General features: G+C 71.5%; 53 protein-coding genes and 1 riboswitch (2 of these 54 running past the window's edge). Of the genes, 16 read left to right on the forward strand and 37 right to left on the reverse strand.

What is annotated here, in order from left to right:
* Positions 1-851, reverse strand: the 5' portion of a protein-coding gene (locus ACFWWR_RS22265) for a PLP-dependent aminotransferase family protein (RefSeq protein WP_383865874.1). It extends 655 nt beyond the left edge of the window; only the first 851 of its 1,506 coding nucleotides appear in the window; the start codon lies at positions 849-851; the stop codon falls past the left edge of the window.
* A 63-nt stretch (positions 852-914) separates the two neighbouring features.
* Here ACFWWR_RS22265 and ACFWWR_RS22270 point away from each other — a divergent pair, with 63 nt between their 5' ends.
* The 4 genes from ACFWWR_RS22270 (at position 915) to ACFWWR_RS22285 (ending at position 4,439) form a co-directional block, all read left to right on the forward strand.
* On the forward strand, positions 915-1,613 hold the full coding sequence (locus ACFWWR_RS22270) for a YitT family protein (protein WP_383865872.1): 699 nt from the start codon (positions 915-917) through the stop codon (positions 1,611-1,613).
* The gene (locus ACFWWR_RS22275; protein ID WP_383865870.1) at positions 1,610-2,377 is read left to right on the forward strand and encodes a glycerophosphodiester phosphodiesterase; all 768 of its coding nucleotides are present in this window, start codon (positions 1,610-1,612) and stop codon (positions 2,375-2,377) included. Before ACFWWR_RS22270 ends, ACFWWR_RS22275 begins: the two co-directional genes overlap by 4 nt.
* A 63-nt stretch (positions 2,378-2,440) precedes the next feature.
* Entirely contained in the window at positions 2,441-3,796 is a 1,356-nt protein-coding gene (locus ACFWWR_RS22280; RefSeq protein ID WP_384304920.1) for an MFS transporter, read from the forward strand.
* A gap of 268 nt (positions 3,797-4,064) precedes the next feature.
* Positions 4,065-4,439 carry an RNA polymerase-binding protein RbpA gene (locus tag ACFWWR_RS22285; RefSeq protein ID WP_003977404.1) on the forward strand — a complete coding sequence of 125 codons (375 nt, stop codon included), beginning with the start codon at positions 4,065-4,067 and terminating at the stop codon, positions 4,437-4,439.
* Between the two features lie 108 nt (positions 4,440-4,547).
* Here the strand turns inward: ACFWWR_RS22285 and fxsA are convergent, their stop codons facing one another.
* The 4 genes from fxsA to ACFWWR_RS22305 all read right to left on the reverse strand — a co-directional run bounded on the left by fxsA (position 4,548) and on the right by ACFWWR_RS22305 (position 8,650).
* Complete coding sequence (fxsA, locus tag ACFWWR_RS22290; RefSeq protein WP_383865866.1) at positions 4,548-5,108, reverse strand: FxsA family membrane protein; 561 nt, start codon at positions 5,106-5,108, stop codon at positions 4,548-4,550.
* A 72-nt stretch (positions 5,109-5,180) separates the two neighbouring features.
* The gene (locus tag ACFWWR_RS22295) at positions 5,181-5,981 is read right to left on the reverse strand and encodes a polyprenol monophosphomannose synthase (protein ID WP_383865864.1); all 801 of its coding nucleotides are present in this window, start codon (positions 5,979-5,981) and stop codon (positions 5,181-5,183) included.
* 579 nt (positions 5,982-6,560) lie between these two features.
* Positions 6,561-8,162, reverse strand: coding sequence for an amidohydrolase (locus ACFWWR_RS22300; protein ID WP_384304923.1), 1,602 nt, complete (start codon positions 8,160-8,162; stop codon positions 6,561-6,563).
* Positions 8,163-8,209: 47 nt separating this feature from the next.
* Positions 8,210-8,650: an Lrp/AsnC family transcriptional regulator gene (locus tag ACFWWR_RS22305; protein WP_383865860.1), complete on the reverse strand. Its 441-nt coding sequence runs from the start codon at positions 8,648-8,650 to the stop codon at positions 8,210-8,212.
* 267 nt (positions 8,651-8,917) lie between these two features.
* Between ACFWWR_RS22305 and ACFWWR_RS22310 the strand changes: the two genes are divergently transcribed.
* Both ACFWWR_RS22310 and ACFWWR_RS22315 read left to right on the forward strand, forming a co-directional pair.
* Positions 8,918-9,349 (forward strand): hypothetical protein, encoded by a 432-nt coding sequence (locus ACFWWR_RS22310; RefSeq protein ID WP_383865858.1) that lies wholly within the window; start codon positions 8,918-8,920, stop codon positions 9,347-9,349.
* Positions 9,350-9,546: 197 nt separating this feature from the next.
* Positions 9,547-9,807: a hypothetical protein gene (locus tag ACFWWR_RS22315; RefSeq protein ID WP_383865856.1), complete on the forward strand. Its 261-nt coding sequence runs from the start codon at positions 9,547-9,549 to the stop codon at positions 9,805-9,807.
* Here ACFWWR_RS22315 and ACFWWR_RS22320 read toward each other — a convergent pair.
* Complete coding sequence (locus ACFWWR_RS22320) at positions 9,770-10,942, reverse strand: acyl-CoA dehydrogenase family protein (RefSeq protein ID WP_384304925.1); 1,173 nt, start codon at positions 10,940-10,942, stop codon at positions 9,770-9,772. The two genes, ACFWWR_RS22315 and ACFWWR_RS22320, sit on opposite strands and share 38 nt — an antisense overlap.
* 338 nt (positions 10,943-11,280) lie before the next feature.
* Here ACFWWR_RS22320 and ACFWWR_RS22325 point away from each other — a divergent pair, with 338 nt between their 5' ends.
* The gene (locus tag ACFWWR_RS22325) at positions 11,281-12,537 is read left to right on the forward strand and encodes a glycoside hydrolase family 18 protein (protein ID WP_383865852.1); all 1,257 of its coding nucleotides are present in this window, start codon (positions 11,281-11,283) and stop codon (positions 12,535-12,537) included.
* A gap of 67 nt (positions 12,538-12,604) precedes the next feature.
* Here ACFWWR_RS22325 and ACFWWR_RS22330 read toward each other — a convergent pair whose 3' ends face one another.
* The 3 genes from ACFWWR_RS22330 to ACFWWR_RS22340 all read right to left on the reverse strand — a co-directional run bounded on the left by ACFWWR_RS22330 (position 12,605) and on the right by ACFWWR_RS22340 (position 14,975).
* Positions 12,605-13,267, reverse strand: a complete 663-nt coding sequence (locus tag ACFWWR_RS22330) for a TetR/AcrR family transcriptional regulator (protein WP_383865850.1) — start codon at positions 13,265-13,267, stop codon at positions 12,605-12,607.
* A 63-nt stretch (positions 13,268-13,330) separates the two neighbouring features.
* Positions 13,331-13,471: an SCO1431 family membrane protein gene (locus ACFWWR_RS22335; RefSeq protein WP_383865848.1), complete on the reverse strand. Its 141-nt coding sequence runs from the start codon at positions 13,469-13,471 to the stop codon at positions 13,331-13,333.
* 142 nt (positions 13,472-13,613) lie between these two features.
* Positions 13,614-14,975, reverse strand: coding sequence for a peptidase C39 family protein (locus tag ACFWWR_RS22340; protein WP_383865846.1), 1,362 nt, complete (start codon positions 14,973-14,975; stop codon positions 13,614-13,616).
* Positions 14,976-15,164: 189 nt separating this feature from the next.
* On the opposite strand from ACFWWR_RS22340, the gene ACFWWR_RS22345 reads away from it, so the two are divergent.
* Both ACFWWR_RS22345 and ACFWWR_RS22350 read left to right on the forward strand, forming a co-directional pair.
* The gene (locus tag ACFWWR_RS22345) at positions 15,165-15,806 is read left to right on the forward strand and encodes a uridine kinase (protein WP_384304975.1); all 642 of its coding nucleotides are present in this window, start codon (positions 15,165-15,167) and stop codon (positions 15,804-15,806) included.
* Positions 15,807-16,238: 432 nt separating this feature from the next.
* Entirely contained in the window at positions 16,239-18,104 is a 1,866-nt protein-coding gene (locus ACFWWR_RS22350) for an AAA family ATPase (protein WP_383865844.1), read from the forward strand.
* 157 nt (positions 18,105-18,261) lie between these two features.
* Here ACFWWR_RS22350 and ACFWWR_RS22355 read toward each other — a convergent pair whose 3' ends face one another.
* From ACFWWR_RS22355 to ACFWWR_RS22395, 9 genes are all read right to left on the reverse strand, one after another.
* Positions 18,262-19,347 (reverse strand): hemolysin family protein, encoded by a 1,086-nt coding sequence (locus ACFWWR_RS22355; protein WP_383865842.1) that lies wholly within the window; start codon positions 19,345-19,347, stop codon positions 18,262-18,264.
* Complete coding sequence (locus ACFWWR_RS22360; protein WP_383865840.1) at positions 19,344-20,672, reverse strand: hemolysin family protein; 1,329 nt, start codon at positions 20,670-20,672, stop codon at positions 19,344-19,346. The genes ACFWWR_RS22355 and ACFWWR_RS22360 overlap by 4 nt, the downstream gene beginning before the upstream one ends.
* Positions 20,673-20,906: 234 nt before the next feature.
* On the reverse strand, positions 20,907-21,362 hold the full coding sequence (locus ACFWWR_RS22365; RefSeq protein ID WP_384304928.1) for a PH domain-containing protein: 456 nt from the start codon (positions 21,360-21,362) through the stop codon (positions 20,907-20,909).
* 14 nt (positions 21,363-21,376) lie between these two features.
* Positions 21,377-22,234, reverse strand: a complete 858-nt coding sequence (gene hisG / locus ACFWWR_RS22370; protein WP_383865836.1) for an ATP phosphoribosyltransferase — start codon at positions 22,232-22,234, stop codon at positions 21,377-21,379.
* Between the two features lie 53 nt (positions 22,235-22,287).
* On the reverse strand, positions 22,288-22,560 hold the full coding sequence (locus ACFWWR_RS22375) for a phosphoribosyl-ATP diphosphatase (RefSeq protein ID WP_383865834.1): 273 nt from the start codon (positions 22,558-22,560) through the stop codon (positions 22,288-22,290).
* Positions 22,561-22,594: 34 nt separating this feature from the next.
* Positions 22,595-23,080, reverse strand: a complete 486-nt coding sequence (ribH, locus tag ACFWWR_RS22380; protein ID WP_383865832.1) for a 6,7-dimethyl-8-ribityllumazine synthase — start codon at positions 23,078-23,080, stop codon at positions 22,595-22,597.
* Between the two features lie 28 nt (positions 23,081-23,108).
* Positions 23,109-24,398 carry a bifunctional 3,4-dihydroxy-2-butanone-4-phosphate synthase/GTP cyclohydrolase II gene (locus ACFWWR_RS22385; RefSeq protein ID WP_384304930.1) on the reverse strand — a complete coding sequence of 430 codons (1,290 nt, stop codon included), beginning with the start codon at positions 24,396-24,398 and terminating at the stop codon, positions 23,109-23,111.
* Positions 24,395-25,045 carry a nicotinamide riboside transporter PnuC gene (locus tag ACFWWR_RS22390; RefSeq protein ID WP_383865828.1) on the reverse strand — a complete coding sequence of 217 codons (651 nt, stop codon included), beginning with the start codon at positions 25,043-25,045 and terminating at the stop codon, positions 24,395-24,397. The genes ACFWWR_RS22385 and ACFWWR_RS22390 overlap by 4 nt, the downstream gene beginning before the upstream one ends.
* The gene (locus tag ACFWWR_RS22395; RefSeq protein ID WP_383865826.1) at positions 25,042-25,644 is read right to left on the reverse strand and encodes a riboflavin synthase; all 603 of its coding nucleotides are present in this window, start codon (positions 25,642-25,644) and stop codon (positions 25,042-25,044) included. Before ACFWWR_RS22395 ends, ACFWWR_RS22390 begins: the two co-directional genes overlap by 4 nt.
* A 144-nt stretch (positions 25,645-25,788) precedes the next feature.
* A riboswitch (FMN riboswitch) is annotated at positions 25,789-25,919 on the reverse strand.
* Positions 25,920-26,723: 804 nt separating this feature from the next.
* On the opposite strand from ACFWWR_RS22395, the gene ACFWWR_RS22400 reads away from it, so the two are divergent.
* Positions 26,724-27,461, forward strand: a complete 738-nt coding sequence (locus ACFWWR_RS22400; RefSeq protein ID WP_384304933.1) for an SDR family oxidoreductase — start codon at positions 26,724-26,726, stop codon at positions 27,459-27,461.
* On the opposite strand, the gene ACFWWR_RS22405 is transcribed toward ACFWWR_RS22400, so the two are convergent.
* Positions 27,458-28,906 carry an ROK family transcriptional regulator gene (locus ACFWWR_RS22405; protein WP_383865822.1) on the reverse strand — a complete coding sequence of 483 codons (1,449 nt, stop codon included), beginning with the start codon at positions 28,904-28,906 and terminating at the stop codon, positions 27,458-27,460. The genes ACFWWR_RS22400 and ACFWWR_RS22405 overlap by 4 nt on opposite strands.
* A 124-nt stretch (positions 28,907-29,030) precedes the next feature.
* Between ACFWWR_RS22405 and ACFWWR_RS22410 the strand changes: the two genes are divergently transcribed.
* Positions 29,031-30,242 carry an MFS transporter gene (locus ACFWWR_RS22410; protein WP_383865820.1) on the forward strand — a complete coding sequence of 404 codons (1,212 nt, stop codon included), beginning with the start codon at positions 29,031-29,033 and terminating at the stop codon, positions 30,240-30,242.
* 236 nt (positions 30,243-30,478) lie between these two features.
* Here the strand turns inward: ACFWWR_RS22410 and ACFWWR_RS22415 are convergent, their stop codons facing one another.
* Positions 30,479-31,603 carry a glycoside hydrolase family 6 protein gene (locus tag ACFWWR_RS22415; protein WP_383865957.1) on the reverse strand — a complete coding sequence of 375 codons (1,125 nt, stop codon included), beginning with the start codon at positions 31,601-31,603 and terminating at the stop codon, positions 30,479-30,481.
* 182 nt (positions 31,604-31,785) lie between these two features.
* Here ACFWWR_RS22415 and ACFWWR_RS22420 point away from each other — a divergent pair, with 182 nt between their 5' ends.
* Positions 31,786-32,517, forward strand: coding sequence for a DUF5995 family protein (locus tag ACFWWR_RS22420; RefSeq protein WP_384304935.1), 732 nt, complete (start codon positions 31,786-31,788; stop codon positions 32,515-32,517).
* 222 nt (positions 32,518-32,739) lie between these two features.
* Here ACFWWR_RS22420 and ACFWWR_RS22425 read toward each other — a convergent pair whose 3' ends face one another.
* The 8 genes from ACFWWR_RS22425 to ACFWWR_RS22460 all read right to left on the reverse strand — a co-directional run bounded on the left by ACFWWR_RS22425 (position 32,740) and on the right by ACFWWR_RS22460 (position 42,304).
* Complete coding sequence (locus ACFWWR_RS22425; protein ID WP_384304937.1) at positions 32,740-34,437, reverse strand: flavin monoamine oxidase family protein; 1,698 nt, start codon at positions 34,435-34,437, stop codon at positions 32,740-32,742.
* Between the two features lie 41 nt (positions 34,438-34,478).
* The gene (locus ACFWWR_RS22430) at positions 34,479-35,267 is read right to left on the reverse strand and encodes a carbon-nitrogen hydrolase family protein (protein WP_384304940.1); all 789 of its coding nucleotides are present in this window, start codon (positions 35,265-35,267) and stop codon (positions 34,479-34,481) included.
* A 322-nt stretch (positions 35,268-35,589) separates the two neighbouring features.
* On the reverse strand, positions 35,590-36,786 hold the full coding sequence (locus tag ACFWWR_RS22435; RefSeq protein ID WP_384304942.1) for an MFS transporter: 1,197 nt from the start codon (positions 36,784-36,786) through the stop codon (positions 35,590-35,592).
* A gap of 105 nt (positions 36,787-36,891) precedes the next feature.
* On the reverse strand, positions 36,892-38,346 hold the full coding sequence (locus ACFWWR_RS22440; protein ID WP_384304945.1) for an HAD-IA family hydrolase: 1,455 nt from the start codon (positions 38,344-38,346) through the stop codon (positions 36,892-36,894).
* 28 nt (positions 38,347-38,374) lie between these two features.
* Positions 38,375-39,451, reverse strand: coding sequence for an ABC transporter ATP-binding protein (locus tag ACFWWR_RS22445; protein ID WP_384304948.1), 1,077 nt, complete (start codon positions 39,449-39,451; stop codon positions 38,375-38,377).
* Between the two features lie 2 nt (positions 39,452-39,453).
* On the reverse strand, positions 39,454-40,266 hold the full coding sequence (locus ACFWWR_RS22450) for an ABC transporter permease (protein ID WP_384304951.1): 813 nt from the start codon (positions 40,264-40,266) through the stop codon (positions 39,454-39,456).
* On the reverse strand, positions 40,254-41,150 hold the full coding sequence (locus ACFWWR_RS22455; protein WP_383865804.1) for an ABC transporter permease: 897 nt from the start codon (positions 41,148-41,150) through the stop codon (positions 40,254-40,256). The genes ACFWWR_RS22450 and ACFWWR_RS22455 overlap by 13 nt, the downstream gene beginning before the upstream one ends.
* On the reverse strand, positions 41,147-42,304 hold the full coding sequence (locus ACFWWR_RS22460; protein WP_384304954.1) for an ABC transporter substrate-binding protein: 1,158 nt from the start codon (positions 42,302-42,304) through the stop codon (positions 41,147-41,149). The genes ACFWWR_RS22455 and ACFWWR_RS22460 overlap by 4 nt, the downstream gene beginning before the upstream one ends.
* 233 nt (positions 42,305-42,537) lie before the next feature.
* Here ACFWWR_RS22460 and ACFWWR_RS22465 point away from each other — a divergent pair, with 233 nt between their 5' ends.
* Both ACFWWR_RS22465 and ACFWWR_RS22470 read left to right on the forward strand, forming a co-directional pair.
* Positions 42,538-43,278 carry a GntR family transcriptional regulator gene (locus ACFWWR_RS22465; protein WP_383865800.1) on the forward strand — a complete coding sequence of 247 codons (741 nt, stop codon included), beginning with the start codon at positions 42,538-42,540 and terminating at the stop codon, positions 43,276-43,278.
* Positions 43,279-43,288: 10 nt separating this feature from the next.
* Positions 43,289-43,729, forward strand: coding sequence for a hypothetical protein (locus ACFWWR_RS22470; protein ID WP_383865798.1), 441 nt, complete (start codon positions 43,289-43,291; stop codon positions 43,727-43,729).
* A gap of 1 nt (position 43,730) precedes the next feature.
* Here the strand turns inward: ACFWWR_RS22470 and ACFWWR_RS22475 are convergent, their stop codons facing one another.
* From ACFWWR_RS22475 to rpe, 7 genes are all read right to left on the reverse strand, one after another.
* Positions 43,731-44,183 carry an Lrp/AsnC family transcriptional regulator gene (locus ACFWWR_RS22475; protein ID WP_383865796.1) on the reverse strand — a complete coding sequence of 151 codons (453 nt, stop codon included), beginning with the start codon at positions 44,181-44,183 and terminating at the stop codon, positions 43,731-43,733.
* A gap of 10 nt (positions 44,184-44,193) precedes the next feature.
* Positions 44,194-45,663: an amino acid permease gene (locus ACFWWR_RS22480; RefSeq protein WP_383865794.1), complete on the reverse strand. Its 1,470-nt coding sequence runs from the start codon at positions 45,661-45,663 to the stop codon at positions 44,194-44,196.
* Positions 45,664-45,899: 236 nt separating this feature from the next.
* Positions 45,900-46,397: a GNAT family N-acetyltransferase gene (locus ACFWWR_RS22485; protein ID WP_384304957.1), complete on the reverse strand. Its 498-nt coding sequence runs from the start codon at positions 46,395-46,397 to the stop codon at positions 45,900-45,902.
* A gap of 85 nt (positions 46,398-46,482) precedes the next feature.
* Positions 46,483-47,925 (reverse strand): GuaB1 family IMP dehydrogenase-related protein, encoded by a 1,443-nt coding sequence (locus ACFWWR_RS22490; RefSeq protein ID WP_384304959.1) that lies wholly within the window; start codon positions 47,923-47,925, stop codon positions 46,483-46,485.
* A gap of 131 nt (positions 47,926-48,056) precedes the next feature.
* Positions 48,057-48,386, reverse strand: coding sequence for a barstar family protein (locus ACFWWR_RS22495; RefSeq protein WP_384304961.1), 330 nt, complete (start codon positions 48,384-48,386; stop codon positions 48,057-48,059).
* 103 nt (positions 48,387-48,489) lie between these two features.
* Complete coding sequence (locus ACFWWR_RS22500; protein ID WP_383865786.1) at positions 48,490-49,533, reverse strand: sugar-binding transcriptional regulator; 1,044 nt, start codon at positions 49,531-49,533, stop codon at positions 48,490-48,492.
* A gap of 78 nt (positions 49,534-49,611) precedes the next feature.
* A complete protein-coding gene (gene rpe / locus ACFWWR_RS22505; protein WP_383865784.1) occupies positions 49,612-50,298 on the reverse strand; it encodes a ribulose-phosphate 3-epimerase in 687 nt (228 codons plus the stop codon).
* Between the two features lie 134 nt (positions 50,299-50,432).
* Here rpe and ACFWWR_RS22510 point away from each other — a divergent pair, with 134 nt between their 5' ends.
* Positions 50,433-52,601, forward strand: a complete 2,169-nt coding sequence (locus ACFWWR_RS22510) for an MMPL family transporter (RefSeq protein ID WP_383865781.1) — start codon at positions 50,433-50,435, stop codon at positions 52,599-52,601.
* On the opposite strand, the gene ACFWWR_RS22515 is transcribed toward ACFWWR_RS22510, so the two are convergent.
* Both ACFWWR_RS22515 and fmt read right to left on the reverse strand, forming a co-directional pair.
* The gene (locus ACFWWR_RS22515; protein WP_383865779.1) at positions 52,582-54,009 is read right to left on the reverse strand and encodes an RsmB/NOP family class I SAM-dependent RNA methyltransferase; all 1,428 of its coding nucleotides are present in this window, start codon (positions 54,007-54,009) and stop codon (positions 52,582-52,584) included. The two genes, ACFWWR_RS22510 and ACFWWR_RS22515, sit on opposite strands and share 20 nt — an antisense overlap.
* Before the next feature lie 62 nt (positions 54,010-54,071).
* Positions 54,072-55,004: a methionyl-tRNA formyltransferase gene (fmt, locus tag ACFWWR_RS22520; protein ID WP_383865777.1), complete on the reverse strand. Its 933-nt coding sequence runs from the start codon at positions 55,002-55,004 to the stop codon at positions 54,072-54,074.
* A gap of 258 nt (positions 55,005-55,262) precedes the next feature.
* Between fmt and ACFWWR_RS22525 the strand changes: the two genes are divergently transcribed.
* Positions 55,263-55,777 carry the 5' portion of a hypothetical protein gene (locus ACFWWR_RS22525; RefSeq protein WP_383865775.1) on the forward strand. Its footprint extends 28 nt past the window's final position, so only the first 515 of its 543 coding nucleotides appear in the window; it begins with the start codon at positions 55,263-55,265; the stop codon falls past the right edge of the window.

Raw genomic sequence — 55,777 nt, forward strand, 5'->3', positions numbered from 1 at the left:
GCCGACTCCACCAACTGCCGCCGCTGGTCCTCGTCGGCGAGCGCGCCGGTCGGGTTGTGGAAGTCGGCGACGACGTACGCGAGCCGGGGCGCGGCGTCCCGCAGGACCTGCCGCCAGCGGTCCATGTCCCAGCCGGTCAGCCCTTCGGCCATCGCGACGGGCACCAGCCGGGCGCCCGCCGCCCGCATGAGCTGGAGGATGTTGGCGTAGGAGGGCGATTCCACGGCGATACGCTCACCGCGCCCCGCGAACAGATGGCAGATGGCGTCGATCGCTCCCATCGCGCCGGTCGTCACCATGATCTGCTCGGGCATCGTCGGTATCCCGCGTGCGGTGTACCGTTCGGCGATCATCGCGCGCAGTGCGGGCAGCCCGGCCGGATAGTCGCCGTGCGTGTGGGCGTACGGCGGCAGCTCCTCCAGGGCACCCTGCACGGCCCGGGTCAGCCACGGCTCGGGGGCGGGGAGCGCCGCGCAGCCGAGGTCGATCATCGAACCGAGGGCCTCGGGGGGCAGGGGTTCGAGGCCGCGCGCGGGCAACGGGTTCCCGGCCGGCACCGCCGTCCAGCTTCCGGCACCGCGCCGGGACTCCAGGAATCCCTCGGCGCGCAGCGCCTCGTACGCCGCCGCGACCGTCGTACGGCTGACGGACAGGGACAGCGCCAGTTCCCGCTCGGCGGGCAGCCTGGCGGCGACCGGTACCCGGCCCTCCAGCACCAGCAGCCGGATGCCGTCGGCCAGTGCGCGGTAGGCGGGCGGGCGGCGTGTGCCCGGGCCGGCCGGGCGGTCCTGCTGGGAGTTGAGCAGGCGGGCGAGCTGCGCGGCACCCATCGCCGAGGTCCACTGCGCCATGAAATCAGTCCACCTTCACCGAATTGGACATGGATGATGTTTCCACCCAAGCCACAGGGTGTCATGAGTCAGGCCACTGTCACCACACCAGAGGGGGACCTTTTGTCCACGAAGAGCCCGAGCCGTGCCGGGCGACGGTTGATCCAGCTCTACGTCGGTCTCGGGCTGTACGGGGCGAGTTCGGCACTGCTCGTCGAGTCCGGCCTGGGCCTGGAACCCTGGGGCGTGCTGCATCAGGGGCTGGCCGAGCTCACCGGCCTGACGATCGGCGTCGTGTCGATCTTCGTGGGTGCCGCGGTGCTGCTCCTGTGGATCCCGCTGCGCCAGCGCCCCGGGCTCGGCACGGTTTCCAACGTCTTCGTGGTCGGCATCGCCATGGACGGCACGCTCGCCGCCGTCCCCACGGCGCACACCCTCGGCGTACGCGTTCCGCTCCTGGTGGCCGGGATCCTGCTCAACGGCGTGGCCACCGGCCTCTACATCTCGGCCCGCTTCGGACCCGGCCCGCGCGACGGGCTGATGACCGGCCTGCACCGGCGCACGGGCCGCTCGATCCGTCTGATGCGGACGGCCGTCGAGGTGGCGGTCGTCGTGACCGGCTTCGCCCTGGGGGGCACCATCGGCATCGGCACCCTGCTGTACGCGGTGTCGATCGGCCCGCTGGCCCAGATCTTCCTGCGCGTCTTCGCCGTCCCGTCGGCATCCGACGGCAGCACGGTCGTTGCCACCGGGCAACCCCAGCAGGCGATACTTCGACCGTGACCTCGCGGATACGCCATCCCTACCTCGACCATCCGGGCCCGATCGCCTTCGCCCACCGCGGCGGGGCGGCGGACGGTCTGGAGAACACGGAGCTGCAGTTCCGGCGCGCGGTCGAGGCGGGTTACCGCTATCTGGAGACCGACGTCCACGCCACCACGGACGGCAGGCTCGTCGCCTTCCACGACGCGACCCTGGACCGGGTGACCGACGGAGCGGGCCTGATCGCGGCGCTGCCCTGGAAGGACGTGCGGCACGCGCGCGTGGCGGGCAAGGAACCGGTGCCCCTCTTCGAGGACCTTCTGGAAACCTTCCCCGAGGCGCGCTGGAACGTCGACGTCAAGGCGGAGCCGGCGCTGCTGCCCCTCCTGGAGCTCATCGAACGCACGAACTCCTGGGACCGGATCTGCCTCGGCTCGTTCGCCGAGGCCCGTGTGGTCCGCGCCCAGCGACTGGCCGGACCGCGCCTGGCGACGTCGTACGGCACCCGAGGTGTCCTCAACCTGCGGCTGCGTTCCTGGGGGCTCCCGGCGGCCGTGCGTCGCTCCGCGGTCGCCGCGCAGGTGCCGGAGATGCAGTCGGGCATCCAGGTGGTCGACCACCGCTTCCTGCGCACCGCCCACGCGCTCGGGCTGCAGGTGCACGTGTGGACGGTGAACGAGCCGGAACAGATGCACCGGCTCCTGGACCTGGGAGTCGATGGCATCATGACCGATCACATCGACACACTGCGCAAGGTCATGGAGGACCGCGGCGTCTGGGTCTGACACCCCAAGAGCCCCCGGCCGCACGCCCGCGCGTGGCACCTTCACGGGGAAGCGAGGGCACGGGTGGGCACCGACACCGTGCGGGCGGGATCGGCGGACGAGGCCGCCGAGCGGCGGCGCGAACAGCGCGGCTGGTACTTCTACGACTGGGCCTGCTCCGTCTACTCGACGAGCGTGCTCACCGTCTTCCTCGGCCCCTATCTGACGTCGGTCGCCAAGTCGGCGGCGGACGCGGACGGCTTCGTGCATCCGCTGGGGATCCCGGTGCGCGCCGGATCGTTCTTCGCGTACTCGGTGTCCCTGTCGGTGATCGTGGCCGTGCTGGTGATGCCCCTGGTGGGCGCCGCCGCCGACCGCACCGGCCGCAAGAAGCCCCTCCTGGCGGCCGCCGCGTACACCGGGGCCGCGGCGACGACGGGCATGTTCTTCCTCGGCGGCGACCGCTACCTCCTCGGCGGCGCCCTGCTGGTCGTCGCGAACGCCGCGCAGTCCGTGGCGATGATGCTCTACAACTCCTACCTGCCGCAGATCGCCCCGCCCGAGGAACGCGACGCCGTCTCCTCCCGCGGCTGGGCCTTCGGGTACGCGGCAGGCGCGCTGGTCCTGGTCGTGAACCTCGTCCTCTACACCGGCCACGAGTCCTTCGGCCTCACGGAGAGCGCTGCCGTCCGGGTCTGCCTGGCCTCCGCGGGCCCGTGGTGGGGGGCTTTCGCCCTCATTCCGCTACGACGGCTGCGCGATCGCCGCTCCGTAGCGAAGGCCACGGGGGAGGCGACCGCTCCCGGCTTCCGCCAGCTCGCCGCGACCGTCCGCGACATGCGCCGCCACCCGCTCACCCTCGCCTTCCTGCTGGCGTACCTCATCTACAACGACGGCATCCAGACCGTGATCTCCCAGGCGTCGGTGTACGGCTCCGAGGAGCTCGGCCTCGGGCAGTCGACGCTCATCGGCGCCGTGCTGCTGGTCCAGGTGCTGGCCGTGGCAGGCGCGCTGACGATGGGGCGGCTCGCCCGGATCTACGGCGCGAAGCGCACGATTCTGGGCTCGCTGGTCGCGTGGACGGTGACCTTGGGCGCCGGGTACTTCCTGCCGGCCGGGGCGCCCGGATGGTTCTTCGTGCTGGCCTCCGGGATCGGCCTCGTCCTCGGCGGCAGCCAGGCGCTGTCCCGGTCGCTGTTCTCCCATCTCGTGCCGCCCGGCAAAGAGGCCGAGTACTTCTCGGCATACGAGATGAGCGACCGGGGCATGAGCTGGCTGGGCCCGCTGCTGTTCGGGATCACCTACCAGGTGACCGGAAGCTACCGGGACGCGATCATCTCGCTGGTGGCCTTCTTCGTCATCGGGTTCGTGCTGCTGGCACGGGTTCCGGTGCGGCGGGCGATCGGCGAGGCGGGCAATCCGATTCCCGAAAGGATTTAGCGTTCAACACGAAAGCGCTGTAGTGTACGCGTTTGGCCTGCCAGGCGTACCGTTACTGCGCGTCAATGATGCCGAAACGCTGGGTGACATCTGTTAGCAGATGTGACAAACCGGGCACTGGTGGGTACAACAAGGGGCGGCTACGACGGCGACGCATTGCCCGGGACGGGACCCGGAACGGGAATCTTTACCGCCGACCGGACGTTGAACCGGATGACGACGACAGCGACACCTGTCCTGTGGGCGACAAGCCCGGGAGGCACGATTCATGAGTGAGCGAGCTCTTCGCGGCACGCGCCTCGTGGTGACCAGCTACGAGACGGACCGCGGCATCGACCTGGCCCCGCGCCAGGCCGTGGAGTACGCATGCGAGAAGGGGCACCGGTTTGAGATGCCCTTCTCGGTCGAGGCGGAGATCCCGCCGGAGTGGGAGTGCAAGGTCTGCGGGGCCCAGGCACTCCTCGTAGACGGCGACGGCCCTGAGGAAAAGAAGGCCAAGCCCGCGCGTACACACTGGGACATGCTGATGGAGCGGCGCACCCGCGAGGAACTCGAAGAGGTCCTCGAGGAGCGCCTGGCAGTTCTCCGCTCCGGCGCGATGAACATTGCGGTCCATCCGCGAGACAGCCGGAAGTCGGCGTAGTCCCTTCGGGGTCTGGGCGGACGAACAAGGCACGAAAGTAACCGCGGGCGCCGTACGTGATGTCACGTACGGCGCCCGCGGTTTCGCGTTCCGGTGCGCGAGGACAGCTCAGTGCGTCAGCGGCGGGCGCGGGTCCCGCGGCGCGTCCCCCGGCTCGTCCCTGATGACCTCGCCCTGGACCACCCTGCCGTCGGGGCGGTGCATCCGGGCCTGCTGGAAGGCGTCCCCCAGGCTGCCCTGGGTGGCCTCGCGGAGCTTGCGGTCCACGGTGCGCTCCGCATAGCGGCCGAGGGCCTTCTGCACCGGCGGTATCAGCAGGAGCAGGCCCAGCACGTCGGAGATCAGGCCGGGGATCATCAGGAGCAGGCCACCGAGCATCATGAGGCCGTTGCCGCCGCCGTTCGAACCCGACGGGGCTCCGCCCCGCTGCAGCGCCTCGTTCAGGTTCTGGAAGGCGCGCCGGCCCGCCTGCTTGATCACCACCGAGCCGATCACGAAGGCGGCGAGCAGCAGCAGGAACACCGTGATCCCGCCGGCCGTGCCGGCGACCACGGTCAGCAGCCAGATCTCCAGCACCAGCCAGGCGGCGACGCCCAACGGCAGGAAGGTGCGCAGCCGGGAGCGCCGGGGCCGGGCGGGGTGGGTGGGAGTCGGAGCGCCAGTCGTCATGCTTCCAGTGTGCCTGGGCCCGGCTCAGCACGGGATAAGGGGACGATCAACCGGAGCTGTGAAATCCGACGCCTACGGTTTTGAGGGCTTGCCCCGGCCCGCGATCCTGCCGACCCGCTCCCCCACGCCCCACGTCGTGACCCGCCACAGGGCCTCCACGAGGATGTCACGGCTCATCTTGGAGTCACCGTGCTCGCGTTCGACGAAGGTGATGGGCACCTCGACGACGTGGTATCCGGCCCTGACCGCGCGGCGGGCGAGGTCGACCTGGAAGCAGTAGCCCTGGGAGGCGACCTCTTCGAGGCCCAGGCCTTCGAGGGTCTCGCGACGGAAGGCGCGGTAGCCGCCGGTGATGTCGCGCAGCGGAAGGTCCAGGGCGAGGCGGGAGTAGAGACTGCCGCCGCGGGAGATGAACTCGCGTGACCTGGGCCAGTTCACGACCCGGCCGCCGGGCACCCAGCGGGAGCCGAGGACCAGGTCGGCGCCCTTGAGGGCGGTCAGCAGGCGGGGCAGTTCCTCGGGCTGGTGGGAGCCGTCGGCGTCCATCTCGACCAGGACGCCGTAGCCGTTGTCCATGCCCCAGCGGAAGCCTGCCAGGTAGGCGGCGCCCAGGCCTTCCTTGCCCTTGCGGTGCAGGACCTGCACGTGGTCGTCCCCGATGGCCAGTTCGTCGGCGAGCTTGCCCGTGCCGTCGGGGCTGTTGTCGTCGGCCACGAGAACGTGCGCCTCCGGGACCGCATTGCGCACCCGGCCCACGATGGCCTTGATGTTCTCCGCCTCGTTGTAGGTCGGAATGATCACCAACGCCGTGCCGAGCGGGCCGAACTGCCTCCCCCGGTCCTGTGCCGCGAGGGTCCCGTCGCCGTCGTTCACTACTGCCCCTTCAAGTCCGTACGCAGAGGTCCACCATAGTGGCCGCCGCCTGCGATGACGTGACGGGACGTAAGTATGGTGGTGTCGTTTCCACAAAAGCGGGGTAAGAGTGCGTTCTTCGGGACTGTGCGTATGGCAACGACGGCTGTGCGTACGGCATCGACGGCCGTGCGTGCTGCGGATGGGGGCCCGGCGCTCTTCGGGCCGACCTGGGACCCGCTGGCTGCGGATCGACCGAATGCCGTTGTCTACTGAGCGCCCGGGCCCCACCCGGGTCACACCTCCCCGACCGGCCGGAACACTCCCTCGCCGTGGCGCGGGCGCTGGGCCTGGCTGCCAGTGGCGGTGCCCCGGTGCGGCACACCGTCCCTGACCCAGCGGCGCGGCGGCGAGTGCGCGGACGTTCCCCGGTTTGGGCGTCCGGTGGTGGACTCGGCCGAACCTACCGGCCCGCTGCCGTCGGCTGTCAACAGCCGTTTCACCTGCGTCTCCTCGGTCAAAGCCCTGGTCAGCGCGGAGGACACGCAGGTCGCGCGAAGGGGCGGCGACGACCGATCGGCGGTGCGCCACCCCGGTAGATCACTCGCCCGGCCGTACGAACACGGTCCGTCCGCCCACCACGGTTCGCAGGCAGACGGGGAGGTCGTGGCCGGGGGTCAGGTCGGGCAGACCAGGGGTCCCGGAGCGGGGGTCGGTCGACCAGCGCGCGACCCGGTCGTCGGGGGCCTGGACCACGAGTTCGTCGGTGCGCCAGACGGCGTAGTCCGCGGGTGCGCCCGGCACCAGGACTCCCGCGTCGTCCCGTCCGACGGCCCGCCAGCCGCCGCGGGTGTGCGCGGTGAACGCGGCACGCACGGAGACGCGGTGCTCGGGAGTCCTGTGGAAGGCGGCCGCGCGGACCGTGCCCCACGGGTCGAGGGGCGTGACCGGGCTGTCGGAGCCGAAGGCGAGCGGGACGCCGGCCCGCAGCAGGGCCGCGAAGGGGTTCAGGGTGCGGGCCCGCTCGGCGCCCAGGCGCTGGGCGTACATGCCCTCCTCGCCGCCCCACAGCGCGTCGAAGGCGGGCTGGACGGACGCCGTCAGGCCGAACTCGGCGAAGGCCGCGATCGTCTCGGGCGTGAGCATCTCGGCATGTTCGACGCGGTGGCGGGCGGCCCGGACACGGGCGAGGCCGAGCTTCTCCGCGGCTGCGCGCACGCCCTCGACGACGGCGGTGACGGCGGCGTCGCCGATCGCGTGGAAGCCGGCCTGGAGGCCCGTCTCGGTGCACGCGGTGACGTGCGCGGCGACCCCCGCCGCGTCCAGGTAGGCGGTGCCGGTGTGGCCGGCGTCGGTGTACGGCTGGTGCAGACAGGCGGTGTGCGAACCGAGGGCTCCGTCCACGAACAGGTCGCCGGCCGCGCCGATCGCGCCCAACTCGCGCGCCCTGTCGATGTCCTGATCGGCCCAGTAGCCGACCACCCGCGGCCCGGCCTCCTCGGCCGCGAGCCGGAGCAGCCCGGTGAAGTCCTCCTCGGAGGAGATCTCCGGACCCGCGCACTCGTGGACGGTCCCGATGCCGAGCGAGGCGGCGCGGGCGAGGGCGGTGCGCTGGGCCTCGATGCGCTGCTGCGGCGTGAGGGCGCCGAGAGCGGCGGCGCGTACGGCGTGGTGCGCGTCGGCGGTCAGCGGGGCGTCCGCGGCGTCGAGGCCCGGGGTCAGCTCCAGCAGGGCCGTCGTGACGACCGCCGAGTGGACGTCGATCCGGCTGAGGTACAGCGGGCGGCCGCCGGTGGCGGCGTCGAGTTCGGCGCGGGTCGGGGGGCGGCCGCCGGGCCAGCGTGCGGCGTCCCAGCCGTGGCCGAGGAGCACGCGGTCGTCCGGGCGGGCGGCGGCGAAGTCCCGTACCAGGGCGAGGGCCGCATCGAGGGAAGGTGCGTCGGACAGGTCGAGGCCGGTGAGGGCGAGGCCCGTGGACGTGGTGTGCACGTGCGCGTCGGTGAACGCGGGGGTGACCAGCGCCCCGTCCAGGTCGATCACCGCGTCCACACCGTCCGCGAAGGCGTCGGCCGCGCCCTCGGAGCCCACCCAGGCGACTTGGCCGCGCTCCACGACCATCGCCGTCGCGAACGGGTCGGCGGGGCTGTGCACCTCGCCGCGGCGGAGGAGGACGGTGGTCGGTTCGGCGGTGCGTTCACTCATGAGGGACAGTTTCGCGCCTCGCTCGGGGCGCCCGGCACGCAGGTCGGTCAGATCCGGGGCGGCCGTGCCTCGTACGGCGTGGACAGCACCACCGTCGTCCGCGTCGACACCCCCGCCAGCGTCCTGAGCCGGGCCAGCAGCTCCTCCAGATCGTGCGGAGTGGAGACCCGCACCTTGAGGATGTAGTTCTCGTCGCCGGCGACGCTGTGGCAGGCCTCGATCTCGGGGACGCCGGAGAGGCGGTCCGCGATGTCGTCGGGGGCGCTGGGGTCGAACGGCTTCACCGAGATGAACGCGGTCAGGGGCAGGCCGACGGCCTCGGGGTCGACCACCGCCGCGTAGCCGCGGATGACCCCGCGCTGTTCCAGCCGGCGCACCCGCTGGTGCACGGCCGACGTGGACAGGCCGGTGGCCTTGCCCAGGTCTGTGTAGCTCATCCGCCCGTCCTTGACGAGCAGTTGCACGATTTGCCGGTCGAGCTCCTCCATGGCGCAAGAACCTACAGTGCGGCTGATCTCCTCCGATACCTGAGCGGCGCAGGTCATGCCCGGTTCGTGATGCGGCGGGGGCGGCCTGTGCACCATCCGGGGGACAAAGCGGCCGCCTCGGGCACCTGCGGATGGCATGTGACGAAGACCACACACCCCTGACCGGCTCCGTGATGTTCTCGTGATTACCGCCGAGACGGGGCGGGAAGTGCTTGCTGTGGTCGAGGCCGCAGCAGCCTTACGGCCCAGCCCGAGGGGGAGAATCCAATGCAGAGTCTTAAGCGCCCTGGTCGTACCGCACCCAAGCGGCCGCAGCTGATCGTCGAGCCCGAGCCGGAGGGCGTCGAACCCGACGAACTCGACGAACTCGACGCCTACGACACCTTCGAGATGTACCGGGTCATGTGCCCGGACTGCGCGCAGCCCATCGCCCTGCTGGCGGACGAGGAGGTGCTGCCGGAGCACGCGCTGTGCGCCTCGCCGTGGAACCCGTTCGGGCTCACGGTCTGCTCCGGCACCGGCCGCAAGGCGTCCGAGGCCCGTCCGGCGGACGAGTCGGCCGAGCCGCAGGAGCAGGACACCGCCCTGCTGTTGACGCTCCCTCAGGGGCTCGACTGGCGGACGCAGCCCTTCTCGCACGTCGGCGGACCGGGCTCCCGTCCCATCCGGGTGCAGGTCATGCGCCGCCAGGCCGCCTGAGCGGCCTCGCCCCCACCCCGTGACCGAGCCGCGCCACGGCTCGCAGAGCGCCGTGGCGCGGTTCGGTGTGCCGTGACCGCGTTGCCGGGGTGCCGGGGTGCCGGCGGCCAGGGACTCGCGCCGCCCCGGACGTCCGTGAACTCACGCCCGAATCCGGCGACCGGTGACCTGTCCGCGGACCTCTGCGTTGCCCTGGTATGACCCCCACATCTACCGCGACCGGGCGTCAGCGCCGCATGTTCGTTCCGGCGCCGGTTCCCGCATCCGCAAAATCGGTTCCGCTGGCGCCGCCGCAGGCGCAGGACCCGCCCATCTACCGCGATCTGATGCGCACGTGGGCCGACCGCGGCCGCACCCTGCCGGGGCGCCACGACCCGGAGTGGGCCCGGCTCGCGGCGCCCCAGGTGAGGCCGGGCCAGTTCAGCGGGTCTCAGGACCCGCGAGGTGACGGGCGATGACCATCCGCTGGATCTGGTTGGTGCCCTCGACGATCTGCAGGACCTTGGCCTCGCGCATGTACCGCTCGGCCGGGAAGTCGGCGGTGTAGCCGTATCCGCCGAGGACCTGGACGGCGTCGGTGGCCACCTTCATCGCGGTGTCGGTGCAGTGGAGTTTGGCCATGGCCGCCTGCTTGGCGAACGGTCGGCCCGCGTCCCGCAGTCGTGCCGCCGCCAGGTAGAGCGCCCGGCCGGCCTCGATCTGGGTCGCCATGTCGGCGAGCATGAAGCGCAGCCCCTGGAAATCGGCGATGGGCCGTCCGAACTGCCGCCGTCCGGTCGCGTACGCCACCGCCTCGTCGAGCGCCGCCTGGGCCAGGCCGATCGCGCAGGCCGCGATGCCGAGCCGCCCGGAGTCGAGCGCGGCCAGAGCGATCGCGAAACCCTGGCCCTCGTCGCCGATGCGCCGGTCGTCGGGGACACGGACCCCGTCGAAGTGGACCTGGGCCGTCGGGGAACCCTTCATGCCCATCTTCTTCTCCGGCGCCGCGCCGCTCAGGCCGGCCGCGTCGGCGGGCACCAGGAAGGCCGTGATCCCGCGCGGGCCCTCCTCGCCCGTACGGGCCATGACGGTGTAGAAGTCGGCGATTCCGCCGTGCGTGATCCACGCCTTGGTTCCGGTGATCACCCAGTCCCCGCCGTCGCGTACCGCCTTCGTGCGCAGTGAGGCGGCGTCCGAGCCGGAGGCCGGCTCCGAGAGGCAGTACGCGCCCAGCAGACCGCCGCCGAGCATTGCGGGCAGGTGCTCGAGCTGCTGCTCCTTGGTGCCGTAGGCGGCGAGCGCGTACGAGGCCAGGGTGTGCACGCTGACGCCGAGTCCGACGGTGAGGCGGGCGGCGGCGAGTTCTTCGAGGACCTGGAGGTAGACCTCGTAGGGCTGGTCGCCGCCGCCGTACTCGGAGTCGTACGGCAGGCCGAGCAGTCCGGACTCGGACAGGAGGGTGAAGACCTCGCGCGGGAAGCGTCCGGCGTCCTCCTCCTCGGCCGCCTTCGGGGCGACCTCGCGCTGCGCGATGTCGCGAACGAGCGAGATCAGATCCCGGGCCTCGTCCGTGGGCAGTTGCCGGTCCACCGGCTGCGGGGCGCGGTCAAGCATGGCGACGCTCTCCTCCCTGTCGGGCGCATCGGCGGACGTGCGCCTTGGGTGGGGGCAGCTCCGCCGGGTCTCACTGGTGCCGGCCGATGCTCGCACTCCCGGGTCGCGGAAGCTGCTGACCAGCGGCTGTGCGCTGTGAGTATGCCCGATCGGACCCACTCCGTCACCAGTTAACGACCGCTTACTTCGAGAAGTTCCGGCGCTCCCGGCGCGCTCAGAAATTGGTACGAACCATTGACCGAATGGTCTAGTCCTCTTACTGTTTCGCTCCAACGCTTCTCCGCGTTCATGCCAATCGGCGTGCGATCCCCTCCCTGTCCCCTGCGAGGAGACACCCGATGCTCACCCCGCTCCACCCCCGCGCCCGGTTCCGGGCCCTCCTGTCCGCCTCGTGCTGCGCCGCCCTCGGCGCCGCCCTGCTCGCCGGTGCGGGCACCGCCACCGCCACTCCCGACGCCGCCGAGGCCCCCTCGGCCGGAGCGGCCGGTCCAGCCGGCTCCAAGGTTGTCGGCTACTTCACCGACTGGGGCATCTACGGCCGCCAGTACTACGTCAAGAACATCGAGACCTCCGGCTCCGCCGACAGGCTCACCCACATCAACTACGCCTTCGGCAACGTCACCGACGGCAAGTGCGCCCTCGGCGACGCCTGGGCGGACACCGACAAGCCGTTCACGGCGGAGGAGTCCGTGGACGGTGTCGCCGACACCGCGGACCAGCCGCTGAGCGGCAACTTCAACCAGCTGCGCAAGCTGAAGAAGCTCCACCCCGACCTCAAGATCGTCTGGTCGTTCGGCGGCTGGAGCTGGTCGGGCGGTTTCGGCGAGGCGGCCAAGGACCCGGCGGCCTTCGCCCAGTCCTGCTACGACCTGGTCGAGAACTCGAAGTGGGCGGACGTATTCGACGGCATCGACATCGACTGGGAGTATCCGAACGCCTGCGGCCTGACCTGCGACACCAGCGGCCGGGACGCTTTCCGGGACGTGATGGCCGCGCTGCGCGCCAAGTTCGGCAAGCGGCAGTTGGTCACCGCGGCGATCACCGCCGACGCCACCCCCGGCGGCAAGATCGACGCGGCCGACTACGCGGGCGCGGCCCGGTACGTCAACTGGTACAACCCCATGACGTACGACTACTTCGGCACCTGGGCGGCCGCCGGCCCGACGGCGCCGCACTCCCCGCTGACGTCCTACCCGGGCATCCCGGAGGAGGGCTACAACACCGCCGCCACCATCGCCAAGCTCCAGAGCCTGGGCATCCCGTCCTCGAAGCTGCTGCTCGGCATCGGCTTCTACGGGCGCGGCTGGACCGGCGTCACGCAGGCGAAGCCGGGCGGCACGGCCACCGGCCCGGCGGCGGGCACGTACGAGGCCGGCTTCGAGGACTACAAGGTGCTGAAGACCACGTGCCCGCCGACCGGGACCGTCGGCGGCACCGCCTACGCCAAGTGCGGCAGCGACTGGTGGAGTTACGACACCCCGAAGACCATCAAGGGGAAGATGAAGTACAAGGACGCGCAGGGTCTGGGCGGCACGTTCTTCTGGGAGCTCAGCGGGGACACCGCGGACGGTGAGCTGATCCGTTCGATCAACTAGCCCGGTTCACCGGGGACTTGGGGCGGAGGACCACGAGCCTTCGCCCCAAGTCGTCACTCCTCGGCCGTCAGCCTTCGTCGCGGCGGGCCGGTTCCGGGGCCGGATAGGCCGGCTCCATCTCCTCGATCGCCCGCATCGAACCGCCGAGCGTCTTCACCAGCAGTTCGCGCATCGTGTCCCGGGACAGCTTGGGGCGGTCGATCCACTCCAGGGTGGCGCCCTCGACACTGCACAGCCAGGCGAGCAGGCCCATGCGGGGCACCGGCGCGATGTCGCTGCGGCCGTACGCCCCTTCGGCGATGGTGGCGACGATCGCCTCGCGCACCCCGTCCCGGATGGCGTGCACCTCGGCGTCGAAGCCGACACCGCCGCTGACGATGGCGCGGTAGGCGGCCTGATGGTGCTCCGCGTAGCGCAGATAGCTGTCGACGGTGCGGTGGACCCGGTCCACCGGCTCCAGTTCGAGGCCGCTCGCCGCAAAGGTGACCAGGTCCGCGACGGAGTCCTGGATGATCGCCAGGTAGTAGCCGCGCTTGGACTGGAAGTAGTAGTAGATCAGCCCCTTGGCGACATGCGCCTGCCGGGCGATGTCGTCCATCGAGAGTGCGTCGTACGACGTGTCGGCGAACAACTTCCGCCCGATGGCGATGAGTTCGGCACGGCGTGCGACCGAGCGCTCGGTGCCGCGCGCCCGGGGACGGGCGGCGTCGCGCTGTTGACTGATATTCAATTTCGACCCTGGTCTCAACGGGCGGCGGGACACCCGCAGTATGTCAGTCGGGTATGTGACAGGTCACAGCAGGCCGAGCTGGGTGACGAGCATCGCGATCACCACGACGAGGGTCCAGCCCATGAGGTGCTCGACGACCTTCGGGCCGTCCTCGCGGGGGCCGCCGGTACGGGCACGGGCGGCGGTGGCTGAGTGTGCGGTCATGGCTTCTCGCTGAGGTCGGACGTACGGGTGGACTCCCCCCGGTCTGTCCACCTTGCCACCGAGAGCGGCTTTTGCGGCAGAGAGCTTGGTCACACAGGAACGGCCCCCGGCGGTAGCACCGGGGGCCGTTCGTACGCCGGGTTCAGCGCACGCCCACCGCCGCGAGCGCCTTGCGCTGCCGCGAGGTCGGCTGGGCCGGGAAGTACAGGTAGCAGACGCCTCCGGTGCCGGAGACGACCTTGCCGGCGGCGTTGTACCGCTTGGTACGGAGCCAGATGTTCTCCCACTCGCGCCGCTTGTACACGCGCCGTACGGCCTCGTCGGTCTGCGAGGCCGGGTCGTTGGCGATCACGTCGCCGGCCGCGGTGAAGCCGATGACGGTCATCAGGTGGCCGGAGGTGCCGTAACCCGCTCCCGTGAGCTCCTCCTTGAGGAAGGACTGGGACGTTATGGCCGGGATGCCGGCCGCGATCAGCGTCTCCAGGTCGGTGAGGGAGCCGAGCCGGGTGACCACGCCCTGGAGCCCCTTGAAGGTGGCCGCGTAGGCGGCGTTGAACGGCCAGTTGCCGCAGCCCGCGTACTGGTAGTCGTAGGTGTACCGGGCGGCGTGGCAGACCTGCGGGTCGGCGTACGCCGGGTCGACCCAGGCCAGCTGCTCGGAGGAGAGCCGGCCACCCCAGTACTCGATGATCATCTGCGAGGAGGTGGGGCTGCACCAGGCCTCGCCGCCGTTGTCGTACTCGGGGTACTGGCCGACGTGGATCTCCTGCGAGTAGCGCGGCACGGTCAGTTCCTGGGCCAGACCGGGGACGGAGGCCGCGACGGTGAAGCGGTCGGGGACGTCGGAGCCCATCGCGCCGAGCCGCCAGACCGTGGGCGTGACCTTCGCGTCGGGCTTGCGGTAGAGGGTGAGCCGCAGGCGGTACGACTCCAGACGCAGGCCCGTGGCCGGATCGTCGATGGCGAAGGTGTCCGTCCAGATGCTGCTCTTGCCGTCGCCCTGGTCGTCGACCGAGGTCCGCCTGATGTCCTGGTCGCCGGCCGCCCAGCGGCCCATCACGTACCAGGGGGTGTCCGTGCCGTCGGAGTACGTGCCCTTCAGTTCGACCTGGATCCAGGTGCCGGCCGGAGTGCGCGCGTTCCAGGAGGCGATCGCCTCGGTGGCGGGGACGGCGAGGTCGTGGACGGGAGACGTCCAGGTCGCGTACTCCCAGGCGGCCGTCTTGCCGGTGTGCGGGTCTGTGTAGTCGACGGTGCCCGCGGGCGTGCCGATCACGAGCCCGGGGCGGGTGCCCGCGACGGCCCGGGTGCCCTTGGCGGCGCCCCCGCGCCAGTCGGCGTACGAGGTCCAGAAACGGTTGTCGACCGGGCGGGCCCGGACGGCTGTGTCGGTCACGGCGCTGCTCGCGGTGTCGGCGGACGCCGGGCCCGCGCTGCCGGCCACGGCGGCGGCGACCGCGGCGGCCAGGACGGTTCTACGGGACGGCTGTTCGGCTCTGCTCATGGGCGGAATGACCCCCAGGTGTTCGAGTCGGGGCAGGTCCAATGCACGGTTGTGCGCCAACTATGGAGCAGGCCGCATGCTCCTGCCAGCACTTCGGGCCATGCCACGCCCGGCAATATTGGTCTCCTCCACTGGCATGACCTGGCCGACTTAGACTGCACGGAGAAGAGCTGCCCCCGCCCCTGCTCCCTGCTCCCCCGAGGAACGGCCATCCGCGACCTCGCCTCCCGGCTCCGCCGACTGCCCCCGTCCTGCGGCCCGGTCCGCCTGATCGGCGTCGACGGACACGCCGGCTCCGGGAAGTCCACGTTCGCCGGCCGGTTGGCCCGTGAGCTGGGCGACGCGCCGGTGCTGCGCCTCGACGACATCGCCAGCCACGAGCAGCTGTTCGACTGGACCGGGCGGCTGCTGTCCCAGGTGATCGAACCGCTCGGCCGCGGGGAGCGCGCCCAGTACGCGCCCTACGACTGGCACACCCGCAGCTTCGGACCACCGCGCGCGCTGCCGCCGGCCCCGGTGGTTCTCGTCGAGGGCGTCGGTGCGGGCCGCCGGGCACTGCGTCCGCATCTTGCGCACCTGCTGTGGATGGAGTTGCCGCACGAGGAGGCCTGGGCGCGCGGGCGGTCGCGGGACGGGGAGGAGCAGCGGGAGTTCTGGTCCGGGTGGGTCCGGGCGGAACAAAGGCACTTCGCCGACGACCCCTCCCGGCCCTTCGCGGACCTTCTGGTACGGCAGCGCCAGGAGGGATATGAGGTGGTTCCGGGGCCTGCCGGGACCCTTGGCGCGGACCAGGATGTCACGTACGGTGACGGGCCATCCGCAATGTGCTGAACTCGTGAAGGGCCTTGCGGGAGAAGTTCCCGGAGTGCTTCAACTCGGCTTGACCGAGGGGCCGTACAGGTCTTACGTTCTGAATGTGCGGCCATTCGAAGCCGCCCGCAGACGCGAAGCCCCCGATTGTTCCCCCGTGATCGGGGGCTTCGTTCTGCCCTCTCTCCCCAATTCGGACGCCCCGAGGCACGATTCACTCACCCTCGGTCACCATGCGGGAGTCCGCCCCTCCGCTCCCACCTCGCCAAACGGCCAGTGCGGCACCCTACGGCGGGCGACACCACCGCAGGTACGATGCCCTCGGTGCGACCTACGGACGGCTGCTCTGCGCACCGTTGCAACTCCGGTCCGCGGCACAGCGGTTGGACCAAGCGGTCGACGGGCACCGGCCCGCCGGCCAACCAAACGGGGGCACGGTTTGTGGGGGACGTGATGGACTTCGGCACGCAGGGCCCCGAGGCCCCGGCCGACCTCGCCTGGCTGCGAGGGGTGGACGCCTACACGATGGGCGCCTATCCGCAGGCGGAGGAGGAGTTCCGCACCGCGGTGCGGATCGATCCCGGGATGGCCGACGGCTGGCTCGGACTGCACGCACTGCGCGTGGACACGACAACCGCGCTGCTGAGGATGTTCCGGCACCGGGACCGCTTCGGCGAACAGCGGACCCGGCACCGGCGCACCCTCAACTCCTGGTACTGGCTGGGCTGGTGGGTGCAGCCCGTGCTGGAGAGCCCGCGCGACCTGCTCCTCGCCCACGCCTCGCACTGGCTGGACGGCCGGCACGTCCCGGAGCTCGACCGGGCCCTCGCGGGGCTGCCGCCGGTCGACGCCGACCACCAGGTCCGCTTCCTGCACGCCTGCCGCGCCTATCTCGTCAAGGACTGGGAACAGCTCGTCCGCCACACCGACCCGCTGGTCAACGACCCCATGCTGGGCATCGAGGCGGGACTGTTCGGCGGTATGGCCCGGGTCCGCCTCGAGATGTTCGGACAGGCCGAACCGCTCCTGTCGGCGGCCCTGATGCGCTGTCGCAGCGAGCAGCCCCAGCGCAAGGAACTGCGCTATTGGCTGGCGCGGGCGCACGAGGGCACCGGCCGCAGCGCGGCCGCCCTGCCCCTGTACCGGGCCGTGCACCGCGTCGACCCGGCCTTCATGGACACCTCGGCCCGGCTCGCCGCGATCGCCGAGGGCGACGGGTACGACGACTCCACCGACCTCGCCGCGATCACGCTCACCGGGGCCGGGCAGGACATGATGGACGGTCCCGACGGGCTCGACCCGCTCTTCGGCACCGAAGGGCGCGACCTCAGGCTCACGGAGCCCGACCTCCTGCCGCCTTCCGGTCCGCTGCCGTCGGCCACCGACCCGACGGTGCGCGAGAAGGCCGTACCGTCGCCGTTGCTTCCCGCCGGGCCCACCGATCCCGCGTTACTCGAGGAGGCGCTCGCCGAGCTCGAGCGCATGGTGGGCCTGGAACCGGTGAAACGCCAGGTCAAGGCACTGTCCGCACAGTTGAACATGGCTCGGCTGCGCACCGGGCAGGGCCTGCCGGTGCAGCCGCCCAAGCGGCACTTCGTCTTCTCGGGTCCCTCCGGCACCGGCAAGACCACCGTGGCCCGTATCCTCGGCCGCGTCTTCTACGCCCTCGGACTCCTCGGCGGCGACCATCTCGTGGAGGCCCAGCGGGCCGACCTGGTCGGCGAGTACCTCGGCCAGACGGCCGTGAAGGCCAACGAGCTGATCGACTCCGCGCTCGGCGGTGTCCTCTTCGTCGACGAGGCCTACTCGCTGTCCAACTCCGGATACGGCAAGGGCGACGCGTACGGCGACGAGGCGCTCCAGGTGCTGCTGAAGCGCGCCGAGGACAACCGCGACCACCTGGTGGTGATCCTGGCCGGCTATCCGGAGGGCATGGACCGCCTGCTGGCCGCCAACCCCGGGCTGTCGTCCCGCTTCACCACCCGCGTCGACTTCCCGTCCTACCGTCCGCTCGAACTCACCTCCATCGGCGAGGTGTTGGCCACGGAGAACGGTGACGCGTGGGACGAGGAGGCGCTGGACGAGCTGCGGTCCATCGCGGGGCACGTGGTCGACCAGGGGTGGATCGACGAGCTGGGGAACGGGCGTTTCCTGCGGACGCTGTACGAGAAGAGCTGCGCGTACCGGGATCTGCGGTTGTCGACGTATCCCGGGATGCTGACGCGGGACGATCTCGCGACGCTGCGGCTGCCGGATCTGATGCAGGCGTACGGAGAGGTGCTGTCGGGGCGGGGGCCGCAGGATCCGTCGCCCATGTGACGGACTGAGCGGGTGTCCGGTGCCGGTGCGGGCGGGGTGGACCGCGCAGCCCCGCGCCGACGGGGTGCCGCTGCGCCCACCCTCTCCCACTCTCGGCTTCGCTCGAGCGGGGCCCCCATCGCCCCCGCGGCACGACTGCCCGCAGCGGCGGCCCGCCTCAGCTCGCCAGTGCCTCCTCCGGCTCGCCGCTCGCGCGGGGCTCCGCGACCCGTACCTCCGGCACCTCCCGGTGCGCCGGGTCCCGTACCTCGCCGACCAGCAGCTCCAGTACGTCCTCCAGCGCGACGAGCCCCAGCACCTTGCCGGACGCGTCCGCCACCTGGGCGAGGTGCGTCGCGGCCCGGCGCATGACCGTGAGCGCGTCGTCGAGCGGCAGTTCGGACCTGAGCGTGGTCATCGGCCGCCACACCTGCTGCGGCACCGCCCGCTGGGAGTCCTCCAGGTCGAGTACGTCCTTCACGTGCAGGTAGCCCATGAAGGCGCCGGTCTCCGCCGCCACCGGGAAGCGGGAGTAGCCGGTGTGCCCGGTGAGTTCGACGATCTGGCCCGGGGTGACCGAGGGGCTGACCGTCACCAGCGACTCGCGCGTCAGGAGCACGTCCGTGACCGGGCGGGAGCCCAGCTCCAGGGCGTCCTCCAGGCGCTCCTGCTCCTCCGGGTCGAGCAGGCCGGCCTGTCCGGAGTCCTCCACCAGCCGGTTGAGCTGTTCGCTGGTGAAGACGGCCTCGATCTCGTCCTTGGGCTCGACGCCGAAGAGCCGCAGGATGCCCCCGGCGCAGGCGCCGAGGGCCACGGTGATCGGCCTGCAGAGGCGGGCGAAGGTGACCAGGCCGGGGCTGAGCCACAGCGCGGCCTTCTCCGGAGCCGCCATCGCGAGGTTCTTCGGGACCATCTCGCCGATGACGAGGTGGAAGAAGACGACCGCGGCGAGCGCGATGACGTAGCCGAGCGGGTGGATCATGCCGTGCGGCAGGTGGACCCACTCGAAGAGGGGCTCCAGCAGGCGCGCGACCGTCGGTTCGGCGACCGCGCCCAGCGTCAGCGAGCAGACGGTGATGCCGAACTGGGCGGCCGCCATCATCTGCGGCAGCCGCTCCAGCCCGTACAGCACCTGGCGGGCCCGGGTGGTGCCGAGCGGTTCGATCTGGCTGCGGCGCACGGAGACGAGCGCGAACTCGGCGCCGACGAAGAAGCCGTTGGCGAGCACGAGCAACGCGGCGAACAGGAGTTGGAGCACGGTCATCGGACGGCCTCCAGCACGGCGGGCGCCGTCCGCACCAGGCGGACCCGCTCGGCGCGGTAGTGCCCGACCTGGCGCACGGACAGGCGCCAGCCGGGCAGTTCGGTCTTGTCGCCGACGGCCGGGATGCGGCCGAGCAGGTCGGCGACGAGGCCGGCGACGGTCTCGTACGGCCCCTCGGGCACATCCAGGCCGATGCGCTGGAGGATGTCGACGCGGCAGCTGCCGTCGGCCTCCCAGGCGGGCCTGCCGTCCTCAGGCGGGGCGGCGGCGAGTTCCGGCAGGTCCTGACCGTCGTGCTCGTCGCGGACCTCGCCGACGATCTCCTCGACGATGTCCTCCAGCGTGACGACGCCGGCCGTGCCGCCGTACTCGTCGACGACGACGGCTATGGGCTGTTCGTTGCGCAGCTGTGCGAGCAGGGGCTGCACGGGCAGGGTCTCGGGCACGAGCAGGGCCGGCCGGGCGATGTGCCCCACCGGGGTGCGCAACCGGTCGGACACGGGGACGGCCAGGGCGTCCTTGAGGTGCGCCATGCCGACGATCTCGTCGATCTTCTCGCGGTAGACGGGGAAGCGGGACAGGCCGGTGGCGCGGGTCAGGTTGACCACGTCCTCGGCGGTGGCCGACGACTGCAGGGCGCTGACCTTCACTCGCGGGGTCATCACGTGCTGCGCGGTCAGTTCGGCCAGCGACAGTGTCCGTACGAAGAGGTCCGCGGTGTCCTGCTCCAGGGCACCGGCCCGCGCGGAGTGCCGGGCCAGGGAGACGAGTTCGCCGGGGGTGCGGGCGGAGGCCAGCTCCTCGGCGGGCTCGACGCCCATCGCGCGGACCAGGCGGTTGGCGACCGCGTTCAGGGCGGCGATCACCGGGTGGAACAGGCGGGCGAAGGCGTGCTGCGGGCCGGCGACGAAGCGCGCGACCTGCAACGGCTTGGACACCGCCCAGTTCTTGGGCACCAGTTCGCCGATCACCATCTGCACGGCCGAGGCCAGCAGCATGCCGACGACCACGGCGACACCGGAGACGGCGCCCTCGGGGACGCCGGTCGCGGTGATGGGGCCGTTCAGCAGCTCCGCGAGCGCCGGCTCGGCGAGCATGCCGACGACGAGCGAGGTGATGGTGATGCCGAGCTGGGTGCCGGAGAGCTGGAAGGACAGCTCCTTGAGGGACTCGACGACCGTACGGGCCCGTCGGTCTCCTTCGGCTGCGGCCTTCTCGGCGTCCGTGGCCTCGACCGTCACCAGGCCGAACTCGGCCGCGACGAAGAATCCGTTGGCGAGAATCAGCAGGAACGCGGCTCCGAGGAGCAGCAGGGGGGTGGTCATGATGCCGCCGCCTCCGCGTACGCGCGGTCTGTGAGGTCACAGGCCGCGGTATGTCGGCAGGGGGCGGCGCAGGTACTACAGGACGATCCGTCCATCGCCGGAGAGGGTCACTCCTCGCGTAGCAGGAACCCCTGTACGCCGGGCGGCGCGCAGGGGCGGAGGCGCAGCGAAAAACGCCTCCGCCAACAGATTAATCAAGACATGGGCATGTGCGGCAGGGTGGACGGCTCCGAGTCAGCCCTGATCTTCCTCGGGGCGGGCTGCGGAGCGGGCCTCGGCGAGCGCCCGCAGGGTGCGCGCGTCGGCGATGGCACGCTGCTTGGCGATGCCCGGCTGGATGCCGAGCGCGGGCAGGCTGGTGCCGTCGCTGAGGTTGAGGAAGACCCAGGGGTCGCCGGGCCGGAGGTTCACCTGGATGATCTCGGCCCAGTCCAGGCGGCGCTTACTGGCGATGTTGACGACGGTGACGCCGGACTCGTCGGCGACGACCTTCGGCCGCGCCAGCAGGAGCAGCACGCCGAACAGGAGCGCGCCGGTGAAGACGAAGCTGAGGCGCTCGCCGGAACTGAGCTGCTCCAGCAGTATGGCGACCGTCGTGATCACCACGAAGATCGCGAGGCCGGCTGTCAGCAGCACGGCACGGGTGCGCCCTGGCCGGAACGTGATGGGGAGAGCGGGCAGTTCGGACATTCTGACTGCGCCTCTCAGAGACGGCAGGCGTGGATGGCCGTGGTCAGGATGGCCCGGGCGCCGATGTCGTACAGGTCGTCCATGATCCGCTGGGCTTCCTTGGAGGGGACCATCGCACGGACGGCGACCCAGCCCTCGTTGTGCAGGGGGGAGACCGTCGGGGACTCCAGGCCCGGCGTCAGCGCGACGGCCTTCTCGAGCTGCTCGACGCGGCAGTCGTAGTCCATCATCACGTACGTCCGGGCCACGAGGACGCCCTGGAGGCGGCGCAGGAACTGCTGCACCTTCGGCTCGACCGTCTCGTCGGCCTCCGCGCCGGTACGGCGGATGACGACGGCCTCGGACTTCATGATCGGCTCGCCGATGACCTCCAGGCCCGCGTTGCGCAGCGAGGTGCCGGTCTCGACGACGTCCGCGATGACCTCGGCGACGCCCAGCTCTATGGCCGTCTCGACGGCGCCGTCGAGGTGGACGACGGAGGCGTCGATGCCGTGGTCGGCGAGGTGCTTGGCGACGATCCCCTCGTAGGAGGTGGCGACCGTCATGCCGTTCAGGTCCTTCACGCCGCTCGCCGTGCCCGGCTTGGTGGCGTAGCGGAAGGTGGAGCGGGCGAAGCCGAGGGGGAGGATCTCCTCGGCGTGGGCGCCGGAGTCGATCAGCAGGTCGCGGCCGGTGATGCCGATGTCGAGCTTGCCGGAGGAGACGTAGATCGCGATGTCGCGGGGGCGGAGGTAGAAGAACTCGACCTCGTTCTCCGGGTCGACGATCCGCAGTTCCTTGGACTCTCGGCGCTGCTGGTATCCGGCCTCATGCAGCATCTCCGCCGCAGGTCCTGACAGGGAACCCTTGTTGGGGACGGCGATGCGCAGCATGAGGTCGGCTTCCTTCGTTCGTGCGTGGGTGGTGTGCGGGTGGGTGGTGCGGCTCAGAGATGGGCGTAGACGTCGTCCAGGGAGATGCCGCGGGCGACCATCATCACCTGGACGTGGTACAGCAGCTGCGAGATCTCCTCGGCAGCCGCCTCCTTGCCCTCGTACTCGGCGGCCATCCAGACTTCGGCGGCCTCCTCGACGACCTTCTTGCCGATGGCATGGACACCCTTGCCGACCAGCTCCGCGGTGCGGGAGGTGGCGGGGTCGCCGTTTGCGGCCTTGTGCTGGAGCTCGTTGAAGAGCTCCTCGAACGTCTTATTGGACATGGTGGCGCCCACTTTACGCGTAGTGCCGCCCGCCCTAGCGCCACGGTTCGGATACTGAGCGGAGGGTGGCCGCCGTGGCCACCGCCGCCGTCACCGCCTCGTGCCCCTTGTCCTCGCTGGAGCCCTCGATGCCGGCCCGGTCCAGGGCCTGCTCCTCGGTGTCGCAGGTGAGGACGCCGAAGCCGACGGGGACACCGGTGTCGACGGAGACCTGGGTGAGGCCCTGGGTGACGCCCTGGCACACGAACTCGAAGTGGGGGGTGCCACCGCGGATGACGACGCCGAGGGCGACGATCGCGTCGTAGCCGCGGCCCGCGAGGACCTTGGCGACGACCGGGAGCTCCCAGCTGCCGGGGACCCGGAGTAGGGTCGGCTCGTCGATCCCCAGGTCGTGCAGGGCCCGCAGGGCGCCGTCCACCAGGCCGTCCATCACCTTTTCGTGCCACTGTGCCGCGATGACGGCGACCCGCAGGTCTCCGACGTTGCGTACCGACAGTTCCGGTGCACCCTTGCCGCTCACGTGTTTCGCGTCTCCTCGTGGTTTCTGCTTACTGGTTGCCGCAGGTGGACACGGGGGTCGTGTCCAGCCAGGGCAGGTCGTGCCCCATCCGGTCCCGCTTGGTGCGCAGGTAGCGGAGGTTGTGTTCGCCCGCCTGTACCGGCATCGGCTCGCGGCCGGTGACCTTGAGGCCGTGGCGGACGAGCGCGTCGGTCTTGTCGGGGTTGTTCGTCATCAGGCGCAGGGTGCGGACGCCGAGGTCCTGAAGGATCTGCGCGCCGGCGCCGTAGTCCCGGGCGTCGGCGGGCAGACCGAGCTCCAGGTTGGCGTCGAGGGTGTCGTGGCCCTGCTCCTGGAGCTCGTACGCGCGCAGCTTGGACAGCAGGCCGATGCCGCGGCCTTCGTGGCCGCGCAGGTAGACCACCACTCCCCTGCCCTCGGTCTGGATGCGCTCGAGGGAGGCGTCCAGCTGGGGGCCGCAGTCGCAGCGCGCGGAGCCGAAGATATCGCCGGTGAGGCACTCGGAGTGGACGCGGACGAGGACGTCCTCGCCGTCGCCGATCTCGCCGTGGACGAGGGCGACGTGTTCGACGCCGTCGACGGTGGAGCGGTAGCCGTACGCGGTGAAGGTGCCGTGGACGGTGGGGAGTCGGGTCTCGGCCTCGCGGCGGACGGTGGGTTCGGAGCTGCGGCGGTAGGCGATCAGGTCCTCGATGGAGATGATCGTCAGGCCGTGCTTGCGGGCGAAGGGGATCAGCTCGGGCAGGCGCAGCATGCGGCCGTCCTCGCCGGCGATCTCGACGATCGCGCCGGCCGGACGCAGACCCGCGAGGCGGGCGAGGTCGACGGCGGCCTCGGTGTGGCCGTTGCGGACGAGCACGCCGCCGGGCTTGGCGCGGAGCGGGAAGACGTGGCCGGGGCGGACGAGGTCCGTGGGCTCCGCCGTACCGCTCGCGAGCAGCTGAAGCGTGGTCGCACGGTCGGAGGCCGAGATGCCGGTGCTCACACCGTGGGCGGCGGAGGCGTCCACGGAGACGGTGAAAGCGGTTTTCATCGACTCGGTGTTGTCGTCGACCATCTGCGGGAGCCGGAGCCGCTCCAGTTCGTCGCCCTCCATGGGGGCGCAGATCAGGCCGCGGCACTCGCTCATCATGAAGGCGACGATCTCGGGGGTCGCCTTCTCTGCGGCGATGACGAGGTCGCCCTCGTTCTCCCGGTCCTCGTCGTCCACGACCACGATCGGGCGGCCGGCCGCGATGTCCGCGATGGCCTGCTCGATCGGGTCGAGCGCGAAGTCCTCGAAACCGTCGGTGCTGTACAGGATCGGTGCCGCGCTCATGCCGGCGCTCCTTCCAGGGCGGGCTGCGGGCCCTTGCGGGAGCGCAGCCACCAGTCGCGCATGCCCCACAGGACGAGCGCGCCGTAGATGACGTAGACGAAGCCGGAGAAGGCGTAGCCGTTGGCGAAGTTCAGCGGGACGCCGACCAGGTCGACCAGCAGCCAGGCGAACCAGAACTCGACCATGCCGCGGGCCTGCGCGTACATGGCGACGACGGTGCCGACGAAGATGTAGGCGTCCGGCCAGGGGTCCCAGGACAGGGTGGGGTAGGCCTTGAAGAGGAGGGCCACCGCGACGGTGCCGACGGCGGCGGCGCCGACCATCGCCCCGCGCTCGCGCCAGCTGGCGAACCGCGGGGTGATCTGGCCGTCGCCACCGTCTTCGGCCCGGCCCTTGAGGCGGTTCCACTGCCACCAGCCGTACGCGGCGACGACCATGACGACGGCCTGCTTGCCCGCGCTGCCCGTCAGGTGGCCGAAGAAGGCCCCGAAGAGGACGAGGCCGGACAGGAACTGGACGGGCCAGCTCCATATGGAGCGGCGCCAGCCGAGGGCGAGGGCGACCAGGCCGAGGATGTTGCCGACCATGTCCGACCACAGGATGTGCTGGTCGAAGAGGACGAACGCCTCGGTGTTCAGCCAGTTCACTGCGTGGCCCCCTGACTGCCCATCAGCCGCTCGACGTACTTGGCGATGACGTCGACCTCGAGGTTGACCGGGTCGCCGGGCTGCTTGCGGCCGAGCGTGGTCAGGTCGAGGGTGGTGGGGATGAGGCTCACCGTGAAGTAGTCGGGGCCGGCGTCGACGACGGTGAGGCTGATGCCGTCGACGGTGATGGAGCCCTTCTCGACGACGTAGCGCGTGAGGTCCGCGGGGAGGGAGACCTTCACGATCTCCCAGTGCTCGGACGGCTTGCGCTCCAGCACCTGGCCGGTTCCGTCGACGTGACCCTGCACGATGTGGCCGCCGAGACGGGCGCCGAGGGCCATGGGGCGTTCGAGGTTGACGCGGGAGCCGACGGCGAGGGCACCGAGGCTGGAGCGGTTCAGGGTCTCGGCCATCACATCGGCCGTGAACCAGTCGCCCTCGTGCTCGACGACGGTCAGACAGACGCCGTTGACGGCGATGGAGTCGCCGTGCTTCGCACCCTCGGTGACGACGGGGCCCCGCAGCCGGAAGCGGGAGGCGTCGCCGAGGTTCTCGACGGCGGTGACCTCACCCAGCTCTTCGACGATTCCGGTGAACACTTCCCGGGTCCTCCTGCCTCTTCGGGCACGGACTCCGGGGCTGTCGATGACGACAGAATGTACGAGCGGAACACCGGGGGCGACGCCGGACAGGGCTCGCCCGAAGGACGAACCGGTTCGGCGGCGCGCACGAATGCCCGCCCGCCGCGCACTGCCTCCCATCCGGACTTTAACCGTCGGTCCAGGAATTTCACCTGGTCAACCGGCCGCTGGAAGCGACCGGGTCGCGGACTGTAACCGCCGGTTCGGACTTTCACCGACCCCGGAGTGCGCTGCTTCTGGTACAGAGCCAGTGTGCCACGCCTGATCGACGTCCATACGGGCGAACCGTGTGGGGTGGCTCACAGAGTGTGTCGATGGACTTCCCGGGCCGGCCATGACGCCTCAATCCCCTCGCACGTTCCGGGCCTTGACTCTTTGACCTTGGGGCCCCCGACACCTTGACGCAATGGTCTAGTCCTTTTTAGGGTCACCTTGCGTGGACACCCGTACAGACGGGCCCGGCGGCGGTGACGACGGCCCTTGCCCGCCGCCGGGCCTCCCGCGCTCCGGCGGGGCCGTTCTGGCAGGCTGAAGCTTGACGAGCGCGCCCGCCGACGAGTTCGAGCGTCACCGCCCCCCGCCCACGTCACCGATCTTTGCCTCAACCGGCTCACCTCGGCCCGTCCGGCGTGAGCGGCGGTACGTCGGGGCCTGGCTGCCGGAGCCGGTCGTCACCTCCGACGGAGCGCTCGGCCCCAGAACCCGTGTTGCGGGAGGCCTTCGGATACGCGGGAGATCGCGGACGAGCTCGACCTCACCGAGACCAACTGCCGTCAGCTGTACCGGTGGGCGTCCGGCAGGTGAACGAGCCACGGCCCCGTTTCGAGCCGGCCCCCGAGCGGCAGCGGGAGCTGGTCGTGTGCGGGACGGGATGATCACGCAGGTGCGGGCCGTGCCGAACCCCGACAAGCTGGAAATGCGTACGTCGTCAGCTCACGAGGCCGTGGCCGACTGTCACTTCGGCGAGGGCTGTCCGGTCTCAGCTGGCGAGGGGCGCTCCATCCGGGAGCGTCCGGTGCCAGAAGGGGCTGAACAGCATGACCATGATCCTGGTGACCGGCGGTACCGGAACGCTCGGCCGGCTCGTCACCGAGCGGCTGCGTGCGGACGGGCACAAGGTGCGGGTGCTCAGCCGGCACGCGAAGCCGTACGCCGTCGATCTGCGTGAGGGCGGCGCCGGACTGGACGCGGCCGTCGCGGGCGTGGACACGATCGTGCACTGCGCGAGCACACCGCGCGGCGGTGACGAGCGGGCGGCGAAGCACCTGATCGGGGCGGCGCGGCGGGCGGGGGTGGGCCACCTCGTCTACATCTCGATCGTCGGGGTGGACCGGGTGCCGTTCGGCTACTACCGGACCAAGCTCGCCGTGGAACAGCAGGTCGAGGCGTCGGGGATCGGCTGGACCGTGCTGCGGACCACGCAGTTCCACGATCTGCTGGCGCAGGTGTTCCGGGTACTGGCCAAGTCGCCGGTCGTGCCGCTGCCGGCGGGTGTCCGGGACCAGCCGATCGAGGTGGCCGAAGTGGCGGACAGGCTGGCCGGGTTGGCGGTGGACGCGCCCGCGGGACGGGTCGACGACATGGGCGGGCCCGAGGTGCGGTCGTTCGAGTCGCTGGCCCGCGCGTACCTGAAGGCGACGGGTCGGAGGCGGGCGGTGGTGAACGTGCCGCTCACGGGCAAGGCGTACCGGGAGTTCCGGGCGGGCGGTCACCTGACGCCGGAACGGGCGGTGGGCGAGGCGACGTTCGAGGACTACCTGGCTCGGCGGGGTTAGCCGCTCCTCCGGGGCGCGAACAGCTCGTCCTGCGCCCGGTCCCGCGCCGTGAGCAGCGCCCCGCGCAGCACCGCGCCCCCGCCCAGGGCGCTGGGCCGCACCTCCGTCGGCAGAGGGGACAACCGAGCGAGACGTTCCTGGACACGGCGCGCCAGAATCTCACCGCCCGCCCGACCGACCTCCCCCGCCAGCACCACGCAGCCCGGATCCAGTACGGCGACGACGGCGGCGGCACCGAGGGCGACCCTGTCGGCGAGGGCGTCGAGGAAGCGGTCGGCGGCGGAGGCGGGGGCAGGGTGCGGCGCGGTGCGGCCATGCTCCGCGCGGCCGTTCCGGCCACGATCGCCGGCAGGATCGGTGTGCGGCCCGGCTTGGCCGCCTCGGGTGGGGGCGTGCCGGCCGCCACCGGAGGCGGCCGGCGGCTCGGCATGGCCACCCTCCGTGAAAACTCCACCGGGTGCCCGTGTCGCCGTGGCCGCCGGTCGGTCCACCGGGCTGTCCGTTGCCGTCGGCCCCTCCGCCACCGCCCCGTCCACCCCGGCCGTAACACCCTCCACCGCCGCGCGGACCAGTGCCGCCGCCCGTGGCTCGTGTGCGGCGGACCGGGCCGTCACGCCGTACTCCGTCGCGAGGTCGGCCACCGCGTCGGCGCCCGCGAGGGAGTGGAAGCCTCCGTCGCAGCCGGTCGCCGACGGCAGGCCGGTCGTGCCCGGCACGGGCAGGAAGCCGATCTCGCCCGCGCCGCCGGAGGCTCCCCGGCGCAGTGTTCCGTCGAGGACGACCGCGGCGCCGATGCCCATGCCGAGCCAGAGCAGCACGAAGGTGTCCCGGTCGCGGGCGGCGCCGTCGCGTTGCTCGGCGAGGGCGGCGAGATTGGTCTCGTTCTCGACGCTGACCGTGGCCCGGGGGAAGCTCTCCTGCAGCGCGGCGATCAGCCGACGGTGCCATTCGGGCAGGCCCGAGGAGTCGTGGAGGTCGCCGCTCGCGGGGTCGATCAGCCCGGGTGCGCCGATGCCGAGGGTGTGCAGCCGGTCGGCGCCGGCCTCCTTCGCCACCCGCTCGACGAGGGTGACCGCCTGTTCCACCGCGGACCCGGTGCCCGTGTCGTCGCGTATCGGCACGGACGCCTCGGCGAGCACCCGGCCGAGGAGGTCGGAGACGAGGACCGCGACTCCCTCGGTACGGACGTCGAGGGCCGCCAGATGGGCGCGGTCGGCGACGATGCCGTACAGCTTGGCGTTCGGCCCTCGCCGCTGCTCGCCCGACTCCCCGACCACCGTGATCAGACCGGAGTCGGTGAGGCGTTCGACGAGGTCGGCGACGGACGGCCGGGACAGGCCGGTGAGCTTCTTCAGCTGCCCTGCCGTCAACGGGCCCTCCTGCTGGAGCAGACGCAGGGCGAGTCTGTCGTTGATGGCCCGGGCGGTGCTCGGGGATGCGGGCATGCCGGGATCCTTCCAGATCGGCGGGGCCGTGCAGCGGGGCCGGTTGGCCGCTATCTATCAGGCAGGGTTCCTGATAGTTTACGCGGTCGTCGGGCGGGGACCGAAACCCTGGAGGGGCCGGAGAATGAGTGAAGTGGTCTACGACCAAGTCGAGGTGAGGCGGGCCCGGTACGCCGTGGCCGCCGTGTTCGCGGTGCACGGGGCCGTGACGGGCTCGTTCGCGACCCGGGTGCCGTGGATCCAGGACCATGCGTCGGTGAGCGCGGGGCAACTGGGCCTCGCCCTGGCCTTCCCCGCGCTCGGCGCGTCCGTGGCGATGCCGCTCGCGGGCAGAATCAGCCACCGCTTCGGCGCCCGGAACGCCCTGCGCGGCCTGATCGCCCTGTGGAGCCTGTCCCTCGTCCTGCCGTCCCTCGCCCCGAACCTCCTCACCCTCTGCCTGGCCCTGTTCGTCTACGGCGCGACCGCGGGCATGGCGGACGTGGCGATGAACGCGCTCGGCGTCGAGGTCGAGAACCGCCTGGGCCGGTCGATCATGTCCGGCCTGCACGGCCTGTGGAGCGCGGGCGCCCTGATCGGGTCGGCGGCCGGCACCCTCGCCGCGCATCTCGGAGCGGACGCCCGGCTGCACCACGTGCTGGCGGCCGGGGTCCTGACCGTGCTCGGCGTCGCCGCGTGCGCGTGGGTGCTGGACCTCCAGCCGGCCGAGGACGCGGAGCCGCCGCCCCGGTTCGCGCTGCCGCCCCGGTCGGCGCTGCTCATCGGCGCGGTCGGGTTCTGCGCGGTGTTCGCGGAGGGCGCGAGCCTGGACTGGTCGGCGGTGTACCTGCGCGACCGGCTGGAGGCCTCGGCGGGGCTGGCGGCCGCGTGCACCACGGGCTTCACGCTCACCATGGCGCTCGCCCGGCTCGTGGGCGACAAGGTGGTGGACAGGTACGGCTCCGTGCGCACGGTGCGCGTCGGCGGAGTCCTCGCCGCCGCCGGCGGGCTGCTCATCGTCGTCGCGGGTCATCCGGCCGTGGCGATGGGCGGGTTCGCGCTGATGGGTCTCGGTATCGCCGTCGTCGTACCGCTGTGCTTCGCCGCGGCGGGCCGCAGCGGGCCGAACCCCAGCCTGGCCATCGCCGGGGTCGCGACGATCACGTACACCTCGGGGCTGGTCGCGCCGAGCGCGATCGGCGGAATCGCCCAGGCGACCAGCCTGACGGTGTCGTTCGGTCTGGTGACGGTCCTGGCGTGCGGGCTCGTGCTCTTCGCGGGCGTGCTGCGTGCGGGCGACCGGGACCGGCCGAAGGTCGGTCGGCGGGCCGCCTCGGTTCCCGGCCCGCGGCCCTGAAACCGTCGCCCCGGGGCTCGGGCCGCGAGGTCCACGCGGCCGGCCGCACCAGCGCCCGTACGCCGGGCCGGTGGTGCCGAGGCGCTCCAGCCGGAGATGGACGGCTACCTACCGGTCCGTGCGACCGGGCCTCGTAGCTGATCAGCAACGTGCGAAAGTGGACCGCGACCGGCATCAGTCGGCCCTGCGACAGGGTGGGGGCGTGGGCAGCTCCTTGCCCCGGGCGCGGGCCCTCCTCAGCGCGCCAGGTCGTAGGCGTACGACGGCGTGAACGTCCCCGGCGCCCCCTTGCAGCCGTCCGACTCCCCCGGCAGCTTCACCCACAGGTAGCCGTCGATCCGCGCCTCTCCGGTGTTCAGGGTGGGCGTCCGGCCCAGTTTGCGGCCGGCCGGGTCGCACCACTCGCCGTCGGCCGGGGCGCCGTTGCCGTTGCGGCTGGTGTCGATGACGGCGCCGAGGCCGGACGGGCCGCCCAGGGCGTCGAGGATCTGCCGGTCGTAGGCGATCTCGTCGGCCGTGCGGTGGAAGTTGGAGACGTTGCTGAAGATGCCGTCGGAGGAGGCGGCCGAGGCGGCGCCGGCCTGCCGCAGTCGGCCGGCCTGCTTCGCTGCGTCGTTCCAGCCGGAGTGGCCGGCGTCGTAGTAGACCCGTGCCTTGGGGTTGGCGGCCTTGAGGACGCGGCCCGCGCGCGCCAGCGAGGCGAAGCGGCGGTCGCGTTCACCCGACGAGAGGCACTCGGCCTGGGCGACCGAGTCCGGCTCCAGGATCACGATGACCTCGTCGGAGCCGAGCCCGGCGGCGAAGGCGTCGATCCAGTCGTCGTAGGCGTCGAGGTCGGGGGCACCGCCTTGCGAGGCGCCGCCGCAGTCGCGACCGGGGATGGCGTACGGCACGACGACGGGGACCTGGCCCTGCGCTCCGCCGCCGGAGGTGACCGCGCGGACCCGGCTGGTGATGGTCGACGGCGTGAAGTCGGCGAACCAGACCGCCGCGGGCTGCTCGGCTATGCGGGACTCTATGACCGCGTGGCGTGGGTCGCCGCTGTGGGCACGGACCCAGTCGAGCACCTGGGACTCGGGGTAGCGGTAGAGCCGGGTGGAGGTGGCGGGAGACTGCCGCTTCGCCGCCGTCTCCGTCTTCGTGCGGGACGGCGTGGGACTGGCCTTCTTCTTCGCGGACGGCGAGGCGGAGCCGCTCGCGCCGGGCGAGGCGGACGGCGTCGGGACGGCGGGCAGCGGCGCGAGGTACGGCGAGCTGGTCACCTCGGGCCTCGCCTGGTCGGAGTCGGGCCGGTCCTCGAGGGCGGACAGCATTCCGGTCGCGGTGCCTATCGCGACCACCACGGAGGCCGCCGCGACCATGGCGCCCCGCCGCGCGGTCCGCCTGCGCTCGGCCCGGCGCGCGGCCAGACGCTGCGCACGTAGGCCTGACACAGTGCAGCTCCCCCCTGTCGCTCTCCCCCGCGGCAGGCGCGTTCCCCCGTTCTGGGGAAGCGTCGGGCCTGCCGGTACCCGGGCCAGCCTAAAGCTGCGACTCTGCCCACATGGTGCAATGCGAACAAGTCACCACCCCCGTCGAGCGGCTCACTCCTCCCGTCGACCGGATCGTCACTCCCGTGGACGACGTCATCTCCCGTATGCGCGCGCTCGACGCGACCCTTCCGGCGCGTGACGGCCTCGCCGTCTTCAACCGCGTCTACCTCGCTGTCACCGAGGCGGTCGACCGGCGCATCGACAGCGGGCAGTTGGGGGACGCGCGGGCCGCGATCACGCTGGACGTGCGGTTCGCGGAGCGCTACCTGGACGCCGTCGAGGCGGTGGCCGACGAGCGGCGCCCGCCGGCCTGCTGGCGGCCCCTGTTCCAGTTCCGCCGCCACCCCGGCGTACGCCCGTTGCAGTTCGCCCTCGCGGGCATCAATGCGCACATCGGGCACGACCTGGCGCTCGCCGTCGTGGACACCTGTCGTACGCTCGGCTGCGAACCCGCCGACGTGGAGGACGAGTTCGACCGCGTGGGCGATCTCCTCGTCTCGCTGGAGGAGCGCATCCGCGAAGAGCTGATGCCGGGCCCCGACCTTTTCCAGATCGCCGACCCGCTCACTCATCTGCTCGGCGCATGGAGTCTGGAGCGCGCCCGGGAGGCGACGTGGACCGCGGCGCGGGCCCTGTGGGTGCTGCGCCGGCTGCCCGACGTCGCCGAGGAGTTCACCGAACGCCTGGACGCGGCGGTGGGCCTGGCGGGACGCATGCTCCTCACCCCGATCCCCGACCGGTGATCCAGGGCCTGTCCGGCGGATCAAGTCGCAGGAAATCCGCGGCGCCTCATCGACGCAGGTGAGCGGGGCCTGGTGCGTCGAGCTGCAAGGCGGAGGAGGGCGTCGACGCGATGGGGGCCCCCGCTCGAGCGAAGTCGAGAGTGGAGGAGTCGGCAACCGACGACAACGCCGCAGATCGGCGTGCCAGTCCCCGCGTCTGCGGCATGATCCGCCGGACAGGCCCTAGTCCTCCGGGAGTTCCACGGGCGCGATGTCGTCGTACACGTCCCCCGGTCCGGGGTTCGTGGCGTCGGTCGCCCCGCCGAAGTGGTGCATGACGCCCCACACCGCGTTCAGCGCGGTCTGCACGGCACCCTCGGCCCAGCCGGCCGTCCAGGAGATGTCGTCCCCGGCGAGGAAGATGCCCCGCTTGTCCTCGGGCAGCCGGTCCTGCATGAAGTGGGTGAACAGGCGCCGCTGGTAGCGGTAGTGGCCGGGCAGGTTGGCCTTGAACGCGCCCATGAAGTAGGGCTCGTTCTCCCAGGAGACCGTCACCGGGTTGCCAATGACGTGCTTCCTGATGTCGACCTTCGGGTAGATCTCGCCGAGCGACTTCAGCATGACCTCCATCCGCTCGTTGGCGGACAGCGGCAGCCACTTCAGGCTGTCGTCGCACCAGGTGTACGACAGACAGATCACGGCGGGCCGGTCCGGACCGTCGTCCAGCAGGTAGGTCCCGCGGGTCATCCGGTCGGTGAGGGTCATCGACATGACGTCCCGGCCGGTCTGCTCGTCCTTGTCCAGCCAGAACGGCCGGTCGACGGGCACGAAGAGCTTGCTCGACTCCATGTAGTGGGTCCGCTCGATCGCCGTCCAGTGGTCGATCGGGAAGAGCGAGTCGTCGCAGGCGATCTTCGACAGCAGCATCCAGGACTGGGCGGTGAAGATCGCCGCCTGGAAGGTGCGGATGTCGCCGCCCGCGTCCGTCACGGTGATCCGGTTGCCCGCGGTGCGGTGCAGCCGCGTCACGGCCGGGCGGGGCTCGCCGCCCTCGTGGAGACTCGCGAGCGAGGTGCCGTACGGCCAGTGGACGATCTTCTCCGGCTCGCGCTCCCACAGGCGCAGCGGCAGCTGCTGGGAGCCTCCGACGATGCCGCGGTGGTGGTCGTCGGCCTCGGTGTAGACCACGCGGAGGATTTCGAGGATGGAGTTGGGGAAGTCCGTGTCCCAGCCTCCCGTCCCGAAGCCGACCTGGCCGAAGATCTCGCGGTGCCGGAAGGACCTGAAGGCCTCGGAGTCGCAGAGGAAACCGTAGAAGGTCTGGTTGTCGAGCCTCTCGACGAGCTGGGCCCAGATCTCACGGATGCGCGGCACGTCACGCTCGCGCATGGCCTGGTTCATGTCGGAGAAGTCGGCGCCCTCTTCGAGGCACTTGTTCCAGGCGGCGGCGACGTCCCGGTACACCTGGGGCAGGTCGTCGACCGTCTCGGCGTAGTGCGACTCGCCTTTGAGGTCGACGACGGTCGAAGGCGTCGTCTCCGCTAGGGGGTTGGGGAAGGGCCGGGTCTCCAGGCCCACCAGGTCGATGTAGTGCTGCAGGGCCGTGGAGGAGGGCGGGAAGCGCATCGCGCCCATCTCGGCGGTGAGGGAGGGGTCGCAGCCGTCGAAGCCGACGGTCCGCAGCCGGCCGCCGATCCGGTCGGCCTCGTAGACGACGGGCTTGAGCCCCATCTTCATCAGCTCGTACGCGGCCACGATGCCGGACAGCCCGCCGCCGATGACCGCGACCTCGGTGCCGTGCTCGGTCGCGGGTATCTGGCCGAGCCCCGCCGGGTGGGCGAGGAAGTCGTCGTACGCGTACGGGAAGTCCGGGCCGAACATGGTGATCGGCGGCTGCTGCTCGTCTGCGTGCTCGACGGCGTTGGGCACGGTGGACGTCATGGGGTACGGACTCCTTGCACAGAAAAAGGCGTTGGGGATTTTCAGACCAGGGACCCGTAGAGGCCGGGACGGCGGTCCTTCAGGTAGGGGTTCGCCTCGCGGGACGCGGCGAGGAACGCGGGGTCGACGTCGGCGAGGAGAAGGTCCTCACCGCGTCCGGCGCGGGTGCGGGCGACTCCGTCTGGCCCGGCGAGGGTGGAGAGTCCGACGAAGTCGAACTCCCCTTCCCGGCCGACCCGGTTGACGTACGCCACGTACATCTGGTTCTCGAAGGCGCGTACCGGCACGACCGACTCGGCGACGAACTGGAACGGGTGCATCTGCGCGGTCGGCACGAGGAGGAGGTCGGTGCCGGCCAGGGCGTGGGCCCGGACGTTCTCCGGGAACTCGACGTCGTAGCAGATCATCAGGCCGACCCGCAGACCGTCGAGCTCGGCCTGTACGACGGTCTCGTCGCCCGGCGTGAAGTGGTCGCGCTCGAAGCAGCCGAAGAGGTGGGTCTTGCGGTAGTTGGCGAGGCGGGTGCCGTCGGCGGAGATCAGCTGGGCGGAGTTGTGCACGACGTCCCCGGCATGCTCGGGATAGCCGTAGGCGATCGCGAGGCCCCGTCGACAGGCTATCTCGGCGATCGCGTCCGCGGCCTCGCCGTCGGCGGGTTCGGCGAGGCGGCCGATGTCGTCGCCGATCGCGTACCCGGTGAGGAACATCTCCGGCGCGGCCAGGAGCCCGGCGCCCGCGGCGGCGGCCCGGCCTGCGGCCTCGTCGAGGACCTTGAGGTTCTCGACGCTCGAGCCGGGGCGGCCGGAGCTCTGGAGCAGGGCGGTGCGCATGCGTGTTCCTCACCGGGCGGAAGAGTGGTTGCGGGGGCCATGTAGACGGTACGGGCGGCCGACTCGGGCGGACAAGAAGGAGCCGTTGCGCGCCGACGAGCTGATCGTTGCGTGCACAGACCGTCCGGCGGCGATTCGTTGCGTTCACTCCCCCGTCCTGCGCGCGGGAACCGGCTACGACACGGCCCACCCTTTCGACCGACCGAGTCGGGGGGGGCGGCAGGCTGGGGGCCCAGGGGGCGGAACCCCCTGGGGATGGGACGGGTAGAGGCGGCGGGGGCGAGAAACCTGCCGGTGCCGAACCACCCCGCCGCCCGCACGGCTAGGTCACGGCCGGCCGCGCCCTCGCCGCCAGCACGACCGCCGTCACCAGGTACGGCACCGCGAGCATCGCGAAGACGGTGCCGTGCGAGGCATGCGTGCCGAGGGTCGCGTACACGCCGAACACGGCGACCGTGGCCAGTTCGGTGCCGAGGCCCGCGACCGAGGTCAGGGTGGCCCGGCCGGTGCTCTCGATCCGGTGCTGGAGGCGGACGTCTGCGAGCACCTCGGCCAGCTGGAAGCCGCCGAAGGCGAGGGCCACCAGAGCGATGCCGGCCGGCGTCCGGGCCACGGCGCCCACGGCCAGGGCGAGCGCGGCGCCCGCGAGCAGCACGGCGAGTCCGGTCGTGCCCAGGCGTTCGGCCGGCCCGGCGAGCAGGCTCGCGGCGGTGACGCCCGCCCAGATCAACAGGACCAGATAGGGCACCGTCTCGTCCGCCACTCCGAGGTCGCGGATCAGCAGCGGGGTGTACTCGTCGAGCGCGCCCCACACCGCGGCGACGGCCGGCACCAGCAGGAGCGCGCCCCGCACGGACCGGTCGTCGCGGGCCTCGGCGAGTCCGGCCCGCAGGCTCGTCGCCCAGCCACCGTCCCCGGCCGCCGACGGCATGCGGTGCTCCGGGAACCGCGTCGCGGTCGCCGCGGTCAGCAGGCAGGCCAGGACGCTCGCCGCGCCCACGGCCGGGTAGCCGCCCAGCGCGAGGACCGGGCCGGCGAGGCCCACCGACGCCATCGTGGCCAGCAGCCTCGCCGCCCTGGCCCGGCCCATGACGCGCGCGTACCGGTCGGCGGCGCCGAGCCGGTCCAGTTCGTCGTAGACCAGCGCCTCCAACGCGCCGGAGCCGAGCGCTCCCCCGGCACCCCACAGGACGAAGCCGAGCGCGAAGGCCCCGTACGACGGGACCATCACCCACAGCGCGAAGCCGACGGCGGTGAGCAGCGGGCCGATCCACAGCAGCGTGCGCCGGGACACGGCGTCGGCCCAGGCGCCGGAGGGGACCTCCAGCAGCACGGCGGTGAGCGACCAGAGGGCGAAGAGGGAGGAGATCTGCCACAGGGAGAGACCGGTGTCGGCGAACAGCAGCGCGTACACCGGGTAGAGCAGGACGAGGTCGTCGAGGAACGCGTAGCCGTACAGCGTGGCCGTGAGTCGCCGCACACCGGTGGTGTCGGGCACACGCGCAGGTGAGAGTGTCATGAGGCCTTCCCGCAGGGACGAATCGGATGCCGGAGGTACGGCGTCCGAGGTGGCCCTCGGGAGGCACGGCTGGTGGATCAATGTCGCCAGGTCATGGAACCGATGTTAGACCGGCTCCGCCCCGCCGCCCAGCGAAAATATGGTGATCACGGCCGCGTGGTCGGACGGCCAGTCGTTGTCCTCGACGTCCGGCCACGGCAGGGGGAGACCGCTGACGTACGTCCGGGAGCCGAGCACCCCGAGGCCCCGGTGCAGGACGAAGTCGATGCGGTCCTGCGGCTCCGGGCGGCCACTGCCGTCCTCGTGCTCGGCGTGGACCGGGGACCAGGTGTGGCCGGGGTCGCGTACGGGGTCGGGGTGGGCCTCGCGGTAGGAGTCGCTCAGGCCCGCCTGTTCGGCCGCCTTGCTCACCGGCCACTCGACGTCGGACCGGTCCAGGTGGGAGGGGCTGTTGAAGTCGCCGACGAGGACGACCGGCACGGTGTCGCCGATCCGGCGCAGGGTGTCCCGTATCTGTCCGAGCCGCACCTCCTCGTGGGCGGTCAGCTCGTCGGCCGGGAGCCTGTCGAAGGCGGACTCGTAGGGCCCGTACGGCTTGTGGTCGAGGTGCGTCGTCCAGATGTCCACCTGGGGGCCCGCGCCGATCCGGATCCGGACACCCGCCGCACCGTAGAAGCCGACGTCCGGATCGCCGAAGCGGGCGGTGATCGGGTGGCGGCTGATGATGCCTAGGTTCTCGCCGGCCCGGTGGTGGTGCCAGCCGAGGGCGTCGGCGAGTTCCTGGGCGGCGGTGCCCTGCGTCTCCTGGAGGCCGACCACGTCCACGCCGGTCTCCGTGATGACCTTGAGCTGCTTGGCCCGGTGGTCGCGGACCTTGGTGCCTCCGTACCAGAGGTTCCAGGTCATGACGCGGAGCGTCTGAGGCAACAGGGCGCGCAGACGCGATGGCGTCACGTCCTCCAGGCTGGCCAGCACCGTCCGCCCGGGTGCCGCCTCGATCGGGGCGAGCGAGGGCACCGCGAGCACCGCGCAGCCGGCCGCCTCGGCGGAGGTGACGCCGGTCTGCGTGTCCTCGACGGCGACGCAGGCGGCGGGGTCGACGCCGAGGGAGCGGCAGGCGGCGAGGTAGGGGTCGGGGGCGGGCTTGGTGTGCTCGGTGTCGTCGGCGGTGACGGAGACCGCGAAGCGGCTCGCGCCGAGCGCCGCCAGCACGGTGTCGGCGACCGCTCGGGGCGACGCCGTCACCAGGGCGGTGGGTACGTCCTCCCCGGCCAGGGCGTCGAGCAGGCCGAGGGCGCCGGGGCGGGGCACGATGCCGGTGCGCACCCGGTCCGCGAACTCCCGGTGGAGGGCGTCGGCGAGGCCCTCGGCCGGGGTGCCCGTGGCCGCGGCGAGCCAGGCGGCGGTGTGTTCGACCGGACGGCCGAGCACCTCCGGCTGGTCCGCCTCCGTCAGGGCGCGTCCGGCGACCCGCTCCACCGCCTCCCACCACAGCCGCTCGGTGTCGACGAGCGTGCCGTCCATGTCGAACAGGACGGCCTGGAGCGGGAGTCGGTTCACAGTTGTCTCTTTCCTGGGTGGGGGGAGTTCAGCGGGTACGTTCCGCCACCAGTACCGGACGCTCCGGCAGCGACACGCTCACCGCGGCCCCGGCACCGAGCGCGGCGGCCTCGTGTGTGGGCAGGTCGGCCTTCACCTCCGTGCCGTCGGCGAGCCGTACGGTGACGCGGACGGCCGCTCCGAGGAACGCGGTGGCGACCACGCGCGCGTCCCCGGCGTCGTCGGCCCGTACGCGCATCGCCTCGGGCCGCACGAGCACGTCCACCTCGGCCGCGGACGGGGCCTGGCCGTCGACCGGCAGCCGCTGTCCCAGTACCTCGACGACACCTTGAGAGGAGTGCCCCGGGATCCGGCTCATCGTGCCCACGAACTCGGCGACGAAGGCGGTGGCGGGGCGGCCGTACAACTCGGCGGGGGCGGCGCACTGTTCGAGGCGGCCGGCGTGCATGACGGCGACCCGGTCCGCCATGGACAGGGCCTCCTCCTGGTCGTGGGTCACGAACAGCGTGGTGATGCCGAGCTCCTGCTGGAGCCGCCGGATCTCCTCGCGGAGCGTGAGGCGCACCTTGGCGTCGAGCGCGGAGAGCGGTTCGTCGAGAAGCAGGACGCGGGGGCGCAGGGCGAGGGCGCGGGCCAGCGCGATGCGCTGCTGCTGACCGCCGGAGAGCTGGTGCGGGTACCGCCCGCCCTTGTCGGCGAGCCCGACCAGCTCCAGCAACTCGGCGGCCCGCGCTCGCCGTTCGGCCGTACGCGCCTTGCGCATCCGCAGCCCGAAGGCCACGTTGTCGAGCGCGTCGAGGTGCGGGAAGAGGCTGTACGACTGGAAGACCATCCCGGCGTCGCGCCGGTGGGCGGGGACGCGGGTGACGTCCTCGCCGTCGACCAGCACCTCGCCGGAGTCGGGGTGCTCGAACCCGGCGAGCATCCGCAGCGCGGTGGTCTTGCCGCAGCCGGAGGGGCCGAGCAGGGCGAGGAGTTCACCCGGCCGCACGGTCAGGTCGAGGCCGTCGAGGGCGACGGTCGGCCCGTACTCCCTTCGCAGTCCCCGGAACTCGACGGTGGCTGCCTTGTCGGTGGCCGTCTTCTCAGGCGTGGTCGCGGTCATGATCATCCCCGGGACTCGGTACGGTCGCGCCCGCCGACGCCGGCGAGCGCGAGGAGCAGGGCCCAGGTGACGAACAGGCTGAGCACGGACACGGCGACGGACAGCTGGGCCTGCGATCCGGCGACGCTGTAGATCCACACCGCGAACGGCTGGAAGCCCAGCAGCTGGGCCACGGTGAACTCGCCGAGCACCAGGGCCAGGGTCAGGAAGGAGGCGTTCAGCAGTGCCCCGCGCAGATTGGGCAGCACGGCCCGGACCAGGGCCTGCGGCCAGGACGCGCCGCAGCTGCGGGCGGCCTCGACGAGGGTGGGCACGTCGACGGCCCTCAGGCCGGCGTCCAGCGCCCGGTACACGAACGGCAGGGCCATCACGACGTACGCGAGAACGAGCACGAACGGGAAGTCAGGGTTCTGGATGGCCACGAACGTCTCGAACAGCGGGGTGCGTGACAGGTGTTCGGGCCCCCACTTCAGGACCGTTGAGATGCCGGCGACGAAGGCGATCGGCGGGACGACCAACGGCAGCGAGCACACCACCTCGACGACCGGTCGCAGCCGGGGCGCGCCGAGCCGGAGGGCCACCATGGCGGGCACCATCAGCAGCAGGACGAGCGCGATCGTCGCGGCGGCCAGTTCCAGGGACACGAGCAGGCTGGAGACGAACCCGTCGGCGGAGACGATCTGCGTGTAGGCGTCGAAGGTGACGCCCTGCCCGGGCACGTCGACCGTGAAGACCACGGAGGCGGCCAGCGGCACCAGGAAGTACAGGGCGGCGAGGCCGGACACGAGCCACCGCCACGAGTTCAGGCGAGCCATCGGGCGCTCCGTCGTTGCAGGGGCAGGTACACCGCCATGACCAGACCGGCGACGAGGACCATGTCGAGGCTCAGGGCGAGCGCCACGTTCTCCTGGCCGACCAGCACGTTGCCGGAGATGGCGTCGGCGATCTGCAGGGTGACCAGCGGCACCGAACTGCCCACCATGGCCGCCGCGGTGGCGTAGGCGGCGAACGCGCTGCCGAAGAGGAGCACGAGCCCGCCGAGCAGGGAGGGCATCAGCACGGGCAGGGCGACGTGCCGCCAGTACTGCACGGAGGTCGCGCCGTTGTTCTGCGCGGCCTCGCGCCACTGCACCCGCAGCCCCTCCAGGGCCGGGGTGATCGTGAGCACCATGAGCGGGATCAGGAAGTACAGGTAGACGATCACCAGACCCCAGAAGCTGTAGAGGTCCCAGCCCTTGTCCGTCAGGCCGAAGTACCGGGTCAGCACGCCGGCGTTGCCGAGCGTGGCGACGAAGGCGAAGGCCAGCGGGACACCGCCGAAGTTGGCCAGCACCCCGGACGCGGTGAGCACCGCCTCGCGCAGCGCGCGGGAGCGGGAGGTCACGACGGCCTGGGCGAGCGGCAGCCCGAGCAGCGCGGCGATCCCGGCCGTCACCGCGGACAGCTTCACGCTGCCGATCAGGGCTGTCAGATACGCCCCCTGCAGCGAGGCGGTGAGGTTGTCGACGGTGTACGAACTGGCCCCGGTGTCCGGGTTTTTGGCGGTGAAGGCGCCGTCGAGCATGGCCAGGGCGGGCAGTCCGAAGGCGAGTGCGGTGAAGGCGAGCAGGGGAACGACGGCGAGCCAGCCGAGGGCACGGCGCCGCCGCTTCACCGGAGCGGCGGTCGCCGTGTCGAGGCGCGGGAGGGTGGCCGTCATCCGGAGACGGCCTTCGCCCAGCCCTGTCCGAGGACCGTCTTGGCCTTGCCCTGCTGCGCCTCGGTCGGGAAGGAGGGGGTTCCGGAGACCTCGGGCAGCTTGGCGGCGGCCGTCTTGTCGAGGGTGCCGGCCTTCTCCATGGCGGTCATCAGGGCCGGCCGGGCGTACCCCTTGAGCCACAGGTTCTGGCCCTCGGTGCTGTAGAGGTACTCCTGCCACAGGCGGGCGGTCGCCGGGTGCGGGGCGTCCTTGTTGACGGCCTGGGAGTAGTACTGCGAGAACTTGCCGTCGCTCGGCACCGACACCGTCCAGTCGACGCCCTTGGACTTGAACTCGTCGGCGTACCCGGCGTTGAGGTAGTCCCAGTCGATGCTGATGGGCGTCTCGCCCTTCTCGACGGTGGCCGGGGTGGACTCGACGGGCGTGTAGTTGCCGTTCTTCTTGAGCTTCGCGAAGAAGTCGAGGCCGGGCTGGATGTCGTCGAAGGAACCGCCGTCGGAGAGGGCGGCCGCCCAGACGCCGCCGAACGCGGAACCGGACTTCGTGGGGTTGCCGTTGAGGGCGACCTGGCCCTTGTACTCGGGCTTGAGCAGGTCCTTGAAGGTGGTGGGGCAGGTGGTGACCCGCTTGGCGTCGCAGCCGATCGAGATGTACCCGCCGTAGTCGTTGTACCAGCGGCCCTTCGCGTCCTTCTGCCCCTGCGGGATGTCGGCGAAGGCGGCCACCTTGTAGGGCGCGAGCAGCCCCTGCTGGGCCGCGCTCAGCGCGAAGGAGCTGCCGAGGTCCAGGACGTCCGGGGCACGGCCCTGGCCCTTCCGGGAGGTGACGGCGTTGATCTCGTCCTGGCTGGAGCCGTCCGGGTTCTCGACCTCGACCTTGATGCCGTACTTCTTCTCGAAGCCGTCGATGAGGGCGCCGTAGTTGGCCCAGTCACGGGGCAGCGCGATGGCGTTGAGCGTGCCCTCCTTCTTCGCCGCCTTGACCAGGGCGGCCAGGCCGCCGAAGTCGGCTGCGGAGGTGGCGGTGGCGGCGCTCTTGCCGTCGGCGGTGGTGGACGCGGTGTCGGGGGCGGCGCCGCAGGCGCTCAGGGCGAGCGCGGCGACGACGGCGAGGGCGCCGCCGCGGACGGCTGATCTCGGCAGGGACACGGTCACGGCTTCTCCAGGGGACGCGCGGGGGTGCAGGAGCCAAACAGGGAGAACGACGGTCAGACACAGGAACTTGTCTGAACAAGTTGGCCTCAGTACGCACGCCGCCGGTGTCGCCCCGGTAAACACTGGCGAAACCCTGACCGCTGAATTCCTGCACAACCCGAGCCACCCCGGGCGGCGCCGGAAGTCGACTAGGCTGGTCATGCTGTGCACAGCGGCTGACTCGGAGGGGGATCATGGCTGCGCGACACGAGGAGATCGCGGACGAACTGCGCCGGGCGATCGACCGCGAGGAGTACACCGTCGGCAGTCTGCTGCCCGCCGAGACCGACCTCGCGGCGCACTACGGCGTCTCGCGCGGCACGGTCCGCCAGGCCGTCGCGGCACTCACCGCCGAGGGCCTCATCGGTTCACGCCAGGGCGCCCGCCGCATGGTCCTCACCGGCCGCCGCAGCCAGAGCTTCGCCGAACTGCGCAGCTTCGCCCAGTGGGCGCGCGCGATGGGCCGCGAGGCGACCGGCCGGGTCGTCGCGCAGGAGTACCGCCCGGCGACCGCCGAGGACGCCGTGCGTCTCCAACTGCGCGAGGGGACCGCGGTGTTGCACGTCCTGCGGCTGCGCGGCCTGGACGGCGAGCCGGTCCTGCTGGAGCGGACCGTGTACGCCGACTGGATCGCCCCCGCAGTCGAGCCGATCGAGCCGGACTGTCCCTCGGTCACCCAACGCCTTCTCGACGACACCGGCCTGGTCTTCGCCTACGGTGAGCACGTCATCGACGCGGTGGCGGCGGGCGCCCGGGACGCGGAACTGCTGGGCATCCGCCGGACGAGTCCGCTGCTGCGCGTCCGCCGGGTGACGACGACCCGCGAAGGGCGCCCGGTGGAGTGCTCCGACGACCGCTACCGCTCGGACGCGGTCAGCTTCAGTGTGCACAACTCGATAGGGAACAACGCGCTCGCCCGCAAGACGGCCGACTGAAGGAGCCCTCATGGAGATCGCCGCCCTGCCGTACGTCGACGAACACGCCACCGTGGTCGCGGCGGACGCCGACACCGTCTGGCGCGGCATCGGCGACGTCCTGGACCGCGCCTCCCTAGGGCCCGGGTACGCACGCCTGGTGGGCTGCGCGGACCGTACGGCCTCCGGGCCCCGGCCGCTGGCCGAGGGCTCGACGGTGCCCGGCTTCCGGGTGGCCTCCGCGGACCGGGGCCGGGAGCTGGTCCTGATCGGCCGCCACCACTTCTCGACGTACGCCCTGGTCTTCCGCCTCGACGGGGCGGGCCCGGGCCGCACCCGGCTGCGGGCCGAGACCCGGGCCAGGTTCCCGGGGCCGGCCGGCGGTCTCTACCGGCTGCTGGTCATCGCCTCGGGCGCGCACGCCGCACTCACCGGACGCCTGCTGTCCGCGATCCGTCGCCAGGCGGGATAGGTCAGGTCGGCGACCCGGACGAGAACCTCCGCAGCAACGGCGACAACACCAGCACGGACTTCGTGCGCTCCACGAACGGCTCCCCCGCGATGCGCTCCAGGACCCGTTCGAAGTGCCGCATGTCGGCGGCGAAGACCTGGACGACCGCGTCCGCGTCACCGGTGACGGTCGACGCGGCCACGACCTCCTGGTACCGCTCCAGTCCCCGCCGGATGGTGTCCGGCGAGGTGTTGTGCCTGCAGTAGATCTCGACGAACCCCTCGGTCTCCCAGCCGAGGGCCGAGGGGTCCACCCGTACGGTGAAGCCGGTGATGGCTCCGGTGGCGCGCAACCGGTCCACGCGCCGTTTCACGGCGGGCGCGGACAGGCCGACCAGCTGCCCGATGTCCGCGTAGGAGCGGCGGGCGTCCTCGGCGAGGGCGTGCACGATGCGTTCGTCGAGATCGTTCAGCACTGCGGGTGGTTCACTTCGCTTCAGGTGGGGCAAGACGGGAGCGGCGATGGCCGTACCCGAAGTAGAACACGAGCCCGACGGCCATCCAGACTCCGAAGACCACCCAGGTGATCGCCGAGAGGCTGCCCATCATCCAGACGCAGAAGCCGAGGCCCAGGGCGGGCAGGACCGGCGACAGCGGCACCCGGAAGGTGCGGGGCATGTCCGGACGGGTCCGGCGCAGCACCACGACGGCGATGTTGACCAGCCCGAAGGCGAACAGGGTGCCGATGCTGGTGGCGTCGGCCAGCTGGCCCAGCGGGACGGCCGCGGCCAGCACACCGCAGAACAGGGACACGATCACCGTGTTGGCGCGGGGCGCGCCGGTCTTCGGGTGGACGCGGCCGAACACCTTCGGCATCAGCCCGTCCCGGGACATCGCGAAGAGGATGCGGGTCTGGCCGTACAGAACGGTCAGGACGACGCTGGCGATGGCGACGACCGCGCAGAACGCCAGCAGGGTGCCCCAGAAGGTCTGGCCGGTGACCTCGCGCATGATCTGGGCGAGGGCGGCCTCGGAATCGGTGAACCGCTGCCAGGGCTTCGCGCCGACGGCGACGGCCGCGACCAGGACGTACAGCGCGGTCACGATGACGAGCGAGAGCATGATCGCGCGGGGCAGGTCACGCTGCGCGTTCTTCGCCTCCTCGCCGGCGGTGGAGGCGGCGTCGAAGCCGATGTACGAGAAGAAGAGCGTCGCCCCGGCCGCGCTGACCCCGGCCATGCCGAGCGGCATGAAGTTCTCGTAGTTGCCGGAGCGGAAGCCCTGGACGCCGATCGCGCAGAACAACACCAGCGCGGCGATCTTCACGACGACCATGACGGTGTTGGCCCGGGCGGACTCCCGGGCGCCGCCGAGCAGGAACGCCATGGCGAGCAGGACGACGATCAGCGCCGGCAGGTTGAAGACGCCGCCGTCGCCGGGCGGGGCGGACAGCGCGGCCGGGATGGTGATGCCGAGCGTCCCGTCGAGCAGCTCGTTCAGGTACTCGCCCCAGCCGACCGCGACGGCGGCGACCGAGACGCCGTACTCCAGGACCAGACACCAGCCGCAGATCCAGGCGACCAGCTCGCCCATGGTGGCGTACGCGTACGAGTACGAGGATCCGGCGACCGGGATGGTGCCGGCCAGCTCGGCGTAGGACAGGGCCGAGAACAGCGCGGTGAGGCCGGCGATCACGAAGGAGAGGGTGACGGCCGGGCCGGCCTTGGGAACGGCCTCGCCGAGGACGACGAAGATGCCGGTGCCGAGGGTGGCACCGATGCTGATCATGGTCAGCTGCCAGAGCCCCAGGGAGCGGCGCAGGCTGCCTCCCTCGCCCTGGCCGCCCTCGGCGACCAGGCGTTCCACCGGCTTGCGACGCATGAGGCGCGCACCGAGGCCCGGGGACGAGGGCCGGTTCTGACTGCGCTGGTTCGGGGGTGCGCCTTGGTCGAGCACGCGCTGACTCCTTTGTCGCTGCCTCTGAGGGCGGCGGGGACCGGCGGCACCCCTGCGCGAGCAGGAACCCACCGAGCGGGGTCCCCGCCACGCCACGTACAGCGCATGACCCTATGAGCCAGGGCATCGCGGTCGTAATGCGGCAACCTTGCGCATCTTCGCAAGATCGTTGCGTTCATCGCGGGGTGGCGGGTGTTCGTTGCGCGGCGGCTTTCGTGCGTTGCGCGAGGCCCAGGTCAGCGCCCTGACACCAGTTCCTTGACAAGAAACGTGCACGGCTCGACGCACTCGCGGGTCGTCCCGTCGTGGTCCTGGTACGAGTACCGGTCGACGTAGTCGACGAGGGGGCGGTAGCCGAGCCGGGCGTAGAGGGCGGCCGCGCGCGGGTTCTCCACGCCGACGCCGATGCCCACGGTCGTCAGGCCCCGTTCCCGGGCCAGGTCCTCGGCGGCGCGGATCAGCGCGGTGCCGATGCCGCGCGAGCGGAGTTCCTCCGGCCAGACGCCCAGCCCGCCGATCTCGGGACAGTCCACCGTGACGTCTGGCGCCGCGCAGCCGAGCCAGCGCATCTCCGTGTGCCCGACGGGCCGCCCGTCCAGCCAGGCGACGAGGTATGTGCACTCCCCCGCCTGCTGCCGCGCGAACCGGCGGGCGTGGAACGAGGGGACGCCGGGCGAGCCCATGTACCGGTCGAGCAGCGCCACGTCGGCGAGGCCGCAGACGGTGATCTCCATGACCCGACGATAGGGCCCGCACCCGCGAACGGCCCCCGGTTTTCCCCACGAGCGGGACAACGAGGGCCGTACGAACCGGAGTTGCTCACATCCAGCTGGCGTGCAGCGGCTTGCCCTCCGCGTAACCGGCCGCGCTCTGGATGCCGACGACGGCCTTCTCGGCGAACTCCTCCAGGGAGCCGGCCCCCGCGTAGGTGCAGGAGGAGCGGACGCCCGCGATGATCGAGTCGATCAGGTCCTCGACGCCGGGGCGGTCCGGGTCGAGGAACATGCGGGAGGTGGAGATGCCCTCCTCGAACAGCGCCTTGCGGGCGCGGTCGTACGCCGACTCCTCCGACGTGCGGTTGGCCACGGCACGGGCGGAGGCCATGCCGAAGGACTCCTTGTACAGGCGCCCGTCGGCGTCCTGCTGGAGGTCGCCCGGGGACTCGTAGGTACCGGCGAACCAGGACCCGATCATCACGTTGGACGCACCGGCGGCCAGCGCCATCGCGACGTCGCGCGGATGGCGGACACCGCCGTCGGCCCACACGTGCTTGCCGTACTTCTTGGCCTCGGCGGCACACTCCATGACCGCGGAGAACTGCGGCCGGCCGACGCCGGTCATCATGCGGGTGGTGCACATGGCGCCGGGTCCGACACCCACCTTGATGATGTCCGCGCCGGCTTCGATCAGGTCCTTGACGCCCTCGGCGGCGACGATGTTGCCCGCCACGATCGGCACGTGCGGGTCGAGGCCGCGCACCAGCTTGATCGTGCTGATCATCGACTCCTGGTGGCCGTGCGCCGTGTCGATGACGAGGGTGTCGACGCCCGCGTCCAGCAGTTGCTTGGCCTTGGTCGCGGCGTCGCCGTTGATGCCGACGGCGGCGGCGATGCGCAGCCTGCCGTTCGCGTCGACGGCCGGCGTGTAGAGCGTGGCGCGCAGGGCGCCCTTGCGGGTGAGGATGCCGGCGAGGCGGCCGTCCCCGTCGACGGCGGGGGCGTAGCGGCGGTTGGCGTGGTCCAGCCGGTTGAAGGCCTCGCGCGGGTCGATGTCCGCGTCGAGCAGCAGCAGGTCCTTGGACATGACCACTTCGAGCTGAGTGAAGCGGTCCACCCCGGTCAGGTCCCGGTCGGTGACGACACCGATGGGCCGCTGCTCCTCGTCGACGACGACACCGGCGTTGTGCGCGCGCTTGGGCAGCAGGGACAGCGCGTCGGCGACGGTCTGGTGCGGGGCCAGCACGATCGGGGTGTCCAGGACGTGGTGACGGCTCTTCACCCAGGAGACGACCTCGGTGACGACCTCGATAGGGATGTCCTGCGGAATGACGACCAGCCCGCCGCGCCGGGCCATCGTCTCGGCCATGCGGCGCCCGGCGATGGCGGTCATGTTGGCGACGACCAGCGGGATGGTGGTGCCCGAGCCGTCCGGGGAGCTGAGGTCCACGCCCTGTCGCGAGCCGACCGCGCTGCGGCTCGGGACCATGAAGACGTCGTCGTACGTCAGGTCGTACGGGGGCTGGATGTCATTGAGGAAACGCACGTGCTGCACATCCCAGTCGATCAGAGGTGGCCCCCGGACAGGTCAGCCAGGGGGAAGAGCACGTACTTCATTGTCCCACGGCGGCCGGCACACGAGGCACGGGCGAAACATCCAGGCAGGTCAGAGGGGCCTTAGGAGGAACCTCCAAGGGCGAGCGCCACGGAGAGCGCCGACGTCCGGTCCGCCGCCTCGGCGAACACCTCCCGGGCGGTCTCCCACTCCTCCGGCCGCGCCTTCGCGTACGGCTGCCAGTTCCGTACGACGATCAGCAGCCCCTTCTCGACGGCGCCCTCGGGCCAGACGGTGTGGTCGCCGAGGAAGTCGGCCGGCGCGTCCCGGTTGCGGCCGAACCAGTCGGGCAGTTCCAGGGCCCGCGCGCAGCGGTCCCTCAGTCCCGCCTTGTCCGTGACCCCGTCGAGGTCCAGCGCGACCACGCGCCGGCCCGCGAGCTCGTCCGCCATCTCAGCACCGTCCCGAAGAGTTGGGGTGATCGTCGGTGTAGTGACCACAAAGGGGGTGGCCATGGCGGAGTACCGCCATGGCCACCCCCTTGCGGACGGTCCGTCAGATCCCGTCGGGGTCGGCCCGGTTGAGGGCCGGCTTCGGCGTGGGCCCCGCCGTCATCAGGTAGTCCGCGGCCGACGTGTCCGTCACCAGGCTGGTGACGAGGCCGGACCGCAGCACCGCGTCGATCGCGGCCGCCTTGCGCTGCCCGCCCGCGATCGCGACGACCTCGGGGATACGGCGGAGCTGGTCGGCCTTGACCGTGATGCACCGCTCGCCCAGATCCCGCCCCACCCGGCGACCGTCGACGTCGAAGAGGTGCGCGGACATCTCGGCGGCGACACCGAGCGAGGCGTAGTGCGACACCTCCTCGTCGCTGAGCATGTCGTGCACCGTGGAGATGCCCGGCTCCCAGGAGCCGATGGAGACGCAGGCGACCGTGACCTTGTCGAAGTACTCGAAGGCCCGGGCGATCCCTGTCTGGTTGCGCAGGGCGATCGCGGTGGCGGCGTCCGGCAGCAGCATCGGCGCGTAGATGGGATGGGCGTCGCCGCCCGACACCTGCGCGGCACGCCGTACCGCCTCCACCGAGCCGCGCTCGGCGGTCCCGGCGTCGTACACGCCCGTCAACTGCACCACCGTGCACGGTGGCAGCCGGTCCAGCGCCGCCGCCATGTGGATGGTGGAGCGGCCCCAGGCCAGACCCAGCACATCACCTTCGTTCAGGAGCTCGCCGAGCAGGTCAGCGGCCACTTCTCCCAGATTCTCGGGGTCGGGTGTCTCCTCGGCCTCGGCCGGGGACTCGACCACCACTGCGTGCCTGAGGCCGTAGCGGGCGCGGAGCGCGTCCGAGCGCTCCGCGTCCAGCTCGGCCGGCACGCGGATCTCGATTCGTACGAGATCCCGTTCGAGAGCGGTTTCCAGGACCCGGGCCACCTTGAAGCGGCTGACGCCGAACTCCTCCGCGATCTGGATCTTGGACTTGCCCTCGAGGTAGAAGCGGCGGGCCATGGCCGCCGCCTGCACCAGCTCAGCGGGTCCCATCCGCATGGCTGACCGGCCCGCCGACATACCCGACACGGCGATCTCCTCACTGCTGTTCACACTCTGGATTCGCCGTTCATCCTTGCAGATCCGGCGCACTTGATCAGCCCTGATGAGAGCCGTTCACGTTCCCGTGGTTCAGTGGCCGCATGCCCAGGAGGCCTTGGCCGTCGCCCCCTCCGCCTGCGTGCGCAATGCACGTACCGCCTCGGCCGGGTCCGATGCGCCGTAGACCGCCGAGCCGGCGACGAACACGTCGGCTCCCGCGTCCGCGCAGCGCTCGATGGTGGAGGCCGAGACTCCGCCGTCGACCTGGAGCCACATCTCCAGGCCGTGCTTGTTGATCAACTCGCGGGTGCGGCGAATCTTCGGCAGCATGATGTCGAGAAACGCCTGACCCCCGAAGCCCGGCTCGACGGTCATGATCAGCAACATGTCGAGCTCGGGAAGCAGATCCTCGTACGGCTCGATGGGCGTGGCGGGCTTCAGCGCCATGGAGGCGCGGGCGCCCTTGGCCCGGATCTCCCGGGCGAGCCGGACCGGAGCGGCGGCAGCCTCGACGTGGAAGGTGACGGAAGAGGCACCCGCCTCGACGTACTGGGGCGCCCACCGATCGGGGGCCTCGATCATCAGATGACAGTCCAGCGGGGTGTCCGTCGCACGGGCCAGCGACTCTACGACCGGCACGCCGAGGGTGAGGTTCGGGACGAAATGGTTGTCCATGACGTCGACGTGGAGCCAGTCGGCTCCCTCAACCGCCTTCGCCTCGTCCGCGAGGCGGGCGAAGTCGGCGGACAAGATGCTGGGATTGATCTGCGCGGCCATGCCCCAAGACTGCCATGTCCGGGCACGAATGTTCGCGCCGGTCCATACCTAAGCCGTTCATCGGATGTTGCATCGGGGCTGCCCGTGCCATGCTGGGCGGCCGATCGGCTCCACGAGCGGCTGCGGGGGTGGCCATGACGGAGATCCAGGGGAGCAAGCAGGGGCAGCGGGGCATCGCGCACCTGGTGTGCGGGCGGCGCGCCAAGTGGCTGGTGCTGGTGCTTTGGCTGGTGGTGCTGTTCCTGACGGCACCGTTCGCCCAGAAACTGACCGACGCCCAGGACAACGACGCGGCCTCCTGGCTGCCCGGCTCCGCCGAGTCCACCCAAGTCCTGGAAATCTCCGAGGACTTCAGGCCCGAGCAGATCCCCGCGGTCGTGGTGTACGCCCGCGAGGACGGCCTGACCGCCCAGGAGCGGGCGCAGATCACCAGGGACACGGCCGAGCTCAAGCAGCTGACCGACCACGGCATCCGCGGCGACGAGACCCGGGGCCCGGTCTACGACCGGCCGACAGACCCGCGCGCCGCCCAGGTCCTGGTGCCGATCACCATGGACGAGAAGGGCTGGGAGCGGATCGCACCCGCGGTCGACTCGATCCGGGATGTCGTCGGCGAGGGCGGCGACGGCCTCGCCGTGCACATCACCGGCCCGGGCGGCACCTCCGCCGACTTCTCCGAGGCCTTCGAGGGCATCGACTCGACGCTGCTGATCTCGGCGATGAGCGTCGTCATCGTGATGCTGCTCCTCACGTATCGCAGCCCCACGCTCATCCTGGTCCCCCTGCTCTCGGTGATCGCCGCGCTGTTCACCGCCCAGGCGCTGATCTACTTCCTGGCGGAACACGCGGGCCTGACGGTCAACGGCCAGAGCGCGGGCATCCTGACAGTGCTGGTGTTCGGCGCGGGGACGGACTATGCCCTGCTGCTGGTCGCCCGCTACCGGGAAGAGCTGCGCCGTCACGAGGACCGCCACGAGGCGATGGCCCTCGCCCTGCACCGGGCGGGCCCGGCCGTCCTCGCCTCCGGCGCGACCGTCGTGCTGAGCATGCTGATGCTGCTGGCCGCCGATATGAACTCCACCAGGGGCCTCGGCCCGGTGGCGGCGATCGGCGTCGCGGTCGCCCTGCTGGCGATGATGACGCTGTTCCCGGCGCTGCTGGTGATCTTCGGCCGCTGGATCTTCTGGCCGGTGATCCCGCACCTCGGCACGCCGAACCCGGCCGACCGGGGCGTCTGGGCCCGGATGGGCGGCCGTATGGCCGTCCGCCCCCGCATGGTCTGGGGCGTCACCGCGGCGGTGCTGGCGATCTGCTCGCTCGGCCTGATCCAGTTGCGCGCCGAGGGCATCAGCAACGCGGACGCCTTCACCGGGAAACCGGACTCGATCGTCGGCCAGGAGGTCTCGGCACGCTACTTCCCGGCCGGAAGCGGTGATCCGCTGGTCGTCGTCAGCAACCAGGCGCAGGCGCGGCAGGTCGGTGAGGCGGTCGCCGCCACCCGGGGCGTCGTCCCCGAGTCGCTCGGTCTGCCACCGGGCACCAAACCGTCCTTCGAGGGCAAGGTGCTGTTCGAGGCCACCATGACCGAGCCGTCCGACAGCGAGGCCGCGAAACAGACGGTGGAGCGGGTCCGGGACGCCGTGCACGCGGTGCCCGACGCCGACGCCCAGGTGGGCGGCGGTACGGCATCCCTGCTGGACATGGACAAGGCGACCACGCACGACAACAAACTGATCATCCCTCTGGTGCTGGTCGTCGTCCTGCTGATCCTGTGCGTGCTGCTGCGCGCGCTGATCGCCCCGCTGCTGCTGGTCGGGACGGTGATCCTGTCGTTCACGGCGGCGCTCGGGATCAGCGCGCTCGCCTTCCGGTACGTCTTCGACTACGCCGGCGAATCGACGGACTTCCCACTGTTCGTGTTCGTCTTCCTGGTCGCCCTGGGCATCGACTACAACATCTTCCTGACCACCCGCATCCGCGAGGAGGCCGCCCATCAGGGCACGCGCAAGGGCGCACTGACAGGTCTTGCCGCGACCGGTGCGGTCATCACCTCCGCGGGCCTGGTCCTCGCGGGCACCTTCGCCGCCCTCGCCACCCTCCCGATGGTCGCCTTCGCCGAACTCGGCTTCGCGGTGGCCCTGGGCGTGCTCATCGACACGTTCATCGTGCGGTCGGTGCTGGTGACGTCCCTGTTCCTGGACGTGGGTCCGAAGGTGTGGTGGCCCCACCGGCTGGCCCGGGAGGACGGCGGGCCCCCCGCCGCCGAGGCGGTGGGGGCCGGAGTCAGCCGGTCCGCCGAATGAGCGCCAGGTACATGGCGTCGGTCCCGTGGCGATGCGGCCACAGCTGTACGTCGGGACCCTCGCCGAGGTCCGGTACGCCGGGCAGCAGGGGCCGGGCGTCGACGAGTTCGGCCTCGGGGTGCTGTTTGAGCACGTCGTCGACTACGGCCCTGGTCTCCGCGAGATGCGGCGAGCAGGTGGCGTAGCCGACGATCCCGCCGACCCGCACGGAGTCGAGCGCGGTGTGCAGCAGGCCGCGCTGCAGCGGCGCGAACCCCTCGAGGTCCTCGGGGCGCCTGCGCCACCGGGCCTCGGGCCTCCGCCGCAGGGCGCCGAGCCCGGTGCACGGCACGTCCATCAGCACCCGGTCGAAGGAGCCGGGCCGCCACGGCGGCCGGATCCCGTCGGCGGCGATGACCTGGTAGGGCCCGGGGTTGCCGTCGAGGGCCTTGGCGACGAGCCCGGCCCGTTTCGGCTGCTTCTCGGAGGCGAGCAGGAAGGCCCCGCGCTCGGCGGCGAGAGCGGCGAGCAGCGCGGCCTTGCCGCCGGGCCCGGCACATCCGTCGAGCCACTTCTCGTCCCGCCCTTCGAGGGGCGCGTGGGCGAGGGCCAGCGCGACGAGCTGGCTGCCCTCGTCCTGCACACCGGCCCGGCCTTCCCGTACGGCCTCGATGGCACCGGGTTCGCCGCCCTCGGCCAGCCGCACGGCGTACGGCGACCAGCTGCCCGCCACCGCGGCCTCCTCCCGGAGCAGTTCGTCGGTGGTGGACCGGCCCGGCCGCGCCACAAGGGTCACCTCGGGCCGCTCGTTGTCGGCCGCCAGCAGTTCCTCGATACCGGCCCGCCCGCCGCCGAGCGAGTCCCACAGCGCGGAGACGACCCAACGAGGGTGCGAGTGCACGACGCCGAGATGGTCCTCGGGGTCCTTGTCGTAGGGCGGCGCGACCTTGGCGATCCACCCGTCGAGGTCGTCCTGCGCGACCTTGCGCAGCACGGCGTTGACGAACTTCGCCCGCCCGTCGCCGAGCACCACCCGGGCGAGCTCGACGGACGAGGACACGGCGGCGTGCGTCGGGATCCGCGTCCCGAGCAGCTGGTGCACACCGAGACTGAGCACGTCGAGCACCGGCGGGTCGACCTCGCGCAGCGGCCGGTCGATACAGGCTTTGATGACGGCGTCGTACGTCCCCTGCCGGCGCAGCGTCCCGTACACCAGCTCGGTCGCGAGCGCCGCGTCCCGCCCGTCGAACTTGTCGGGTCCCTCCTTCTCCCGCGCCTTCCGCAGCAGCGGCGGCAGGACGAGGTTGGCGTACGCGTCCCGCTCGTCCACGGCTCGCAGCGCCTCGAAGGCGAGGAAGCGGACAGGGTCCTTCTGGGGCCGACGGTAGGGCTTGCCGGCGGGGCGGGGCCGACGGGGCTGGTCGCTCACGAAAAAGGTGCTCCGGGTTCAGAGGGGGATACCCGCCAAGGGTAAGTCCGTGGCCCCCCGTCTCACTCTCCGAGGGTCTCGCCGGCACCGATGCGCACCCCGCGCGCCCAGTCGGCGGCCCTCATCGGCTTCTTGCCCTGAGCCTGCACCCACAGCAGCTCGACGGCGTACGAGCCCGTGCCGACGTGGACGTCGTTCTTGCCGACGGAGAGCGCGCCGGGGGCCAGGTCGGTGCGCTCGGGCACGGGCCGGACCTGAATGAGCTTGAGCCGCTCGCCCCGGAAGACGGTCCAGGCGCCGGGCGCCGGAGTGCACCCGCGCACCACCCGGTCCACCCGCAGTGCCGGGGTCACCCAGTCCACCTGGGCGTCCTCGACGGTGATCTTCGGGGCGAGGGTGATGCCCTCGGTGGGCTGCGGTACGGCCTTCAGCGTGCCGTCCGCGATCCCGTCCATGGTCGCGGCGAGCAGCCCGGAGCCCGCGAAGGCGAGCCGGGTCAACAGGTCGCCGCTGGTGTCGGTGGGCCGGATCTCCTGGGTGACCGTGCCGTAGACGGGCCCGGAGTCGAGCCCCTCCTCGATCAGGAAGGTCGAGGCGCCGGTGATCTCGTCCCCCGCCATGATGGCGTGCTGCACGGGCGCGGCCCCGCGCCACGCGGGCAGCAGCGAGAAGTGCAGGTTGACCCAGCCGTGGGCGGGGATGTCGAGGGCCACCCTGGGCAGCAGCGCGCCGTAGGCGACGACGGGACAGCAGTCCGGGGCGATCTCCCCGAGCCGCTCCAGGAACTCCGGATCCCGCGGCCTGACCGGCTTCAGCACCTCGATCCCGGCTTCCTCCGCCCGCTGGGCGACGGGAGAGGCGACCAGCCTCCGCCCACGTCCGGCCGGCGCGTCGGGTCGCGTGACGACGGCGGCCACCTCGTGCCGCCCGGAGGCGAGCAGAGCGTCCAGAGCGGGAACGGCGACCTCGGGGGTACCGGCGAAGACGAGCTTCATGGGTGGGTTCGGGCCTCTCGGGCGGGGGTGGGACGGGCAACTCCCAAGTCTATGACCACGTATGGAACAGCGGCGGGAGACCGATCGGAGGCCGACGGCCGAGGCGCAAACCCCCCTCCAGGGGCGTACGCATATGCCCATACGCCCCCGGTGCGTGACCAGCGGAGCGTAGACGCGTTGGTCAAGAGAGAGTTGACCAACGCGGGCCGCACATCGCGCGGCCCGATCCTTTTCATCGCCGGTTCGAGAGGCTTGTTCATGGCCGACCACGCAACCCACGACGCCCAGGCTCGGGCCAGCCTGCACTTGCTGGTGCGGGACATCGAGCGGGTCCGCCGGCAGGTGGACGCACTGCGCACGCTCACCGCCCAGCTGGGCAACGTCTACCGCCCGCGCCGCTCCGGCCCGTCCACAGGCTTCGTCGTCTACGGACGCGCCCCCGCCCCGACGGTCCGACTCGCCCAGGAACTGCGGGACAGTGTCGAGACCCTGGTCACGGCCGCCGTGGACTTCGACCGCTCACTCGGCTTCTCGTGGGACGCGGTGGGTTCCGCCCTCGGAGTCACCAAGCAGGCGGTGCACCGCCGTTACGGCGCGCGCCGCGCCACGGCCCAGACGGCGACCGAGCCCGAGCGGACCACGGACGCCGCGCCTTCCCGCACGGTCAACGTGGGCTCCGGTATCACCACCGTGCCCACGGTGCCCGCCGCACGCTCGATGCCGACCCAGCCGACGGCAGGCAGCCCGTCCCTCCGCGACGAGGCCAGGCCGAC

The sequence above is a fragment of the Streptomyces sp. NPDC058678 genome, assembly GCF_042714835.1.
Taxonomy (GTDB): domain Bacteria; phylum Actinomycetota; class Actinomycetes; order Streptomycetales; family Streptomycetaceae; genus Streptomyces.

Excerpts from the sequence above, each read along its gene's own strand:
- ACFWWR_RS22270 (WP_383865872.1), top strand. The coding sequence starts at position 915 with ATGAGTCAGGCCACTGTCACCACACCAGAGGGGGACCTTTTGTCCACG.
- ACFWWR_RS22285 (WP_003977404.1), top strand. The coding sequence starts at position 4,065 with ATGAGTGAGCGAGCTCTTCGCGGCACGCGCCTCGTGGTGACCAGCTAC.
- fxsA (WP_383865866.1), bottom strand. The coding sequence starts at position 5,108 with ATGACGACTGGCGCTCCGACTCCCACCCACCCCGCCCGGCCCCGGCGC.
- ACFWWR_RS22300 (WP_384304923.1), bottom strand. The coding sequence starts at position 8,162 with ATGAGTGAACGCACCGCCGAACCGACCACCGTCCTCCTCCGCCGCGGC.
- ACFWWR_RS22305 (WP_383865860.1), bottom strand. The coding sequence starts at position 8,650 with ATGGAGGAGCTCGACCGGCAAATCGTGCAACTGCTCGTCAAGGACGGG.
- ACFWWR_RS22310 (WP_383865858.1), top strand. The coding sequence starts at position 8,918 with ATGCAGAGTCTTAAGCGCCCTGGTCGTACCGCACCCAAGCGGCCGCAG.
- ACFWWR_RS22315 (WP_383865856.1), top strand. The coding sequence starts at position 9,547 with ATGACCCCCACATCTACCGCGACCGGGCGTCAGCGCCGCATGTTCGTT.
- ACFWWR_RS22320 (WP_384304925.1), bottom strand. The coding sequence starts at position 10,942 with ATGCTTGACCGCGCCCCGCAGCCGGTGGACCGGCAACTGCCCACGGAC.
- ACFWWR_RS22325 (WP_383865852.1), top strand. The coding sequence starts at position 11,281 with ATGCTCACCCCGCTCCACCCCCGCGCCCGGTTCCGGGCCCTCCTGTCC.
- ACFWWR_RS22335 (WP_383865848.1), bottom strand. The coding sequence starts at position 13,471 with ATGACCGCACACTCAGCCACCGCCGCCCGTGCCCGTACCGGCGGCCCC.
- ACFWWR_RS22340 (WP_383865846.1), bottom strand. The coding sequence starts at position 14,975 with ATGAGCAGAGCCGAACAGCCGTCCCGTAGAACCGTCCTGGCCGCCGCG.
- ACFWWR_RS22350 (WP_383865844.1), top strand. The coding sequence starts at position 16,239 with ATGGACTTCGGCACGCAGGGCCCCGAGGCCCCGGCCGACCTCGCCTGG.
- ACFWWR_RS22355 (WP_383865842.1), bottom strand. The coding sequence starts at position 19,347 with ATGACCGTGCTCCAACTCCTGTTCGCCGCGTTGCTCGTGCTCGCCAAC.
- ACFWWR_RS22360 (WP_383865840.1), bottom strand. The coding sequence starts at position 20,672 with ATGACCACCCCCCTGCTGCTCCTCGGAGCCGCGTTCCTGCTGATTCTC.
- ACFWWR_RS22365 (WP_384304928.1), bottom strand. The coding sequence starts at position 21,362 with ATGTCCGAACTGCCCGCTCTCCCCATCACGTTCCGGCCAGGGCGCACC.
- hisG (WP_383865836.1), bottom strand. The coding sequence starts at position 22,234 with ATGCTGCGCATCGCCGTCCCCAACAAGGGTTCCCTGTCAGGACCTGCG.
- ACFWWR_RS22375 (WP_383865834.1), bottom strand. The coding sequence starts at position 22,560 with ATGTCCAATAAGACGTTCGAGGAGCTCTTCAACGAGCTCCAGCACAAG.
- ACFWWR_RS22385 (WP_384304930.1), bottom strand. The coding sequence starts at position 24,398 with ATGAGCGCGGCACCGATCCTGTACAGCACCGACGGTTTCGAGGACTTC.
- ACFWWR_RS22400 (WP_384304933.1), top strand. The coding sequence starts at position 26,724 with ATGACCATGATCCTGGTGACCGGCGGTACCGGAACGCTCGGCCGGCTC.
- ACFWWR_RS22405 (WP_383865822.1), bottom strand. The coding sequence starts at position 28,906 with ATGCCCGCATCCCCGAGCACCGCCCGGGCCATCAACGACAGACTCGCC.
- ACFWWR_RS22410 (WP_383865820.1), top strand. The coding sequence starts at position 29,031 with ATGAGTGAAGTGGTCTACGACCAAGTCGAGGTGAGGCGGGCCCGGTAC.
- ACFWWR_RS22415 (WP_383865957.1), bottom strand. The coding sequence starts at position 31,603 with ATGGTCGCGGCGGCCTCCGTGGTGGTCGCGATAGGCACCGCGACCGGA.
- ACFWWR_RS22420 (WP_384304935.1), top strand. The coding sequence starts at position 31,786 with ATGGTGCAATGCGAACAAGTCACCACCCCCGTCGAGCGGCTCACTCCT.
- ACFWWR_RS22425 (WP_384304937.1), bottom strand. The coding sequence starts at position 34,437 with ATGACGTCCACCGTGCCCAACGCCGTCGAGCACGCAGACGAGCAGCAG.
- ACFWWR_RS22430 (WP_384304940.1), bottom strand. The coding sequence starts at position 35,267 with ATGCGCACCGCCCTGCTCCAGAGCTCCGGCCGCCCCGGCTCGAGCGTC.
- ACFWWR_RS22435 (WP_384304942.1), bottom strand. The coding sequence starts at position 36,786 with ATGACACTCTCACCTGCGCGTGTGCCCGACACCACCGGTGTGCGGCGA.
- ACFWWR_RS22445 (WP_384304948.1), bottom strand. The coding sequence starts at position 39,451 with ATGACCGCGACCACGCCTGAGAAGACGGCCACCGACAAGGCAGCCACC.
- ACFWWR_RS22450 (WP_384304951.1), bottom strand. The coding sequence starts at position 40,266 with ATGGCTCGCCTGAACTCGTGGCGGTGGCTCGTGTCCGGCCTCGCCGCC.
- ACFWWR_RS22455 (WP_383865804.1), bottom strand. The coding sequence starts at position 41,150 with ATGACGGCCACCCTCCCGCGCCTCGACACGGCGACCGCCGCTCCGGTG.
- ACFWWR_RS22465 (WP_383865800.1), top strand. The coding sequence starts at position 42,538 with ATGGCTGCGCGACACGAGGAGATCGCGGACGAACTGCGCCGGGCGATC.
- ACFWWR_RS22470 (WP_383865798.1), top strand. The coding sequence starts at position 43,289 with ATGGAGATCGCCGCCCTGCCGTACGTCGACGAACACGCCACCGTGGTC.
- ACFWWR_RS22485 (WP_384304957.1), bottom strand. The coding sequence starts at position 46,397 with ATGGAGATCACCGTCTGCGGCCTCGCCGACGTGGCGCTGCTCGACCGG.
- ACFWWR_RS22495 (WP_384304961.1), bottom strand. The coding sequence starts at position 48,386 with ATGGCGGACGAGCTCGCGGGCCGGCGCGTGGTCGCGCTGGACCTCGAC.
- rpe (WP_383865784.1), bottom strand. The coding sequence starts at position 50,298 with ATGGCCGCGCAGATCAATCCCAGCATCTTGTCCGCCGACTTCGCCCGC.
- ACFWWR_RS22510 (WP_383865781.1), top strand. The coding sequence starts at position 50,433 with ATGACGGAGATCCAGGGGAGCAAGCAGGGGCAGCGGGGCATCGCGCAC.
- fmt (WP_383865777.1), bottom strand. The coding sequence starts at position 55,004 with ATGAAGCTCGTCTTCGCCGGTACCCCCGAGGTCGCCGTTCCCGCTCTG.